Here is a 55081-nt window from a genome sequence, read left to right as displayed (position 1 = left end):
CGCGGCCGGCAGCCGCCCGCCGGGCAGGGGGCTGGTGTGTTCCTTGCGACGGTGCACCTGGCTGCCTCCGATTCGTCACCACGCCGGGGGGCGCGGGCATGAGCGCACGGAAATCCTTGTCAGCTTTTCACCGTTTTGTCCGCTTTGTGGCCCCGACTCGCCCGAACGTGGCGGTCGGATCCGAACGCGGGTGCGCCGGAGATCCCCGAGGCGCGCCCCTAGGATCGGCACATGACTTGGTTGATCACCGGCGGTGCCGGATACATCGGCGGACACGTCGTCCGACAGCTGCTCGACGCCGGGGAGCGCGTCGCCGTCCTGGACGACCTCAGCACCGGCGACGCCTCCCGGCTGCCGGCCGGCGTCCCCCTGATCGAGGGCTCCACCCTGGACCGCGCCGCCCTGGACGCCGCGATCCGCGAGCACGGCGTCGAGGGCATCCTGCACTTCGCCGCCAAGAAGCAGGTCGGCGAGTCCGTCGAGCAGCCGTTCCTGTACTACCGCGAGAACATGATCGGCCTCCAGACCGTCCTGGAGGCCGCCGCCGAGGGCGGGGTGAAGCGCTTCCTCTTCTCCTCCTCCGCCGCGGTCTACGGCATGCCGGACGTCGACCTGGTCACCGAGTCCACGCCCTGCGCCCCGATGAGCCCGTACGGCGAGACCAAGCTGGCCGGCGAGTGGCTGGTCGCCGCGGCCGGCAAGGCCCACGGCATGTCCACCGTGGCCCTGCGCTACTTCAACGTGGCCGGCGCCGCCTCCCCCGAGCTCTCCGACGCCGGGGTGTTCAACCTGATCCCGATGGTCTTCGAGCGGCTCACCGCCGGCGAGGCCCCGCGGGTCTTCGGCGACGACTACCAGACCCCGGACGGCACCTGCGTCCGCGACTTCATCCACGTCTCCGACATCGCCTCGGCGCACGTGGCGGCCGCCAAGCGGATGGCCGCCGACCCGGCCGGCGCGACCTCCCTAGTGCTGAACATCGGCCGCGGCGAGGGCGTCAGCGTCAAGGAGATGCTGGCGGTGATCGGCAAGGTCACCGGCTACGACACCGCCGCCGAGGTGACCCCGCGCCGCCCCGGCGACCCGGCCCGGGTGGTGGCCTCCGCCGACCTGATCCACCGCGAGCTGGGCTGGACCGCCCGCCACGACGTGACCGAGATGGTCTCCTCCGCGTGGGACGGCTGGTGCAGCCGCCACCCCGGGGCCCGCAGGGCCTGATCCGACGGCGCCCGTCCGGCGGTGTCCGCCCCGCGGTTCAGCGGGCGGGCACCGCCGTGCCGTAGAAGGCGTCCAGCGCGTACACGCAGCGGTCCTTGGAGCCGACGAAGACCCGGCCGCCGACCGCCACCGGCGAGCCGGTGAGCTCGCCCTTGGTGCCGAGCTCCCAGCGCAGCTGACCGCTGGCCAGGTCCAGGGTGTGCAGCGAGTGGTCCCGGCTGCCCAGGTGCACCAGGCCGTCGGCCACCGCCGGGGAGCCGACGATCTCGCCGCGGGCGGTGTAGCGCCAGCGCTCCCGGCCGGTGGCCGCCTCGAAGGCGTACAGCACCTCGCCGTTGCCGACCAGCACCATGCCGTCCGAGACCACCACCGGGTCGGCCCCCTGGCGGCGGCCGGTGACCCCGCGCCAGCGGTCCCGGCCGGTGGCCGCGTCCAGCGCGTAGACCGTGCCCAGGTAGTCGGCCACGTAGACCGCGTCGGCGTCCAGGGCGGGCGGGGTGAACAGCACCACCGGGGCGTCGAAGCGCCAGCGCTCGGCCCCGCTGGCCGCGTCCAGCGCGTACACCCGGGTGCCGGCCGACACGTACAGCACGCCGCCGCGCTCGACCGGGTGCGAGGGCACCTCCTCGCCGACCGGGAAGGACCAGCGCAGGCCCGCGCCGCGCGGGTCGACGCAGCGCAGCCGCCCGCCGCCGTAGTAGTAGGCGGCGCCGCCCACCAGGACCGGGCCGGACTGCGGGTTCTCGAAGTCCTGCTGGGCGTCGTCGGCGCGCCACAGCTCGGCGCCGTTGGCCGCCGAGCGGAGCTGGACGCCGCCGCCCCTGATGCCGCAGCAGAGCACGCCGTCGGCGGCGGAGAGCGAGTAGACCCAGCCGTCCAGCGAGGTGCGCCAGCGCTCGGTGCCGTCCGCGGCGTCCACGGTGTACAGGTGCGGGCCGTCCGCGGCGTGCACCCGGCCGGCGTCCACCGCGAGCGCCCAGGCCACGTCCCGGGTCTTGTAGCGGCGCTCACCGGAGGCGATGTCCAGCGCGTGCACCTCGAAGCTGGAGACGAACAGCGTCCCGTCGGCGACCACCGGGGTGCCCCAGACGTCGTTGGACATCCGGAACCGCCAGGGGCGCCAGCGGGCGACCGGCGGGGGCGGCGGGACGGGGGCCCGGCGGACCCAGTCGGTCGTGGCCGGGGCGGTGCTCGGGCCGGGCTGCTCGTGCTCGGCCCGCGGCCCCGGGCCTATCCGGACGGAGGCGCCGGAGAGCTGCACCTCGACGGCGCCGCCGGTGGGCGCCCGGTGCCGGTTCGGGGAGGCGATCTTCGCGGTCGGGATCTCGGCGTCCGAGCCCGGGGCGCGCTGCGGCAGGCTGTGCACCGGCCCGGCCGGCGGCTGTGCGTGCCGCCCGCCCGGGTTGGTGCGCGGGTCGGCCGGGCCGGGGTGCTGCGGCGGGACGTGCGCGGGCGGCGCCTGGGGGTGCGGGGGCGGCTGGGCCGGCTCGGCGGGCGGGCGCGGCGGCTGGGCGGCCGGGCGCCGGCCCCGCTTGCGCTCGATCAGCTCCAGCGCGTGGGCGGGCAGCCAGTCCCCGGCCTCGCCGGTGGCGTCGTCCCGGGAGAAGAGGTGCGGGGCGAGTTCGGTCTGGATCTGCGCCGGGGTGGGCCTGCGCTCGGGGGCCTGCTGCATGCAGCGGCGGACCAGGTCCATCAGCTCGGGCGGCATGCCGGTCAGGTCCGGCTCCTCGCGCAGCAGCTGGAACACCGTCTCGACGGGGTTGGTGCCCCGGTAGGGCGGGTGCCCGGTGGCGCAGAAGACCATCAGCGAGCCGAGCGAGAAGACGTCGCTGGCGCCCCGGACGGTGCGGCTGTCCCGGGCCTGCTCGGGGGACATGTAGGCGGGGGTGCCGACCGCGACGTTGGTCATGGTGAGCCGGGTGCTGGAGACCCCGGCCGCGATGCCGAAGTCGATCACCTTCGGGCCGTCCTCGACCACCAGGACGTTGGAGGGCTTGAGGTCGCGGTGGATCAGCCCGGCCGCGTGGATGGACTCCAGGGCCTCGGCGATGCCGGCGACCAGCCAGCGGGTGGCCTCCACCGGCAGCGGGCCGCACTCCTCGACCAGGTCCTCCAGCGAGGGCGCCGGGATGTAGGCGGTGGCCAGCCAGGGCACCCGGGCGTCCGCGTCGGCGTCCACCACCGCCGCCGTGTAGAAGCCGCCGACCGTCTTGGCCGCCGCGATCTCCCGGGCGAAGCGGACCCGGAACAGCTCGTCCTCGGCCAGCTCACCCCGCACGGTCTTGATGGCCACCCGCCGCCCGGCCGCGGAACGCGCCAGGTAGACCAGCCCCATCCCACCCGCGCCGAGCCGCCCCAGCACCTCGAAGGGCCCGATCCGCCTCGGATCGTGCGCCGTCAGCTGGTCCACTCCGCTGCCACCTCCCCGTTGTCCGCACCCGCCGCGTGGTGCCGGACCCGATTCTCCAATGCCGTCCCGCGCATATCCAACCTCCCCCACCCCCTGAAACACGTCGTCCCGGCCCGGAGGACGCCCCGGACAGGCCTCTGACCAGCGAGGACGGAACGACCGGATCCTGACGCCCGCTCCGGGGGCGGCTTGCGCCCGGGGCTCCGGACCGTCCACTTCCGGACGGCGCCGCACTCTTCGGTCATCGTCACGCTCTGTCACCCGACCACCCCTCAGCGGACTCGCCGTCACGCTGTGAGATCGCAAGCACACGGGGGGGCTTCAAACAGGGGCTTCGAAGCCCGGTGAATATCCGTCCGAAGTGGTTCATGCCGCTATACCAACCCCCGTGCGGAGTAATAGTCGCATCACCGAATCGCGCCAAGATCGTGCCACGGTAAGCTGACGGCATGACAGGACAAGTTCGCACCGTCGACGGTCGCGTCGCCGGGCGACGCGGACAGGAGACGCGGCAGAAGCTGCTCGACTGCCTCCGCGAGATGCTCAGCACGTCGCCCTATCGGGACGTCAAGGTCATCGACGTCGCCCGTATGGCGGGTACCTCCCCCGCGACCTTCTACCAGTACTTCCCGGATGTCGAGGGCGCTGTCCTCGAAATCGCCGAGGAAATGGCCAAGGACGCCGACCAGCTCAAAGAGCTGGTGGCCGGAAAGTCCTGGGCAGGGAAGTCCGGACCGACCACTTCGGAAGAACTGGTCGACGGATTCCTCGCCTTCTGGCGCAAGAACGACGCCATTCTCCGAGTGGTCACGCTCGGTGCCGCCGAAGGGGACAAGCGGTTCTTCAAGATCCGCATGACGGTCCTCAACGCGGTCGCCAAGCCGCTCGCGGAGGCCGTCAGGGAACTCCAGGCGAAGGGTCAGGCCGACAAGTCGCTCGACCCGAACGCCGTGGCCGGGGCCCTGGTCTCGCTGCTCGCCTCGGCGGCCGAGCACCAGAAGGCCTTCACCTCCTGGGGCGTCAAGGTCAAGGACCTCAAGCCCAACCTCGCTCCCCTGGTGTACCTGGGCGTCACCGGCAAGAAGGCGCCCAAGTAGGACCGTCCACCGACCCACCATCCGCTCCGCGCGCAGCCCCGGCCTCCTGTCCGGGGAACGACGGACGGCGGCCGTGTCCTCGGGGGAGGTCCGCCGACGTACCGCAAGCGCGCCAGACATGCCGCTGGGCGGGCACCCGTGACAGGGTGCCCGCCCAGCGGCGTTGTTCGGGTCCGGACGGCCTCACGGCGCCCTCAGGCGGCCTCGTGGCGCCGCCGGGTCGGGGTCAGGGGCAGCGCACGACCTGGCCGGCGTAGGCCAGCCCGCCGCCGAAGCCGAAGAGCAGGACCGGGTCGCCGGGCGAGAGCTCGCCGCGCTCGACCAGCTTGGAGAAGGCCAGCGGGATGGAGGCGGCCGAGGTGTTGCCGGAGTGGACCACGTCCCGGGCCACCACCGCGTCCTCGCCGAGGCCCAGCTTGCCCGCGATCGCGTCGATGATCCGCAGGTTGGCCTGGTGCGGGACGAAGCCCTTCAGCTCGGACGGGGCGATCCCGGCCCGCTCGCAGGCCTGGCGGGCCAGCGGGGCGAGCTGGGTGGTGGCCCAGCGGAAGACCGACTGGCCCTGCTGGCTGATCACCGGGTCCCAGCCGGTGATCACCACGGCGTCGCCCCGCTCGGGCTCGGAGCCCCAGACCACCGGCCCGATGCCGGGCTCGGCGCCCTCCTCCTGGGCCTCGACCACCGCGGCGCCCGCTCCGTCGCCGAAGATCACGCAGGTGGAGCGGTCGGTCCAGTCGAGCGTGTCGGACATCCGCTCGGCGCCGATCACCAGGGCGCGGCGGGCCGAGCCGGCCCGGATCGCGTGGTCGGCGGTGGCCAGGGCGTACGAGAAGCCGGAGCAGACCGTGTTGATGTCGTACGCGGCCGGCGAGCGCACGCCCAGCCGGGCGGCCACGGCGGCGGCGGTGTTGGGGCTGCGCTCGATCGCGGTGCAGGTGGCGACCACGACGAGGTCGATCTCGTCCGCCGTCCGGCCGCTGTTGGCGAGCGCCTTCTGCGCGGCCTCGGTGGCGAGGTCGACCAGGGTCTCGTCCTCGGCGATGTGCCGGCTGCGGATGCCGACACGGGTACGGATCCACTCGTCGTCGGTGTCGACGAGCCCCGCCAGGTCGTCGTTGGTGAGGACCTTGGGGGGCTGGTAGTGGCCGAGTGCCACAATGCGCGAACCGCTCATACTGCCATGGAACCGGGTTACCCGCTGGTCAGCATGGTATGACCGGCGACAGGATCCGCCCCCTCGATCTGTAGGAGGTGGACAAGGGGCCTTGGGGCGCCCGGGTTCCGTGCCCGGCTTCCGCGGACTCCGGGGTCAGAGTGCCAGCGTGGAGGCGTCGCCCATCACGACGACGGGGTGGGCGGCCGGGTCCAGGGTGCGGATCAGCTGGGCCATCTTGTCCTCGGGGATCGACACGCAGCCGTGGGTCGGGCCGTCGTGGTCCACGTGGAGCCAGATGCCGCCGCCCTTCTTGGAGCCCATCGGGCGGCGCGGGTCGAGCGGGGAGTTGCCGGGGACGCGGTTGTAGTTGATCGCGACCACGTAGTCGAAGGAGCCGGCCAGCTGGTCCCCGAAGAAGCCCGTGCCGGAGACCACGAAGCTCGGGTCCTTGTCGTACGGGAGCTTGCTGCCCGGGTCGGCCTTGCGGCCGCCCGCGTCGGTGAGGCTGAAGACGCCGATCGGGCTGCGCAGGTCGCCCTCGTTGTGGTCGGTGGTCCAGCCGCTCTTGCCGTTGTGGCCCTGCCAGGTCTCGCCGGCCAGCCAGCGGCCCTCGGGGGTGCGGGTCCAGAGGGTGACGGCGTTCTTGTCGGTGTTCTTGTCCTGGCCGGAGGCGACCAGCACCTGGGCGGTCTCGGCGGGGATCTGCGCGGTGAACTTCGCGCCGAGGCCGGGTATCGCGGCGACCGAGCCGTCCGTACGGGTCTGGCTGCGGTCGGCGGCGGGGGCCGCGGCCTGCCGGTCGGAGGCGGCCTGGGCGGCCGCGGGGGCCGGGGCGGGGTGGTCGGGCTTGCTGACGCCCTCCGGGCCGGGGCCGTCGGCGGCGGCGATGCCGGGCTTGGCGCCGTCCTGGCCGACGGCGTACCAGCCGGCGGTGGCGGCGACCAGCAGCGCGGTGCCGGCCATCACGGCCTTGCCGTGACGTTTCTGCTTGGCCTTGCGCCGGCGTCCCCGCGCGGCCGTCCGGGAGCCCGCCACGGGTGCGGCGGGAGCGGCGGCGAGCACGACGGGCCCGGGCTCGAAGGGGACGGTCTCGGGCGCGGGCACCGGCTGGTACACCGACGCCGCCTCGTAGCCGCCCTCCGGCTCACCCTGGTAGGCCTGGAACGGCTGGTCGTACGCCTCGGAGTAGCCGTCAGGAGTCTGCTGGTACGGCTGGTACACGCCCTGGCCGTACTCCTGCGGAACGGGCTGCCGGTACGCCTCGTGCTCGGGGTACGGCTGCTCGTACGACTGCTGCGGCACCCCGTACACCGGCTCCCGCATCGGCTCGTACGACGGGTACTCGGTGGCGCGATGAGAACCGGACATGCTGTCGATCCTGCCAAACGCCGTACCCGTTGGTAAACCCGGGTCAGGTGCGGAGGCCGTGAAGACAACCGCCGCCCGGGCCGACGAGCGGTCCGGGCGGCGGGGATCTTCGCAGGTCAGAGGCGCATCGCCTGCGGGGTCTCGCGACGCTCCAGGTCGGGGCCGTCGTACTCGCGGATGACCTCGTAGCGGGTGTTGCGCTCCACCGGGCGGAAGCCGGCGTCGCGGATCAGCCCGAGCAGGTCGTCGCGGCCGAGCTTGTTCGGGGTGCCGAAGTTGTCCGCGTCGTGGGTGATCTTGTACTCGACCACCGAGCCGTCCATGTCGTCCGCGCCGTGGCTGAGCGCCAGCTGGGCGGTGGTGACGCCGTGCATCACCCAGAAGACCTTGACGTGCGGGACGTTGTCGAAGAGCAGCCGGGAGACCGCGAAGGTCTTCAGCGCCTCGGCGCCGGTGGCCATCTCCGTGCGGGCCATCAGCTTGTTGCGCACGACGCCGTCCTTGGAGTCGTGGAAGTCGTGCTGGTAGCGCAGCGGGATGAAGACCTGGAAGCCGCCGGTCTCGTCCTGGAGCTCGCGCAGCCGCAGCACGTGGTCCACCCGGTGGCGGGGCTCCTCGATGTGGCCGTACAGCATGGTGGCGGGCGTCTTGAGGCCCTTGCCGTGCGCGAGGCGGTGGATCCGCGACCAGTCCTCCCAGTGGGTGTCGTGGTCGACGATGTGCTGGCGGACCTCCCAGTCGAAGATCTCCGCGCCGCCGCCGGTCAGCGACTCCAGGCCGGCGTCGATCAGCTCGTCCAGGATCTCGTCGGCGGGCAGGCCGCTGATCTTCTCGAACCAGTGGATCTCGGTGGCGGTGAAGGCCTTCAGCGAGACGTTCGGCAGCGCCGCCTTCAGCTCCCGCAGCGAGCGCGGGTAGTAGCGCCACGGCAGCGTCGGGTGCAGCCCGTTGACGATGTGCAGCTCGGTGAGGGAGTCGACCTCCATCGCCTTGGCGAGGCGGACGGCCTCCTCGATGCGCATCGTGTACGCGTCCTTCTCGCCCGGCTTGCGCTGGAACGAGCAGTACGCGCAGGACGCGCTGCACACGTTGGTCATGTTGAGGTGACGGTTGACGTTGAAGTGGACGACGTCGCCGTTCTTCCGCGTCCGCACGTGGTGGGCCAGCCCGCCCAGCCAGGCCAGGTCGTCGCTCTCGTAGAGCGCGATCCCGTCCTCGCGGGTCAGCCGCTCACCCGCGTAGACCTTCGCCTCCAGCTCGCGCTTGAGCCCTGCGTCCATGCGGTGACCCGCCTCCTCCGACATTCGATTCCTTGCCGGAATGAGCGTACGCCTATGCCGAGAGCAGCTCGGCGAGCAGTGTCGGGTCGATGTTGCCTCCGCTGACCACGGCCGCCACCGACTGGCCCCCGGTCTCGGCGGCGCGGTGGAAGTAGGCGGCCGGGGCGACCGCCCCGGAGGGCTCGGCGACGAGCCGGCCGCGGCGGGCCAGCACGGCCACGGTGGCGCGGATCTCGTCCTCGGTGACGGTGACGATGTCGTCCACGTAGGCGGCGACGTGCTCGAACGGCAGCACGCCGAGCGACGGGGTGCGCAGCCCGTCCGCGATGGTCCGGTAGGTGTCGGCGACCGGCCACTCGACCCGGCGGCCGGCCCGCAGGCTGGCCCGGGCGTCGGCGGCCAGCTCGGGCTCCACGCCGATCACCCGGATGCCGGGGCGGGTGAGCTTGAGCGCGGCCGCCGTCCCGCCGATCAGGCCGCCGCCGCTGACCGGCACCAGGACGGTGTCCAGGTCGGCCGGGGCGTCCTCGGCGATCTCCAGGCCGACCGTGCCCTGGCCCGCGATGATGAACGGGTCGTCGTACGGGGGCACCCAGACGTAGCCGTGCTTCCCGGCCAGCTCGGCGGGCAGGGTGTCCCGCTCCTCCGGCGCCACCAGGATCACCTCGGCGCCGAACGAGCGGGTGGCCTCCACCTTCACCGCGGGCGAGGTGTCCGGCATCACGATCACGGCCTTGATGCCGAGCGCCCGGGCCGCGTACGCCACCGCCTGCGCGTGGTTGCCGCTGGACTGGGCCACCACGCCCCGGGCGCGCTCGTCCTCGGTGAGCGCGGCCAGCCGGTTGTAGGCGCCGCGGGTCTTGAAGGCCCCGGTCGGCTGGAGGTTCTCGGGCTTCAGCCAGAGCCGCCGCTCCCCCTCGGCCGCCCAGGGGGCGGGAACCAGCGGGGTGCGCACGGCGACCCCCGCGATCCGCTGCCGAGCCGCGCGCAGCTCCTCCAGTCCGACCAGTGCCATACGTCACTCTCCTACAGGAGGAAGTTCACTCACCCGGTTTTCCCACTTGGTGGAGAGTACGACGGTGGTGCGGGTCCGGGCCACGCCCTTCGTGCCCGAGATCCGCTTGACCACCGATTCCAGGCCGGCCACGTCGGCCACCCTGACCTTCAGCATGTAGGAGTCGTCACCGGCGATGAACCAGCAGTCCTCGACCTCGTTGAGGTCCTTCAGCCGGTGCGCGACGTCCTCGTGGTCCGCGGCGTCGGTGAGCTGAAGGCCGATCAGGGCCGTGACACCGAAGCCGAGCGAGGCCGGGTTGACCGTCGCCCGGTAGCCGGTGATCACCCCGGCCTGCTCCAGGCGGTTGATCCGGTCCGTGACGCTCGGGCCGGAGAGCCCGACCAGCCGGCCCAACTCGGCGTAGGACGCACGGCCGTTCTCCCGGAGCGCCTGGATGAGCTGTCTGTCCACCGTGTCCATATACCGTCCGCGTCCTTCCGAACCTCACCAGACCCACAGATCATTATCCGGATTCAAAGGCGCCGTGCGCCGAACGACCCGGATATCGCAGAGAAGATACTCTCCCGCCCCGGGTCTCCTTACTCCCCCTCAGCCGGTGCGCCCTCGCCGGCGGCCGTCTTGCGGGCGGCCGCCCCCAACTCCCCTTCCCAGCGCAGGTACAGGGAATGCGGCACGTCGACGGCGTCCAGCACCCGTCCGGCCACGAAATCCACGAGTTCGCGCACGGTGGAGCCGCCGGCGTAGAAACCGGGCGAAGCGGGCAGGACGACCGCCCCCTGCGCGTCGAGCTCCACCAGGTGCTTCAACGTCACCCCGTTGAGTGGCGTCTCGCGCACGCAGACGACGAGTGGACGGCGCTCCTTGAGGGTGACGCTGGCGACGCGCTGCAGCAGGTCCTTGCTCAGGCCGAGCGCGATCCCGGCCACCGCGCCGGTGGTCGCGGGCACCACGAGCATGCCCTTGGCCGGGTAGGAGCCGCTGGACGGCCCGGCCGCGAAGTCCCCGGCGGGCCAGTAGCGGACGTCGTCCAGGCCCTCGTCGCTCCCGAGCCAGGCGGCGAGGTCGGTGCGCCAGTGGGCGTCCCGGAAGGAGATGCCGGTCTCGTCCAGGATGGTGAGCCGGGCGGCGCGGCTGACGACCAGGTCCACCGCCTCGCCGGCGGCCAGCAGCGCGCGGATCACCGAGGCCGCGTACGGCGTCCCCGACGCACCCGAGACCCCGACCACCCACGGCTGACGCTTCGCAGTTCCCATGGGGCAATTCTGTCCCGGCTCCACCCGTGGTTCCGGACCGGGCCGACCGGGAGGGGTCCGGGAGCGCCCGCCCCTGGGAGGATGGGCGCATGGCAGCGACCCTCGTCGACCTCACCCATCAGGTGACCACCGCGATGCCGGTCTACCCCGGCGATCCGGCCGTCCTGCTGGAGCCCGCGCTCACCACGGCCACCGCCGGGGTGAACGTGCTGGCCCTGCACCTCGGCTCGCAGTCCGGGACGCACGTGGACGCGCCGTACCACGTGGACGTCACCTGGCCGACCCTGGACGGGCTGCCGCTGGAGCGGTTCACCGGCCCCGCCGTGGTCGCCGACCTGCGCGGGCTGGAGCCCCGGTCGGCCGTCACCCCCGGGCTGCTGGCGGCCGCGCTGGAGCGGGTCGCGGACTCCGGCGAGGGCACCGTCCTGCTGCTGGCCACCGGCTGGGCCCGGCACTGGGGCACCGACGCCTACCTCGCCCACCCCGCCCTGACCCCGGCCGCCGCCGAGGCGATCGTCGCCGCCGGGGTGCGGACGGTCGGGGTGGACGCGCTCAGCGTCGACCCGACCCCCGACCCGGGCCCGGGCGACCCGGCGGTGGCCGCCCTGCTCGCCGACCTCACCGACGAGCACGACCACGGCGCCGCCGACGAGCCCACGCTCGCCGCGCACCGGGTGCTGCTGGGGGCGCCCGGCGGCGGGGTGATCGCCGAGAACCTGACCGACCTGCGGCCGCTGCTGGCGGCCCAGGAGGCCGGCCTGCCGGTGGAGGTCTCGCTGTTCCCGCTGCGGCTGGTCGCGGCGGACGGCGCACCGGTACGGGCGGTGGCCCGGCTGGGCTGAGCCGGACTCTCCGCCCGGGCCGGGGACTTGGTCTAGACCATCCCCCGTCAACGCCAGTACGCTTTCCGGCCATGGCTGAGATCATCGGAGTGATCGAGCGACTCTGGCGCTACCCCGTGAAGTCCACCGGCGGCGAGCGGCTCGACTCCGTCGAGGTGGACGAGCGCGGCCTGGCCGGCGACCGCCTCTACGCCGTCCGCGACGCCGCGGGGAAGCTCGGCTCGGGCAAGAACACCCGCCGCTTCCGCCGGATGGACGGCCTGCTCCGCCTCTCCGCCCGGCTCGGCCACCGGATCGACGGCCCCGAACTGTTCGACCCGCTCGGCCGCCCGGTCGACCGGCCGAACTCCTTCCTGCGCGCCTACCTCCAGCGCGAGGACGTCGAACTCGCCCGCGAGGACGCCGTCTCGCACTTCGACCGGCTGCCGGTCAGCGTGCTCAGCACCGCCACCCTGGACTGGGTCCGCGAGGCCGTCCCCTTCACCGTGGTCGACGAGCGCCGGTTCCGCCCCAACATCGTGCTGCGCACCCCGCCCGGCACCCCGCCGTTCGTCGAGGACGCCTGGCTCGGCCGCCAGGCCTCCGGCGAGGCCCCCGGCAGCGCCCGGCTCTCCTTCGTCGCCTCCAGCGAGCGCTGCGCGATGACCGGCGCCCCGCAGCCCGGACTGCCGCACGCCCCCGAGATCCTCAAGGCCGTCGTGCACGCCCACGACGGCCGGCTCGACGCCCTCGCCGAGGTCGCCACCCCGGGCCGCCTGCGGGTCGGCGACCGGCTGCTCCTCGGCTGACCACCGCCCCCGCGTCCGTCACCGCCCTTGCTCGAAGGGCGACTTGACCCTCGCGAACCGGCAGCCGAGGACGAGGCGCCGCGGGGTGCCGGTCACGGGCCCCCTCAGGGGGTGTCGCCGACGCTCCCGGATTCCGCCGCGGGGAGGGCGACCGCGCGCAGGTAGGCCTGGGCGAAGAGCTCGACGGTCTCGTCCGTCGACGGCAGCCCGTCCCCCAGGGCGGGTTCCAGCACCGGCCGCATCAGCGCGTGGTTGAGCAGCGGGCCGATCATCAGCTGGGTCAGCACCGGGGTGGGCAGCGGTCTCAGCCGGCCGGCCCGCACGTGCGGGCGCAGCAGCCGGTCCAGGCCGGCGAGCGCCTGCGGCAGGGTGGCGGCCATCACCCGGGCGGCGGGGCCGTCCGGGCGGCCGAGCAGGTCGGCGAAGACCGCCGGGACGATCCGCGGCTCGTGCACGAAGGCCGCGGCGAAGGTGGCGTGGAGCGCCCGGACGGTCTCCTCCAGGGTCTCCGGCGGGTCGGCGGCGAGGGCCTCCAGGTCGGGCAGCGCGGAGTGCCGCTCGAACACGGCGGCGAGCAGGCCGTCCCGCCCCTCGAAGACGGTGTGCAGGCTGGGCAGCGAGCAGTCGGCCCGGTCGGCCACGGCGTCCAGGGTGACCCCGGCCAGGCCGCGCTCGGCCACCAGCAGTGCCGCCGCCGCGATCGCGCGCTCGCGCACCGGCGGCCGTCCGCCCGGGTCGACGCCCGCCTCCCGGACGGCCTCGTCCAGCACCGCCCGGGAGCCGCCGAGCCTGCGCAGCAGCGTGCTGCGGGAGATGCCGGCCGTCGCGGCGATCGCCGTGAGCGGGACGTCCGCGACGTCCTGGCCCCGTTCCTTCGCCGCCGTGAGGGCGGCCGTCACCAGCTCCTTCATGTGAAGCATCGTACTACTTGACACCTGGGACGGTTCCAGAGATTCTGTATATACAGGTTCCACACGGACAGTGATCGATCGAGCACTGAAAGGGGAGAGCCATGAGCGTCGTGATCTCCGGGGGCGGGCCGGCCGGAATGATGCTGGGCCTGATGCTGGCGCGCGCCGGTGTCGAGGTGACCGTGCTGGAGAAGCACGGGGACTTCCTGCGCGACTTCCGCGGCGACACCGTCCACGCCTCCACCGTGCGGCTGATGGACGAACTCGGCCTCGGCCGGAAGTTCGCCGCGCTGCCGCAGAGCCGCCTCGGCAACCTGGTGGTGCAGCCGCCCGGCTCCGCCCCCGTCGCGCTGAGCGCCTACGAACGGCTGCGGCCCCCGTACAACTACATCGCCATGATCCCGCAGTGGGACCTCCTGAACTTCCTGGTCGCGGAGGCCCGGCAGGAGCCGACCTTCACCCTGCGGATGAACACCGAGGCGACCGGACTGCTCCGGGACGGCGGCCGGGTCACCGGAGTCCGGTACCGCACCCGGGACGGCGAGGAGGGCGAGCTGCGCGCCGACCTCACCGTCGCCGCCGACGGCCGGCACTCCACCCTGCGCCGGGCGGCCGGCCTGGCCGCCCAGGAGTTCCCGGTGCCCTTCGACACCTGGTGGTTCCGGCTGCCCCGGCACCCCCACGAGCAGGCCCAGCCGCCCAGCCTCGTCCCCGGGTTCGGGTCCGGCGACATGGTGCTGAGCTTCGCCCGGACCGACTACTTCCAGATCGCCTACTTCCGCGCCAAGGGCGCCGACCCGCAGCTGCGCGCCGAGGGGATCGAGCGGTTCCGCGAGCGGATCGCCCGGCTGCTGCCCCAGTACGCGGACCGGGTCGACCAGTTGGCGAGCCTCGACGACCTGCACCTGCTCGACGTCCGGCTCAACCGGCTGGACCGCTGGTACACCGACGGGCTGCTGCTGATCGGCGACGCCGCCCACGCGATGTCCCCGGCCGGCGGGGTGGGCATCAACCTCGCCATCCAGGACGCCGTCGCGGCCGCCACCCTGCTCGCCGAACCGCTGCGCCGCGGCCGTCCGACCGTGGCGGCCCTGGCCCGGGTCCAGCACCGCCGGCTGCGGCCGACGGTGATCATGCAGCGGATGCAGCGGGTCCTGCACAGCGTGCTGTTCGAGCCGGTCCTCACCGGCGAGCGGGCCGGCCCGCCCGCCCGGCTGGTGGCCCTCGCCCGGCACGTCCCCGGCTTCCCGGTACTGCTCTCCCGCCTGATCGCCTTCGGCCCGCTCCCCGAGCACGCACCGGCCTTCGCCCGGCGCGACGCCTGAGCCCCGGCGGGCGGCATCCGCCCCGGATCCCCGCGAACCGTCCGTTCGGACGGGCGGATCGCGGGGAACGACCGTTGGCATGACGATCCCTCACCGCCTGATCGGCACCGGCGACCACCACGTCCTGGTCCTGCACGACTGGTTCGGCACCAGCGCGGGCTGGGGCCCGTTCCTCGACTACCTCGACGGCAAGGCCTTCGGCTACGCCTTCCTCGACTACCGCGGCTACGGGCTGCGCAAGGGCGTCACCGGCGCGTACACGCTCGCCGAGATCGCCTCCGACGCGCTCGCCCTGGCCGACCAGCTCGGCTGGGACCGCTTCTCGCTGGTCGGCCACTCCATGGGCGGCAAGGCGGCCCAGCAGGTGCTCGCCGAGGCGCCGCTGCGGGTGCGCAAGCTGGTCGGCCTGGCCCCGGTGCCGGCCGGGGAGTACCCGATGGACGCGGCGGGCGAGGCCCTGTTCTACGGCGCGGCCGAGGACCGGGAGAAGCGCTTCGCGATCCTCGACCTGGTCACCGGGCAGCGGGCCGGCCGGGTCTGGCTCGACCGCATGGTCGACCAGTCCCTGCGGCAGTCCACCCCCGAGGCCTTCGGCCGCTACGTCCACGACTGGACGACGGCCGACCTGCGGCGCCGGATCGACGGCAACCCGGTGCCGGTCAAGGTGATCGTCGGCGAGCACGACCTCGCCCTCACCGCCGAGGTGATGCGCGGCACCTTCCTCGCCCACTACCCCAACGCCGAGCTGGAGGAGCTCGCCGGCAGCGGGCACTACCCGATGTACGAGGCCCCGGTGGCCCTGGCGACGGCGCTGGAGGGCTTCCTGCACAACTGAGGCCGGCCCGGCCGGGGCCTCCGTATGATCCGACGATCATGACTGATCACGAGCTCTGGCACCGTCTGGACCGCATCCGCCACGAACGCGGGCTCCTCACCCCCGGCGAGCTGGTGCTGCTCGCCGACCGGGGCGTGGCCGTCCTCGACCCGTTCTCCGTACTGGTCGCGCGGCGGGTGACGCTGTCGGCGGAGACCGTCCTGTACCCGGGCGCGACCGTCGAGTGCGACGCGGACAGCGACTGCGCGATCGGCCCGGGCACCGTCCTGTACGGCGGCGCCCGGATCGTCGCGACCGGCGGCGGGCGGATCACCGTCGGACGCCGCGCGCGGATCGGCGAGGGCGGCGCCGTGGTCAGGGCCGGGGCGGGCGAGGCCGTCGAGCTCGGGGACGAGGTCAGGATCGCCAACGGCGCCGAGCTGACGGGCCGTTGCCGCCTCGGCACCGGCGCCCAGGTCCTCGGCCCGATCTCCGCCCGCGCGGTCGAGCTCGCCGCCGGCCGCCCGTACACCCACCCCGACCCGGACGGTCGCGGCGGCGTCCTCAAGGGCCACGGCCGGGCCCGGGGCACCCGGGTCGGCGTCGGCGAGGTCGTCAACGGCAACGGCGACTTCGCCGCCGCCCCGGTCGAACGCCAGCGGACCTACCACCCGGACGCCCCCCACCTGGGCGACTGACCCCGCGGCGCCTCCGGACCCGTACCCCGCACCGCGGGGCCGAGGAGGTCGGCGGCCGGCCAGAGCGCGAAGCATCAGGGGGCGTGCGGGAGTTGGCGCGCGCCGCGGGGTAGACGCTGGCGCATGGACCCGAGACCCGTGCGCATTGGGCGTCTCATCCTTCTCGCTTACGTTCGATGCATGACAGATGAGCGAGTTGACGACACGTCGCCGGTGCTGGTGATCGGCGTCTCCGGAGCGGTCGGGCGGCACGTCGGGCTGCAGCTCGCGGCGGCCGGCGTGCGGGTGCGGACGCTGCCCCGGCGGGAGCTGCGCGACCCGGCATCGCTGGAGGCCGCGGTGCAGGGCGCCGGCGCGGTGCTGCTGGGGTGGCCGTTCCCGACGGCGGACGGGGCCACGGAGGCCGTCGGCGTGCTGGCCCGGGAGGTCGGGCGGGTGGTGTTCCTGTCCTCGGCCGTCCCCGGCCGGCCGGAGGGCGGGATCGAGGCGCTGCTCGCCGGCAGCGGGGTGCGGCACACGGTGCTGCGGGCGCACGGCTTCGCCGCCGCGCTGCAGTGGGCGGAGGAGATCAGGGCCGGGGGCACGGTGCGGGGCTACGGCGGCGCGGCCGGGCTGAACCCGGTGGACGAGCGGGACGTCGCGGCGGTGGCCGTCCGGGCCCTGGTGGAGGACGGCCACGACGGCGCCCGGTACGTCCTCACCGGCCCGGAGTCGCCGACCCAGGCGGAGCAGGTGGAGATCATCGGCGCGGCCGCGGGCCGCCCGGCCAGCTGGCAGGAGGTCCCCCGCGAGACCGCCCGCCACCGGTTGTCCGCCGCCGGCCGCCCGTCGGCCGCCGTCGACGGCGCCCTGGACCTCGTCCACGCCCGCCTCACCGCCCCCGAGCCGGCCACCAGCACCGTCCAGGACGTCACCGGCCACCCGGCCCGCAGCTTCCACGCCTGGGCGAGGGACCACGCGGCCCTGTTCCGCTGAGCCGGTCCACGAGCGGCGGGCGGGCCCGGACGAGGCGGGAGGAGCGCCCCGTGAGCCCGCCGGCGGACGCGCGGATCAGATCCCGAGCCCCCGGACGACCAGGTCCACCAGCGCGAAGAAGAACAGCGAGATCCCCACGAAGCTGTTGGTCTGGAAGAACGCCCGGTTGAGCTTCGACAGGTCGTTCGGCCGCACGATGGTGTGCTCGTACACGAAGGCCCCCGCGACGACCACGAGGCCGATCCAGAACGCCGCTCCGGCGTCCGTCAGGAGCGCGAACCAGCCCAGCAGGAGCGTCGTCAGGACGTGGCACACCCGCGCGCCCCGGATGGCCGCCGGCACGCCGTACCGCGCGGGCACCGAACGGACCCCGTGCTCGCGGTCGGACTCGACGTCCTGGCAGGCGTAGACGAGGTCGAAGCCGCCGATCCAGATGCCGACGGCCACGCCCAGCACGACCGCCTCCCACGACCAGCTGCCCGTGACCGCGAGCCAGGCGCCGACCGGCCCCATCGCCTGGGCGATGCCCAGGATCGCCTGCGGGAAGTTCGTGAACCGCTTGCCGTACGGGTAGACCACCATCGGCACCACGGCGACCGGCGCGAGCGCCAGGCAGAGCGGGTTGAGCATCGCGGCCGCGCCGAGGAAGACCACCAGCGCGACGGCCGAGCCGACGTACGCGGTCTTCAACGACACCGCTCCGGTGACCAGTTCACGCGTGGCCGTGCGCGGGTTGCGGGCGTCGATCTCCCGGTCGATGATCCGGTTCGCCGCCATGGCGAAGGTGCGCAGCCCCACCATGCACACGGTGACGACGAACAGCTCGCCCCAGTGCACCCGCTTGTCCGCGAGGAACATGGCCGTCAGCGCGGCGATGTACGCGAACGGGAGCGCGAAGACCGAGTGCTCGATCATCACCAGGCGGAGGAACGCCCTGGTGCGCCCCGGCGTCTCGACAGCGGCCGTGCTCACAGTCCGTATTCCTTCCAGCGACGCGACACCAGTTCGGCGGTGGCCGGGTCGGAGGACACCATCTCCGGCCAGCCGCCGTCCCGGGTGTACCCCTCCTCCGGCAGCTTGCGGGTCGCGTCGATGCCCGCCTTGCCGCCCCAGAACTGCTGGTACGAGGCGTGGTCCAGGTGGTCCACCGGGCCTTCGACCACGGTCAGGTCCCGGCTGTAGTCGACGTTGCCGAAGGCCCGCCAGGCGACCTCCTGGTAGTCGTGCACGTCGCAGTCGGCGTCCACCACGATGATCAGCTTGGTCAGCGACATCATGTGCGCGCCCCAGATCGCGTGCATCGTCTTCTGGGCGTGCTTGGGGTACTTCTTGTCGATCGAGACGATCACGCAGTTGTGGAAGCCGCCGGCCTCGGGCAGGTCGTAGTCGACGATGTCCGGGATGATGATCTTCAGCAGCGGCAGGAAGAACCGCTCGGTGAACTTGCCCAGCGGGCCGTCCTCCGTCGGCGGGCGGCCGACCACGATGGACTGGAGGATCGGGCGGCGGCGCATCGTCACGCAGTCGATCTTCAGCGCCGGGAACGGCTCCTGCGGGGTGTAGAAGCCGGTGTGGTCGCCGAACGGGCCCTCGGGCAGCATCTCGCCGGGCTCCAGCCAGCCCTCCAGGACCACCTCGGCGTCGGCCGGGACCTGGAGCGGCACCGTCTTGCAGTCGACCATCCGGACCCGCTCCCCGGCGACGAAGCCGGCGAAGAGGTACTCGTCGATGTCCCCGGGCAGCGGCGCGGTGGCCGCGTAGGTGACGGCCGGGGGGCAGCCGAAGGCGATCGCGACCGGGAGGCGCTCACCGCGCTTGGCCGCCACCGCGGCGTGGTTGCGGCTGTCCTTGTGGATCTGCCAGTGCATGCCGATGGTGCGGCGGTCGTGCCGCTGGAGCCGGTAGAGGCCCAGGTTGCGGATGCCGCTGTCCGGGTCCTTGGTGTGGGTCAGACCCAGGTTGAAGAAGGAGCCGCCGTCCTGCGGCCAGGTGAAGAGCGCGGGCAGGTCGTCCAGGTCGACGTCGTCGCCGGTGAGCACGACCTCCTGCACCGGGGCGTCACCCGGCTTCACGTGCCGGGGCGGGACGTGCGCCATCGAGGCGAGCTTGCCGAAGGCGTCCCGGAAGCCGGTGAAGCCCTGCGGCAGCTCGGGCTTGAGCAGGCCGGCGATCTTCTCGGAGATGTCGTCCGGGCCCTTGAGGCCGAGCGCCTTGGCCAGCCGCCGCTCGGTGCCGAAGACGTTCATCGCCAGGGGCATCGACGAGCCCTTGACGTTCTCGAAGAGCAACGCCGGGCCCTTGGCCTTCTGCACCCGGTCGACGATCTCGCCGATCTCCAGGTGCGGGTCCACCTCCGCCTTGATGCGCTTGAGGTCGCCCTCACGGTCGAGGGCCCGGAGAAACGAGCGGAGATCGTCGTATGCCATGCCTGTCAGTATCCGCCACCCGATAGCCTGGCCGGGTCAAGGGCCCCTGGAAGGCGCCCGCCACCATCGCCGCCCGGGGGGAGATCCCAGCCGTGCCGAGGATTCTTCTGACCATCATCCTTCCGCTCGCGCTCTGGGTCTGGGCGTTCGTGGACTGCCTGACCACTCCCGAGGACGAGGTGAAGCACCTGCCCAAGGTGGTCTGGGTGCTGATCGTGCTGCTCTTCCCGCCGCTGGGCCCGATCGCCTGGCTGATCGCCGGCAAGCAGCGCGGCTTCCTGCGGGCCGCGCCCGCCGGGGCCCACCCGGGGTACCCGGCCGACGACCGGGCGGGCCGTCCCACCGCGCGCGGCGGGCGCCCGCTGGCGCCGGACGACGACCCCGAGTTCCTCGCCTCGTTGAAGAAGGACGACAAAGACCACGAGTCCATGCTCAAGCAGTGGGAGGCCGATCTGCGCCGTCGCGAGCGGGAGCTGCGCGACCGCGACGAGCCCGAGGACGGCAGGAAGAGCTGATCGGAGCGGGTCCGCCCGCTCGCCCGGACAGCCCACCCCCACCGTGCGGGGTGGGCTGCGGCATTTTTGGTGCTTCCCTACGACTGCGCAACCCCTAACCCGGACGGCGACCCCCTGCCCGCCGGGCTTGAGCGGACCTTGAGCGGGGCCCAAGAGGACCGGCCTACAGTACTGGGAGACGGCCCTGACCTGCGCTTTCCTTCATGCTCAGATCATCGGACCATCATCTGTCCGACAACCCCCGGTATCCGAATGAACACCGAGCGCTCAGTCAACGATCCGACCGCTTCTGTCCAGGCCTGACAGCTAAACGAACTCGACCTTGTACGGAATCGACGCCGAAACCAGCGCACGGCCCCTCGTACAGTCATAAGTGAAGAAAGTGATTCGCAGCCGGGGGCACAGCAGACGTTGGCTGTCGGACAGTTCCCTCACCCTTGGAGTGGTTCGAGATGACGGTTGTGCATGAGGCGCCGGTCGACGGCGAGGTCCCCGAGGTCCCGGCCGACGCCCGCGGGCGGGTCGCCGAGCTGCACGAGCTGCGCGAGAAGGTCCGCCGCGGCCCCAGCGACAAGGCCACCGAGGCCCAGCACGCCAAGGGCAAGCTGACCGCGCGCGAGCGCATCGAGCTGCTGCTGGACGAGGGCTCCTTCCAGGAGGTCGAGCCGTTTCGCCGGCACCGCGCCCAGGGCTTCGGCCTGGAGGCCAAGAAGCCGCACACCGACGGCGTGATCGTCGGCTGGGGCACCGTCCACGGGCGCACCGTCTTCACGTACGCGCACGACTTCCGGATCTTCGGCGGCGCGCTGGGCGAGGCCCACGCCCAGAAGATCCACAAGATCATGGACATGGCCATCGCGGCCGGTGCCCCGCTGGTCTCGCTGAACGACGGCGCCGGCGCCCGCATCCAGGAGGGCGTCACCGCCCTGGCCGGCTACGGCGGCATCTTCCAGCGCAACACCAAGGCGTCCGGCGTCATCCCGCAGATCTCGGTGATGCTCGGCCCGTGCGCCGGCGGCGCCGCGTACTCCCCCGCGCTGACCGACTTCGTCTTCATGGTCCGCGAGACCTCGCAGATGTTCATCACCGGCCCGGACGTGGTCCAGGCGGTCACCGGCGAGAAGATCAGCCAGAACGGCCTCGGCGGCGCCGACGTGCACGCCGGCGTCTCCGGCGTCTCGCACTTCGTCTACGACGACGAGCAGTCCTGCATCGAGGAGGTCCGCTACCTCCTGTCGCTGCTGCCGCAGAACAACCGCGAGATGCCGCCGTCCGTGGTGACCGAGGACCCGGTCCAGCGCCGCAACGACAGCCTGCTGGACCTGGTGCCCGCCGACGGCAACCGCCCGTACGACATGCGCAAGGTGATCGAGGAGATCGTCGACCACGGCGAGTACCTGGAGGTCCACGAGCGCTGGGCCACCAACGTGCTCTGCGTGCTCGCCCGGATCGACGGCCACGTCGTCGGCATCATCGCCAACCAGCCGCAGTCGCTGGCCGGCGTGCTGGACATCAACGCGAGCGAGAAGGCCGCCCGTTTCGTCCAGATGTGCGACGCCTTCAACATCCCGCTGGTCACCCTGCTCGACGTCCCCGGCTTCCTGCCCGGCGTCGACCAGGAGCACGGCGGCATCATCCGCCACGGCGCCAAGCTGCTGTACGCGTACTGCAACGCCACCGTGCCGCGCATCTCGCTGATCCTGCGCAAGGCCTACGGCGGCGCGTACATCGTGATGGACTCCCGCTCGATCGGCGCCGACCTGTCGTACGCCTGGCCGACCAACGAGATCGCCGTGATGGGCGCCGAGGGCGCGGCCAACGTCATCTTCCGGCGCGAGATCAACGCCGCCGAGGACCCGGACGCCATGCGCGCCCAGAAGATCAAGGAATACAAGAACGAGCTGATGCACCCGTACTACGCGGCCGAGCGCGGCCTCGTGGACGACGTCATCGACCCGGCCGAGACCCGCCAGGTGATCGCTTCCGCCCTGGCCATGCTCCGCACCAAGCACGCCGACCTGCCCAGCCGCAAGCACGGCAACCCGCCGATGTAGTGGCGCGCACCGCCGCGACAGCCCGCACCGCAGCAGCAGCCCGCACCGACGCGCCACCACCTCAGACCGCAGCCACCCGGGGGAGAAACCAGGACATGACCGCTTCCGCCGAACCCCTCGTCCGCATCGTCCGCGGCAGCCTCACCGACGAGGAACTCGCCGCCCTGACCGCCGTCCTCGCCGCGCGCGCCGCCGTCGCGCAGCAGGCCGCCGCCGCCGCGCCGATCGAGCCGATCGCCAACTGGCAGCGCCTGGAGCGCCGCCCGGCGTACTACTCGCCGTTCAGCTGGCAGCAGGCGGCCTGACGGCCCACGGCCCGTGCCGACGGCCGGTCACCCCGCTCGGGTGACCGGCCGTCCGGCGTTGCCCGGGCCGCCTCGGGCTCTGCCCGGGGCCGCGTCGGCGCCGGTCCGGGGCCGCGCCGGCGGTGCTCCCGCCCGGTCGGCCGGGGCCGGAGGAGCCCGCGGCGGGCTCGGTAGGATGCCTACTGGACGGTATGCGTCCGCCGCCCCGTCCGCCCCCATAGGATCGGCCGCTGCCGAGACCAGAACTTTCCAGGGAGGCTGCGATGGCCAGGCAGGCCCGCGCGCTGGCGACCCGCCAGACGGTACTCGTCGCGGCGGCCGAGGTGTTCGACGAGCGGGGCTACGCCGCCGCCACGATGTCCGAGATCCTGGACCGCGCCGGCGTCACCAAGGGCGCGCTGTACTTCCACTTCCGCTCCAAGGAGGAGCTGGCGCTCGCCGTCATCGAGGGACAGGGCGTCTTCATCTCCGGCTGGACACCGGCCTCGGACAGCCCGGTGCAGAACCTGATCGACCTCGGGTACGCCTTCGCCCGCGCGCTCCAGACCGACCCGCTGGTGCGCGGCAGCATCCGGCTGACGATCGAGCACGGCAGCTTCACCCAGCCGCAGCTCGCGGCCTACCAGGGCTGGATGGACACCGTCCGCGTCCTGCTGGAGCACGCCCGGGAGGCCGGCGACCTCCACCCGGGGGTCGACCTGACCGCGGCCGCCGGGGTGATCACCGGGGCCGTCACCGGCATCCAGCTGAGCTCCCAGGTGCTGGCCGACCGGCAGGACCTGATCCAGCGGCTGTCCGACCTCTGGACGCTGCTGCTGCCCGGCCTGGTCCAGCCGCACGCGCTCGCCCGGCTGAGCGTCGCCGAGCGCGCCTGAGCCCCGACTCCGGGAGCCCCGGGGCCGGGGCCGGTCAGACCCGGTAGCCCGCCCGGCGCTCCGCCGTCACCAGGGCCGGCAGCGCGGCCGTCCAGAGCCGGCTCACCGCCTCAGGACCGGGCCGGCCGGTCTCCTCGCCCGCGAGCAGCACCTGGCCGGCCGCCACCGCGGTGAGCAGTTCGGCGGCGGCCCGCCGGTCCACTCCGGGGCGCAGCTCGCCGGCCTCGGCGGCGCGGTCCAGCAGCCGGTGGACGACGGCGGTGAGGCTGCGCCAGGCGACGTCGGAGGCCACGGGCGGGCCGTCCGGCCCCTCCTGGGCACCGTCCCGGCGCGGGCCCTGGCGGCCGAGCCGGACGCCGGCCCGCACCACCACGTCCTCGCGCAGCATCCGGGCCAGCTCGTGCGAGAAGTCGATCAGCCCCTGGAGGGCCGGGCCGTCGGCCCGCAGCGCGCGCAGCGCGGCCGAGCCGACCTCCCGCCCGGAGGCGCGGCGCACCCCGTCGGCGAGGGCCTGCTTGGACACGAAGTGGAAGTAGAGGGCCCCCTTGCTCACCCCGGCCCGGCGGCTGATGTCGACCAGGCTGGCGGCCTCGAAGCCCACCCGCGCGAAGGTCTCCGCGGCGGCGAGCAGTACGGCCCGCCGGGTCCGCCCAGCCCGCTCCTGCTTGACCACTGGCCCCCTCCGGACTCGGCCGGGCGCGATCCCCGCCCCACCCGGCTGCTGTCGGCGCGGCCCCTGCGGGGGCGGCGCTCGCATGCGGACGGCACCCTCCGAAACCGCATGGTTGGTATCTAATCTAGCGCTTGCTTCGCCCCCGCCGTCCAGCGGGGACGGCCCCCCACCGATGGTCCGAGGCCTCCCGAACGGGCATTCCCGCAGCCCAGGGGGCAGGTAGCGTGGCCGGGCCGGAGCGTTCGGCCTGGGCACCCCAGCCGCCGAACACAAACCGGGTGGTATGTATGTTTTGCTCGGACGGCCGTGGCGGCCGCTCCGACCGACACCCTGAAGCGGGGGCCCGTCATGCCATCGATCGTAGAGCCGGACCCGCACGATCCGTACGCCCACCCCGGCCCGGGCAGCGCCGGCGGCTTCGGGTTCGACGACGGCCCCGCCACCGGCTACGACTTCCACGACCGGACCGTCTCCCGGCACCTGGTGCACCGCGCCTCGGTGTCCGAGGTGTTCCTCACCGGCTGGCAGGCCACCGGCCCGTACGACTTCCTGCTCGGCGCCCAGTGGCCCCGGCTGCACGGCTTCTACCGGCTGCCCGGGGACCGCTACCACGACCCGGTGCTGCTGGCCGAAACGATCCGGCAGACCGGGCTGCTGATCGGCCACGCCGGGTTCGGGGTGCCGCGCGGCCACCACTTCATGATGGAGGACCTCTCCTACGCGCTCGACGGGACCGGCCTGCCGGGCCTCGCCGTCACCGCCGGCCCCGCCTCGCTGATGCTGGCCGTCGGCTGCGAGGACGTCCGGATGCGGCACGGCGAGCTCGCCTCGCTCCGGGTCTGCGTCGACGTCACCCGGGACGGCCGGCCGATCGGCCGCGGCAGCGGACGGCTGCGGGTGGTCTCCCCCGCCTCGTACGCCCGGCTGCGCGGCCCCGCGCGGCGCACCCTCCCGCCGCGCCCGCCGGCGCCCGCCGCGCCCGAGCTGGTCGGCCGCGCACAGCCGGCGGACGTGGTGCTCAGCCCGACCCTGGCGCCGGACACCTGGCTGCTGCGCGCCGACGCCACCCACCCGGTGCTGTTCGACCACGAGCTGGACCACGTGCCCGGGATGCTGGTGCTGGAGGCCGCCCGGCAGGCCGCCCAGCGGCTGCGCCACCCCGAGCCGGTGGTCCCGGTCGAGCTGGTGACCTCCTTCGACCACTACATCGAGCTGGACCGGCCATGCTTCGTCCGGGCCGCCCCCGAACCGGCCCCCGGGCCGGCCGAGGGGCCGGCCGCGGCGGACGGGCGGCTCGCGGTACGGGTCGAGCTGCTCCAGGACGGCCGGACGGCGGCCGAGTGCCTGCTGCTCACCGTGCCGGTGGACGGACCGGCCGAGGGCCCGGGGGTGCCGGTCCGGCGGGACGCCTACGACGGCCGCCCCGCCGTACCCGGCCCTCCCCTGCCGGGCCTCGGGGGCGCCCGGCTGCCGCTGGCGAGTTAGGGACGCCCCGGGCCCGTCAGGCGGCCACCAGGGCGGCCGGCCGGCCCGCGTGCATCACGCTGAGGTTGGTCGCCAGCCGGACCGGGTCCTGGGACAGCCAGAGCCGCAGCGCCGCGCCCAGGGCCGCGCTGGCCGACTCGACCCGGACGTCGGTGATCTGCGCGATCCGGGCCGCGCCCGGCACCAGCAGATCGGCCAGCGGGGTCGGCAGCCACACCGTCAGGGCGCACGGCGCGGGCACGGCCAGCGCCCCCAGCAACCGGTAGGCGTCCCCCGGCGCGCTGAGCGTCGGGATGATGTCCAGCAGCGCGTCGGACACCACCTCCGACACGTCGCTCCGGTGTCCCTGGGCGAGCCTGCGGAGCAGCGTGCGCTCGGCGGCGGTGATTCGGACGGTCAGCATGACCTCGTCGCACTCCATTGCGCGATTTCCTCCTCAGTTCCCTCTCGCACCGGCCGGCGGCCGGCGCGCACTACCCCGTTTCACACATCGGCCCGGCTACCTGTGGGAGAGAGCCGGGCCGGTGGGTGATCGTGTGCCCCGGTCAGATCCCCGCGTAGGAGTGCTTTCCGGTGACGAAGATGTTCACCCCGTAGTAGTTGAAGAGCCAGCAGGCGAACGCCGCCAGCGCCAGGTAGGCGGCCTTGCGGCCCTTCCAGCCGGCCGTCGCACGGGCGTGCAGGTAGCAGGCGTAGGCGACCCAGGTGATGAACGACCAGGTCTCCTTCGGGTCCCACTCCCAGTACTTGCCCCAGGCCGCCTCGGCCCAGATCGCGCCCGCGATGATGGTGAACGTCCACAGCGGGAAGACCAGGGCGTTGATCCGGTAGGACAGCTTGTCGAAGGTGGACGCGGCGGGCAGCCGGCGCCAGATCGAGGCCGAGGTGCCCAGCGGGCCGGTGGTGAGGCCGGCCGCCGTCCGCTTCTCGAAGGACTCCTTGCCGAGGTACAGCAGCGTGGCGATGAACGCCGCGTAGAAGGCGCCGCCGCAGAAGATCGCGGTGGAGACGTGGATCGCCAGCCACGGCGAGTGCAGCGCCGGGACGAGCTGCTCGGAGTCGGTGTACAGCACCGTGGTGGCGATGCCGAGGGTGAGCAGCACCGCGAGCACGACCGGCAGGCCGAGCCAGCGGACCTTCTTCTTCGCGGCCAGCAGCACCAGGTACGCGGCCGTCATCGCGAAGGCGAAGGCGCAGGAGAACTCGTACATGTTGCCCCACGGCCAGCGGGAGACCGACAGGCCGCGGGTGATGATGCCGCCGCCGTGCAGCGCCAGCGCCAGCACGGTGAGCGAGACGGCGATCCGGCCGGCCAGGTCGGCCCGCACGCTGGTGCCGGCCGCGCCCGGGCCGTCCTCCTCCTCGGCGCCGCGCCCGGTGGTGACCACCGTCGCGCCCTCGCCCGCGATCGCGGTGCGGGTGAGCGTCGTGGTGCCGCCGCCGGCCCCGGCCACCGTGACGGTGACCTTCTTCGCGGCCTTCTTGTCCGCCGCGGCGACGGTCTCGCCCAGGCTGCCCGCCTGTTCGGTCGAGCGGACGGCGACGGCGCCCTTGCTGCCGAAGGTCCACTCGATCATGTGGGCGAACATGGCGAGGGTGTAGACCACCATCGCCGAATAGATCAGCTTGTTGGAGAGGTCGGCCAGCTGTGGGTCGACCGCCGAGGCGAGATGCACCGTCTACTCCTTGGAGTTCTGGTCGGCAGGGACTGCGGGTTCCGGGGAGGCCGCCGGGACTGTGGGGGTCCCGGTCTCCTCGGGTACGTCCGTTTCGGTGTCGGCGTCCTCGTCCGCGGAGGCCGGAGTGCCGTCCTCGTCCGCGGAGGCCGGGGTGCCGTCCTCACCTTCGGGGGCCGGGGCGTCGTCCTCCTCGTCCTCGGAGGCGGGAGCGTCGTCCTGGAGGTCGACCGCGAGCTCCGCCAGCTCCTCGGCGATCTTCGCCGACTCGCTGCGGGCCAGGCCGGCCAGCTCCACCTGGGTGCCGCCGCCCGGCAGGGCGACCGCCCGCACCCAGATCCGGCGGCGCTGGATGAACAGCGAGCCGATCAGGCCGAGGATCGCGAGCACGCCGCCGCTCAGGGCGATCGCGTTGCCCGGACGGTGCGAGATGTTGAAGCTGGCCCACTGCTTGTAGCCCTCGAAGGTCACCGAGCCGTAGCCGTCGGGCAGGTCCCAGGCCTGGCCGGGCTTGAGCCGGGCCTTGGCCGGCTGGCCGTCCTGGGTGAGCTGGGTGAGCTTGCGGGTGTTGAGCTGGTAGACGTTCTGCGGCAGGCCGGAGTCTGTGCCGAGGTCGCCCGCGAAGGCGTTCAGCACGAGTTCGGGCTCGGCGTCACCGGGGAACAGCGAGACCGGGCCGGTGCCCTCGAAGCTCAGCGGGGCGGTCGGCAGGAAGAAGCCGGAGAAGCCCATCTGGGTCTTGTTGCCGTCGGGGCCCACGCCGTAGTCGGAGACCTTCACGACACCGGTGGAGGTCAGGTTGCCGTCCTGCGGCAGGAACGGGACGGCGCCGCGGTAAACGACCTCGCCCTTGCCGTTCTTGACGCTGACGAACGGGGCGTAGCCGTGGCCGATCAGGTAGACCTTGCTGCCGCCGATCTCCAGCGGGTGGTTGACCTCGATCGTCGACTTCCTCAGCTTCGACTGGTCGCTGCCCTCGTAGTACTCGACGTTCGCGGTGAACTGCCGGGCGGCGCCGATCTGGTCGCCCTTGGTCTGGAACTTCGAGGTGAAGCTGTCCAGCTTCAGGTAGAAGGGGTCGAGGTCCTGGTTGCCGTAGAACCGGGTGCCGTTGAAGTCGTCGAGCTGGGTGATGGTGTTGGAGTAGCCCTCGCCCTGGACCATCAGCTTGCCGCCGGTGCCCGAGGCCAGGCTGGCCCAGGCGAAGCCGCCGAGCAGCGCGAACAGCGAAAGGTGGAACAGCAGGTTGCCGACCTCGCGCAGGTAGCCCTTCTCGGCCGCCACCGCGCCGCCGGACAGGTGGGCGCGGAAGCCGCGCTTGCGCAGCAGCCGGTGCGCGGCGGCGTTCACCGCGTCGGCGTCCGCCTCGGTGCGCCAGGCCGCGTGGACCGGCATCCGGGTCAGGTTGCGCGGCGCGGCCGGGGGCTGGGAGCGCAGCACGCCGACGAACTGCCAGGTGCGCGGGACGATGCAGCCGGCCAGCGACACGAACAGCAGGATGTAGATCGCGGAGAACCAGACCGAGCTGTAGACGTCGAACAGCTGGAGCTTCTCGTAGATCGGCGCGACCGTGGCGTGCTGCGCCTTCCAGGCCTCGACCTTCAGCTGGCCCTGGCCGTTCTGGTACTGCGGGATCAGCGAGCCGGGGATGGCGGCCAGCGACAGCAGGAAGAGCAGGATCAGGGCGACCCGCATCGAGGTCAGCTGGCGCCACATCCAGCGCGCCCAGCCGAACGCCCCTATGCCGGTCGGTCCGTCGGACTCGACCGGCGCGGTGCTGAGCCGCTCGGCGGCGACGTCGTCCGGCGCCGGGGGCTGCTCGGTCTCGGTCGTGGTGTTGCTCACGGTCAGATTCCGATCTGGAAGTCGGCGGTCCAGGACTGCAGCTGGCTCAGCATCGAGTCCCAGATCCCGGTGACGAGCAGCAGACCGACCGCGACGAGCATGCCGCCGCCGATCCTCATGACGAGCGGGTAGTGCCGCTTGACCCAGCCGAAGGCGCCCAGCGCCCGGCGGAAGGCCAGCGCGGCCACGATGAACGGTACGCCGAGGCCCAGGCAGTAGAAGGTCATCAGCAGGGCGCCGCGCGCGGCGTCGGCCTGGTTCAGGGCGAGGTTCTGGACGGTCGCCAGGGTCGGGCCGATGCAGGGCGTCCAGCCGACGCCGAAGACCACGCCCAGCAGCGGCGCGCCGAGCAGGCCGACCGACGGCCGGCGGTGGGAGCGCACCTCGCGCATGCTCAGGCCGGGGACGAGGCCCATGAAGGCGAGGCCCATCACGATCGTCACCGCCCCGAGCACGATCGAGATGACCCGCTTGTGCTCCTGGAGGGTGTCGCCGAACTGCCCGAACAGCGCCCCGCCCGAGACGAACACGGCGGTGAAGCCGAGGATGAACAGCGTCGCCCCGAGCAGCATCCGGCCGCGCCGCGCGCCGCGCGCGTCCGCGAGGTCGGCGGCGGAGAAGCCGGTCACGTACGACAGGTAGCCGGGGACGAGCGGCAGCACGCAGGGCGAGAAGAACGACACCAGTCCGGCCGCCAGCGCGATCGGCGCGGCGACCAGCAGCGCTCCGCTCTGGAGGGTCCCGGTGTTGTCGGCGAGTTGTTGCGGCAGGCTCACTGCTTCTGCTCCGCGACCACCGGCTGGAGGATCGACTCCAGCGCGTCCTCGGTGGTGCCGCCGACGGCGCGGGCGGCCAGCTTGCCGTCCCGGTCGACGATCAGGGTGGTCGGGATGGACTGCGGGTTGAGGCTGCCCTTGGGGAACTTGAGCAGCTGGGTGCCGGCCGGGTCGAAGAGGCTCGGGTAGGTGACGCCCTGCTCCTGCTCGAAGCGGACGGCGTTCTGCTTCTCGGTGTCCCGGGTGTTGATGCCGAGGAACTGGACGCCCTGGTCCTTGTACTTCTCCGAGACGTTCTGGAGGCTCTTGGCCTCGGCCCGGCACGGGCCGCACCAGGAGCCCCAGACGTTCAGCACGACGACCTTGCCCCGGTAGTCGGAGAGCTTGGCCGGGGTGCCCTCCAGGGTGTCCCCGGAGATGTCCGGCGCGTCCCCGCGCTTCCCGGCGTCCGCCTTCGACAGGTTGGTGCCCTTGACCGTGACGAAGCCGACCTGGCCCTCGCCGCCGCCCGACGAGCCCGAGGAGGAACAGCCGGTGAGGGCGAGCGCAGCGGCGGCGACGGTGGCGGCGGCTGCTGCGGCGACACGGGGACGGGGGCGCGTCATGGCAGACATGTGAAAAGTTTCGCATGGAGTTCCGGGCCGGTTCGCCGGGGTCCTCCCTTGCGCGTCGCACCCCTTCTGACCTGCGACGAAATCGGGTCACCCGGCAGTCGCCGGGTGACCCGAAGTCATACTTACACGCCGCTTACGGGAGGCTAGGCGCCGAAGCTCTTGCCCACCGGCTTGTCGCCCTTGCGGCCCTTGCCCACCAGGTGCGCGGGCAGCAGGTCGCGGGCCGGCTCGCGGTAGCCGACCGAGACGATCCGGTCGCCCTCGAAGGTGAAGCTGGTCAGCGAGGCCAGCGAGCACTGCCGGTTGCGCGGGTCGTGCCAGAGCCGGCGGCGCTCGGCGAAGGAGCGGAGGATCCAGATCGGCAGCTGGTGGCTGACGCAGACCGCCTCGTGCCCGCGCGCGGCGTCCCGGGCCGCGCCGATCGCGCCCATCATCCGCACCGCCTGGTCGAGGTACGGCTCACCCCAGGACGGCTTGAACGGGTTGGTGAGGTACTTCCAGTAGCCCGGGTTCCGCAGCGAACCGTCGCCGACCCCGAAGGTCTTGCCCTCGAAGACGTTCTCCGCCTCGATCAGCCGCGCGTCCACCGCGATGTCCAGGCCGTGCGCCTCGGCGATCGGCGCGGCGGTCTCCTGGGCCCGCTCCAGCGGGGAGGCCACCACGTGGGTGACGTCCCGGTCGGCCAGGTCCTCGGCGACCCGCTCGGCCATCTTCCGGCCCAGCTCGGACAGGTGGTAGTCCGGCAGGCGCCCGTACAGGACGCCCTCCGGGTTGTGCACCTCGCCGTGCCGCATCACGTGGACGACGGTGATCTCTTTGGCGCTCACTTCTCGACTACTCCTGGGAATCGGGGTACGGGCCGCGGCGGTCAGGCCGTGGCGGCGGCAGCGGCGCGCGCGGCGGCCGGCAGGGCGGCGGCGATCCGCTCGATCGCCCGCTCGTCGTGGGCCGCCGAGACGAACCAGGACTCGAAGGCGGACGGCGGCAGGTAGACGCCCTCGGCCAGCATCGCGTGGAAGAAGGCGGTGAAACGGTACGCCTCCTGGGTCCTGGCCTCGTCGTAGTCGGTGACCGGGGCCTCGGTGAAGAACACCGAGAACATGTTCCCGGCGGTCTGCAGCCGGTGTGCCACGCCCTCCTTGGCGAGCGCGTCGGCGACCAGGCCGGAGACCTCGGCGGCGACCTTGTCCACCGTCGCGTACGCCTCGTCGGTGCAGCCGCGCAGCTGGGCCAGGCCCGCCGCGGTGGCGACCGGGTTCCCGGACAGGGTGCCCGCTTGGTAGACCGGGCCGGCCGGGGCCAGGTGCGCCATCACGTCGGCGCGGCCGCCGAAGGCCGCGGCCGGGAAGCCGCCGCCCATGACCTTGCCGAAGGTCAGCAGGTCCGGCGCCCAGCCCTCGTGCGCCGCCTCCAGGCCGTACCAGCCGGCCTTGGAGACGCGGAAGCCGGTCATCACCTCGTCGGAGATGAACAGCGCGCCGTTCTCCCGGCAGAGCCGGGCCAGGCCGCCGTTGAAGCCGGGCAGCGGCGGGACGACGCCCATGTTGCCGGGCGAGGCCTCGGTGATCACGCAGGCGATCTCGCCCGGGTGGGCGGCGAACGCCTGCTCGACGGCGGCCAGGTCGTTGTACGGCAGCACGATGGTGTCGCCGGCCTGGGCGCCGGTGACGCCCGGGGTGTCCGGCAGGCCGAAGGTGGCCACGCCGGAACCGGCGGCGGCCAGCAGCGCGTCCACGTGACCGTGGTAGCAGCCGGCGAACTTCACCACCTTCGCGCGGCCGGTGAAGCCGCGGGCCAGCCGGATCGCGGACATGGTGGCCTCGGTGCCGGAGGAGACCAGGCGGACCTGCTCGACCGGGGCGACCCGGGCGACGATCTCCTCGGCCAGCTCGACCTCGCCCTCGCCGGGGGTGCCGAAGGAGGTGCCGCGGGAGACGGCCCGCTGGACGGCGTCGATCACCGCGGGGTGCGCGTGGCCGAGGATCATCGGACCCCACGAGCACACCAGGTCGACGTACTCGCGGCCGTCGGCGTCGGTGAGGTAGGGACCGGTGCCGGACACCATGAAGCGCGGCGTGCCGCCGACCGCGCGGAAGGCGCGCACCGGGGAGTTGACGCCGCCGGGCGTCACCACGGAGGCGCGGTCGAACAGCGACTGGGACTGGGGGGCTTCGTAGGGGTAGCTCACAAAAGACATGGTCTCAAATCGTGTCCTCACGCTCTGCATGTCCGACCCGATCATCTGGAACGATGATCCGGGCACCGTTGTCTGTACGGTTGTCCGTACAGCAGGGGCCGCTGACTTCACCGGACCGGGGACCAGTCAGACTGTGTACACAGAGTGCACAGGACCTCCGGTCTGTGTGCAGGGGTGTGGAGAGGACTGCCGCGTACCGCGAATGGGTACGGCGGCGCATGACGGGTAAGGAGCACGTCCGGTGGGCGCCGGACGTGCGGGGGTCTGTCGATTCCGGCGAATTCCGGTGAGGATGGTCCGAGTGTCCGAGGCGCAGGACGGTTACGACGAGGCCGCGGGGGGCTCCCGCAGGCCCGCCGAGACCGCACGCGGGGGTACGGGAGCAGGTACGGGTCGTGGTCGTCGCGGCGGTGAGAGGCGGGGTGAGGGACGCGTGGGGGTGACCTACAAGTACTTCGGAGCCCCGGACCGCGCGACGGCCGCCAGAGTCCCCACCGCCCTCGGGCCGGGCGGGCTCGGCCTGGAGGCCGGCGAGCTCGGCGCACTGGGCCGCCTCGGCGACCTGATGGAGACCAGCGGCTCCCCCACCGGCCACCTCTCCACCAAGATCAAACCGGAGACGATGAGCGCCATGGTGCTCACCGGCATCCAGGGCGTCCCGCTGCACCAGGTGCCGCCGCTGGAACTGGTGGTGCTGCACCCCGACTACGCCGTCGTCCAGCTCCCCCACAACGTCGTCGAGCCGCTGCGCAAGGCCGACGAGACCGAGCTCGGCGCCGCCGCCTTCATCTGGTCCACCGTGCCGGACCGGCGCGGGCCGCGGGACGCGTTCGTGATCTACAGCATGCTGCACGAGTGGCAGGACTTCGCCAACCGGCTGCACGAGGCCGGGCACCAGCTGTACTGCCTGGTCTGGCCGTAGCACCCCGGGGTCCGGTCCGCCGTTCGAACGCGGGCCGGATCCAGGCTGACCCTTCGAACATTGGTCGCATTCAAGCGAGTTGACGGACGGTCAGTTCTCGCACCCGGTCGACCACGGGACGGTGGCGGCGAGCCCGCGGAAGCGGTCCGGGGCGGGCGGCCGGCGACTATCCCCGGGAGCGGCGGGCGCGGCGGACGGTGCGTTCGACCTCGACGGGCTCCGCGAGGTGGCCGTCCACCAGGTGGGTCAGGGCCGAGAGGAACACCTCGCGCTCGGGCTGCGGCAGCGACTCCAGCAGCTCGCGGTGCACCCGGTCGGCGATCGCGCTGCCCCGCACCACGGCCCGCTCGCCCGCCTCGGTGACCGAGACGATCCGGGCCCGCCGGTCGGTCGCGGACGGGCGGCGCTCGGCCAGGCCCGCCTTCTCCAGCTCGTCGACGGTGACCACCATGGTCGTCTTGTCCAGGTCCGCCAGCTCGGCCAGCTGGATCTGGGTGCGCTCGCCCGCCCGCGCGTGGAACAGCACGCAGTAGGCGCGCGGGGTGATCCCGAGCTCGGTGAAGGCGGCCGCCATCCGGGTGGCCAGCACGTGGCTCGCGTGGTCCATCAGCCCGGAGATGTCGCGGATCTGGCGCACGGGCGGCGGGGTCGTCGTCATACGTCCGAGGTTAGCAACGGCCCGTCTGCTGCCGGATGATCCCGTTGCCAACCAACGCCGGGTCTACGGGATGCCCAACTCGAACAGCGCATAGCCCGCGTACCAGCCCGCCGCGAGGACCGGCATGGCCAGCAGCCCGGCCAGCGAGGAGGTCCGCAGCTTGCGCAGCGCCACCGCCAGGCCGATGCAGAGCGGGAAGGCGGGCAGCAGGTAGCGCGAGATGTTGCCGAAGATCTGGTTGCTGCTCAGCGCGGTGATGATGGTGAGCGCGGTGTAGACCCACAGCACCAGCGGCGGCCGGGTGCGCCAGAGCAGCACCAGCAAGCCGGGCAGGGCGATCAGCAGGGCGATCGCGATCAGGTCCGGGACGGGGTTGGACTGCCAGAAGTCCCAGTGGCCGGTGATCACGTCCATGATCGTGCGCAGGGTGGAGGCGCCGCCGTCGAAGTAGCGGTTCCAGGCGCCCTGCTGGAGCTTGAAGTAGCCGCCCCAGTCGCCCATCTTCCAGCCGACCCAGGCGACGTAGCCGATCAGGCCCCACGGGGTGATCAGCATCGCGGTCAGCGGGCGGGCCACCCCGTCGGTGCGGCGGACCAGCGCGACCAGCGCGGCGATCGAGACGGCGGCGATCAGCGCGGCGGCGGTCGGCCGGTTGAGGCCCGCCACCAGCGCCAGCAGGCCGGCCGCCACCCAGCGGCGGGTCATCACGCAGTAGCAGGCCCAGGCGGACAGCGCGACGAACAGCGAGTCCGAGTAGACCGCCCACTCCACGCCGGAGCCCGGGAACAGGCCCCAGAGCACCGCGGCGATCACGCCCGCCCGGAAGCCGCCCAGCCGCTCGGCGACCGCGAAGATCCCGGCCGCGGCGACCAGCGAGGCGATCACCGAGACGACGATCCCGGAGCCGTACGGGCCGAGCCCGGTGACGGCGCCGACCAGCCGCATCAGCCAGGGGTAGAGCGGGAAGAAGGCGGCCGAGTTCTCGTAGTAGGTGGCCAGCGGGAAGCCGTGCAGCGGGATCAGCTGCGGGTCGTACCCGTTCTCGGCGATCCGCTGGTACCAGATGCCGTCCCAGGTGCCCAGCACGTCCCAGGCGTGGGCGCCGCCGCCGCGGCCCGGCTGCTTCTTCAGGTAGTCGCCGGTGTGCGAGAGCAGCAGCAGGAAGACGCTCAGGCCGATGGCCTTGACCACCGCGTACGCGCCCAGCGCGGGCGCGAAGCGGTCCACCAGTGCCCCGAACCGTCCGGACGCCGGGCCCGTCCGTTCCTCGGGGGCCTCCGCGGGCGCCGCCCCGGGCGCTCCGGGCTGGGTGCTGGACGACTCGGTGCTCGATGCCGTGCTCATCTGGTCTGGGTACTCCCCGCCCCGCTCGTGGTCCGCGCGGCTCCGGCGCAACGATTTTCCCGTGAGCCTACGGCACGACCCCGAACCGACGGCCCCTGGCGCCCTCCGGACCGGCGCGCAGCACCACGCCACCCGTGCCGAGCACCACACCGGCCCGGTCGTGCACGCGGCCGCCGCCGCCCGGGGGGGGGCGGCGGCGGCCGGGGGCCTCAGGACGTGCGGGGCGGATCAGCCGTGGACGTAGACGATGCCGAGCTTGGTGAGCTGCCAGAGCTGGTCGGCGGCGCCGGTGTCGGCGGCGAGTTCGACGTACGGGTTGCCCTTGGCGTCGAGGGTGGCGCCGGCGGCCAGGACCTTGCCCTGGTCCTGGGAGTCGGCGATCTTGTAGCGGCCGTTGCCGGCCGGCTTGAACACCCAGTGCTGGTTGCCGCCGCCGGTGCAGCCCCACTGCTGGATCCGGGTGCCGGGGGCGGTGGAGGCGGCGTTGGCGTCCAGGCACATGTTCCGGTTGCCGCTGAAGTCGAGCTCGTAGCTGCCGCCGGCCTTCGCCTCCAGGACGAAGGACTGGTTGAGCCCGCCGGTGGCCGGATAGGTGATCGCGGCCCGGCCGTTGGTCGAGTCGCCGTAGCTGCCGCCGCCGGTGAGGTCGAGCGCGTTGCCGCTGGCCGCGTTGGTCAGCTGGTACCAGGCGCCGTCCTCGGGGACGTCGCCGAACGGCTGTCCGGGTGTGAGCGGCTGGATCGAGGTGGTGTTCTGCTGGTTGAGGGTGCAGTACGCCTGCGCCAGCTCCGGCCGGGCGTAGAACTGGCCGAGGCAGACGCCCTCGCCGCGGTAGCCGGCCACCCGCAGGTGGTACGACTGGCGGACCATGTTCATGCACAGCCCGGGGATGCCGATCTGCGAGTCGCAGCCGTTGCGCACCCACTCGGAGAGGTTGATGACGTCCCCGTTGGTGTACTCGTACGGGGAGCTCGTCCACTCCGCGCAGACCTCGTGGCCGAAGGCGACCCGCCGCTGGTCGAGGTACCGGACGCCGGGCACCTGCTCGGCCGCGCCGCGCAGCGCGTCGCTGAGCGTCGGCACCACCCAGTTGTGGCCCCAGGCGAGGTCCTCGGGGAAGGCCGGGCAGCCGTCGGCGACCTTGCCGAGGTAGTCGTTGCGCCGGATGTCCGGGGTGATCGGGTTGAAGTACGACTGGTAGACCAGCTGGTACGAGGAGTCGGCGTAGCCGGCCCGGCGCATGGTCTGACGGATGTTCTGGAGCGCCGCGACCACCTTGGGCTGGACGCCCTTGGCGCGCCGGCGGATCTCGTCGCTGCCGATGGTGTCCCGGCAGCCCTGGTCCTTGGGGATCGGGAAGTACTGCGCGAGGCAGTGCATCATGATGCCGCTGAAGTCGAAGTCGTCGTTGGCGCCGATCGTGACGACGACCATCTTGACGTCGTACTTCGCCGCCGTGTCGGCCAGCTTGACGTCCTGCTTGGGCTCGCCGAAGTCGCCGCTGCCGGGGCCGGTGACCTTCGCCAGCTCCGGGTCGCTGACCAGGTCGCCGGTCTGGGCTCCGGAACAGGCGAGGTCGATCGGGGTGACCCCGGGGATGTCGGTGACGAAGATCTCCGACTTGGGGTGGCGGTGGCAGTAGTTGGTGGGACTGTCCGTCTCCGGGAAGTAGCCGTCGTTGGTGTCGGTGCCGGCGCCCTCCCCGGAGATGGCGCTGTCGCCGAGGGCGACGACCGCGGCCGGTCGGGTGGCCGCGGGCGCGGCCGGGGCGGGGTCGGCCAGGGCGGCGGGGGCGCCGGCCAGGCCGAGGGTGGCGAGGAGGGTTCCGGTGGCGAGCAGTGCGGCGCACCGGGAGGACCCGGTGCGCGTCCGCCGCGCCGCCGACCGTGGGGACCTGGTCACACGCGACTCCTTGCGGGGGTGGGGGGCCGCCCGGGCGGGGCGCCGAGCGGCGCGGAGCAAGAGAGGAGCAGGAAAGGTGAGCAGGTCTCGCATTCTAGGTACTGACAAGTAACGCAACAAGGCTTGTGACACCACCGGTAACTGACGGTGCGTCGCCGCCCCGGCACGACGAAGAGCCGCCGCCCCACGCCCCAGGAGGGAAGCGCGGAACGGCGGCTCGCACCGGCCGAACCGGGTGCGGGCTCAGCCCACGTTGGCGCACTTGTTGCCGAAGGCCGGGTTCAGCAGGCCGATGATGTCGATGGTGTTGCCGCAGACGTTGACCGGAACGTGCACCGGGACCTGGATCTGGTTGCCCGAGATGACACCGGGGGAACCGGCGGCAACGCCCTGGGCGCCGGAGCTGGCCATCGCGGTACCGGCGCCGGTGGCAACGATGCCCACCACGGCCGCGCCGACAGCGGCGGTCTTCTTGATGCTCATACGAGCCTCCTGACTGTTCGACAGATATGCACGGGGAGTGCGACATCTAGAACGAGACCCCACCGGACCGGTTGCGACGCTCCCCGCACTGTCACCCATCCGGCCCAACGGCGCCGCGGACCGGGCATTCGGGTGATCGGAGGGTCCGACCGTTTCCCCGCCCGCGGCGCCTCGTTCTCCCTGACGGAACCCGGTCTCCACCGGCCCCTACGCACGAATCGAGTACCGCCCATGCGCAAGCACGCCCACGCCGTCCTCGGCATCGCGGCCACCGGCGGCTCGGTCGGCGCGGCGGGCCTCCCCTACCCGGCGTCCGGCAATCCGTGCCGGAACGCCTGACCGGAATTCCAACCGTCGCGCCTTTGTCCGAAGCCTTTCCCGGCCGTGCGGGAATCGCTTCGCGGGGCACCGCGACACGGCGGCCGCGGCCACGCCCGAGCCATGGGCGGAACACGCCGGTGTGCGCCGCCCGAGTGACAATCACGGAAATCCCTACAGCCTTCGGGTGAGTATTCGTGCTCGCCCGACTCCCGACATTTCCCTTCCGTCGGGCAGAAATCGGAGGAATGACATGCGCAACTTCAAGAAGGCCGCCGTCCTGTCGCTGGCCGCGAGCGGCCTGGTGCTCGGCGCCGCCGGCGGTGCGGTCGCCAGCTCCGGTGCCGAGGGCGTCGCCGCCGGTTCCCCCGGTGTGCTCTCCGGCAACCAGATCCAGATCCCGATCCACATCCCGATCAACCTGTGCGGCAACAGCATCGACATCATCGGCCTGCTGAACCCGGCCTTCGGCAACCAGTGCGCCAACGTCGGCTGAACCCGCGGTCGCCACGTCGGCGATAGCTGATTCACCGAGCCCGTGCCGCGCCCCGCAGCGCCGGGGCGCGGCACGCTCCACCCGTGTGTGATCGAGGAGATCAACCCCCCATGCAGAACATGAAGAAGGCCGCCGTCCTCTCCGCCGCCGCAGCCGGCCTGGTGCTGGGCGCGGCGGGCTCCGCCGCCGCCAGCGCCGGCGCCGAGGGCGTGGCCGCCAACTCCCCCGGTGTCGTCTCGGGCAACCAGATCCAGATCCCGGTGCACGTGCCGATCAACCTGTGCGGCAACAGCATCAACGTCATCGGCCTGCTGAACCCGGCCTTCGGCAACGCCTGCGCCAACGTCGAGGCCGTCCCGCAGCCCGCGGACGACTGCTGATCCCGATCGGCACGCGTACCGGCCGTCCTGCCCCCCGACCAGTCGGCCGGGGGGCAGTTCGGCGTCTCCGGACAACCGTCCGGTACCTCCGATCCACCGAAGGGTGATCACGATGGTTTCGAAGAAGAGCGCGGCCGGCCTGGCCGCCGCCGTGGGTGCCGCGGTGCTGCTCGGCGCCGGTTCGGCGCAGGCCGCCACCGCCCCGGGCGAGGCCCCGGCCGGCCCGGCCAAGCTGACCAAGACCGACCTGGGCCAGGCGCTGGGCGGGACGACCACCGGCCTCGGCTACGGCGTCGCGCCGATCAAGAGCCTGCGGCTGGACCCGTGGGCGAACTCGTCGGCCGACTTCCTCAACAACGGCGCGGCCCTCCAGCCGGACCAGGGCCTGCCCGCGATCGGCACCGGGACGCTCACCGGCCCGCTGAGCGCCGGCGGCGGCGTCAAGGACCTCCCGCTGGTCGGCGGGCTGACCGGCGTCCTGCCGGGCTGAGCGCCCCACCGGGCGCGCGAGAGCCCGGCATCCCGCCGCGCGGCCGGGGTGCCGGGCTCTCGTACCGGATGGGATCCCGGGGTCAGAGCCGGGTCAGAGCTGGGTCAGGTCGGTCAGGCCGGTCTGCCCCACCACGGTGGTGGCGGTCGTGGTGGTGGTCCCGGCCAGGGCGCCCGCCGTGTCGGTGAGGGAGAGCCGGCTGTCGTCGCCGCCGAGGCTGGCCTTGGCCCCGGGGATCACCTGCACCGCGCCGGAGACCAGCCGCGGGTCGATCTCGTCCACCTTCAGCCGGCCGTCGGCGAGCTGGCCGGCGCCGTCCCGGGCGAGCGAGAGCGGCTGCCCGAGGGTGAGCCCGGGGGTCTTGGCGTGGAGCGGGGCGGCCGGGGCGTCCAGCAGCACCTTGCCGAGGTCGGCGCCCTGGTCGACCAGCGGGAGCGGCAGCTCGGCCTTGGCGCTCGGGCCCACCTTGCCGGTGGTCAGCTGGGGGACGATCTGCTCCGGGAGCAGCGCCCCGTCGGAGCTGGTGGTCCGGCCGGGCGCCGGCGGCATGAGCAGCGAGGTCGGGATGCCGGCCGTGAGGCGGCTGCCCAGTGGGGCGAGCGGGATGTCCGCGGGGACCTGCTGGGTGGCCAGCGAGTCCTCCAGGGCGCCCACCTGGTCGGGGCCGATCGGGGCGGCGGCAGAGGCCGCCCCCTGGGAGGCGAGCACACCGGCACCGACCGCCAGCAGCATCACGCCGGCCCGCTTGGAGAACTTCATGCTTTTCACCGTTCTGCTGTCCGTACTGGGGATCACTGGGAGCGGCTGCGGGGGCGCAGCCGGAAAGCGTTCTGCTCAACGAGTGACCGGGAGCTCGGATTGCGGCCGTTAACCGGTTCGGCTTAATAATCCGACCGGATTCCGTTGACCGTCGCGCCTCCGGGACTCTTTTCCAGAATCCCCGTAACCTTCCGTGCCGTCATTCTTTGATCTGAACGTCAGTGACTGCCGACCGGGTCTGAGCGTTCTCAGCGCCGTACGCAAGGAATCCAAAGAGCATTTCAGAGAGGGATCTCCCATGATCCAGAAGTCCTTCGCCGCCGCCGGCCTGGCCGTCGCCGCGCTGGCCGGTGCCGCCGGCCCGGCCTCGGCCATCGGTGACGCGGACGGCGCCGCCGCCTCGATCGAGGGCAACGGCGGCACCAACTTCACGGGCACGGTCGGGAACAACAGCCCGAACTTCCACTTCCTGGACAACCCGAACATCTGCCTGCCGGAGATCCACAACATCGCCGTCGGCGTGCTCGGTGTGGCAGTCCCGGTCGAGGTCCCGATCGCCAACAACGGCGGTCGGCAGTACTGCACCGTCGGCCAGGGCACCCAGAGCCAGGGCGACGGCGGCGTGTCCCACCTGATCGGCTGATCGGTCGCCGCCCTGATCTCCCTGCACCACCCGCTGTTCCACCTTCGAATCGCCCCCCGATTCACCCCGAGAGGAAAACCAGAAATGATCAAGAAGTCCCTCGCCGCCGCCGGCCTGGCCGCCGCCGCCCTCGCGATGTCCGCCGGCTCGGCCTCCGCCATCGTCGACTCGGACGGCGCCGCCACCTCCGTCCAGGGCAACGGCGGCACCAACCACACCGGCACCGCCGGCAACGGCAGCCCGAACAGCCACGTTCTGGACAACCCGAACATCTGCCTGCCGGAGGTCCACAACATCGCGGTCGCCGTCATCGGCATCGCGGTTCCGGTCGAGGTCCCGGTCCTGAACAACCAGCCGAAGCAGATCTGCAACGTCGGCCAGAACACCCAGTCCACGGGCGACGCGGGTGTCTCGCACCTGATCGGCTGATCACGGGGCACGGCACGGTCGGAGGGCCCGGGGAGGAACACCTCCCCGGGCCCTCCGGGCTGTGCGGACGAAGTGTCCGGCCGACCGCCGCAGCGCGGTCCGGCCGGGTGAGCGGCGGGCCGGTCCGGACCGCCGGATGTGAACACGTGTCAGAGCGCCCGCGGGGGCGCTCCCAGAGAGAGGGCAGTTCCATGAAGAGCAAGCTGGCCAAGGCCGCCCTGACCGCCGCCGCCGCACTGGCGCTCGCCGGTGCCGCCACCCCGGCCTTCGCCCACGTGGGCGTCGTCGGCGGCGGCGAGCTCGTCGCCTCCGCCGACCAGCCGTTCCTGGCCGGCGGGGGCTTCGGCCTCGCCCACGCCGGGGACACCGCCGCCGGCGGCTTCGGCGGCGGCGCCGCCACCTCGACCGACCTGGTCGGCGGCGGCGCGGGCTTCGGGCACGCCGGCGACGTGGGCTTCTGAGGCCTGCCGGACACGGCCTAGCGGGAACCGGGAAGGCCGGGCCGCTCCCCCACGGGAGCGGCCCGGCCTTCCGCCGTACAGGGTCCGCTACTTGAGCAGCGCGGCGGCTTCGAGGGCCCAGTAGGTGAGGATCTGCTCGGCGCCCGCGCGGCGGATCGAGGTGAGCGTCTCCATGATCATCCGCTCCCGGTCGATCCAGCCGTTCGCGGCGGCCGCCTCGACCATCGCGTACTCGCCGGACACCTGGTAGGCGGAGACCGGCACCGGGGAGGCGTCGGCGACCTGGCGCAGGATGTCCAGGTAGGCCATGGCCGGCTTGACCATCACCATGTCGGCGCCCTCGGCGAGGTCCTGCTCCAGCTCGCGCAGCGCCTCGCGGGCGTTGGCCGGGTCCTGCTGGTACGACTTGCGGTCGCCCTTGAGCGAGGAGCCGACGGCCTCGCGGAACGGGCCGTAGAAGGCCGAGGCGTACTTGGCGGTGTAGGCGAGGATGCCCACGTCCTGGTGCCCGGCCTCGTCCAGCGCCCGCCGGACCACGGCGATCTGGCCGTCCATCATGCCGGACGGGCCGACCAGGTGGACGCCGGCGTCGGCCTGCACCCGGGCCATCTCGGCGTAGCGCTCCAGGGTGGCGTCGTTGTCGACGCTGCCGTCGGCGGCCAGCACGCCGCAGTGGCCGTGGTCGGTGTACTCGTCCAGGCAGAGGTCCGACATGACCACCAGGGAGTCGCCGACCTCGGAGACCACGTCCCGGATCGCCTGCTGGAGGATGCCGTCCGGGTTGGTGCCCTCGCTGCCGACGGCGTCCTGCACCTCCGGGACGCCGAACAGCATGAGGCCGCCCAGGCCCGCCTCGGCCGCCTCCACCGCGGCCTTGCGCAGGGTGTCCCGGGTGTGCTGGACCACGCCCGGCATCGACGTCACCGGGACGGGCTCGCTGACGCCCTCGCGGACGAACAGCGGCAGGATCAGCTCCGCCGGGTGCAGCCGGGTCTCGGCCACCAGCCGGCGCATCGCCGGGCTCTGGCGCAGCCGGCGGGGGCGAACGTACGGGAATTCAGCGGACACGGCTTCTCTCTCCGAACGGTTGTGCAGTGCCGGGGGCGACGAACGGCCGCCCCCGGCAGCATAGTTAAGAATTCTCAGCGGGCCTTGCGACGCGAGCCGGGGCGGCGCTCGCTGGGCCGGTAGACCGGCTCACCGGCGGCCGTCGCGGTGTCCCGGCGCTTGGCACCGAAGTCCGCCAGCGCCTGGGCCAGCGCGGCCGCCGACGGCGCCGGGGCCATCACGTCGACCCGCAGGCCGTGCTCCTCGGCGGTCTTGGCGGTCGCCGGGCCGATGCAGGCGATGACCGTGACGTTGTGCGGCTTGCCCGCGATGCCGACCAGGTTCCGGACGGTCGAGGACGAGGTGAACAGCACCGCGTCGAAGCCGCCGCCCTTGATCGCCTCGCGGGTCTCGGCCGGCGGCGGCGAGGCGCGCACCGTCCGGTACGCCGTCACGTCGTCGACCTCCCAGCCCAGCTCGACCAGGCCGGCCACCAGGGTCTCGGTGGCGATGTCGGCGCGCGGCAGCAGCACCCGGTCGATCGGGTCGAAGACCGGGTCGTACGGCGGCCAGTCCTCCAGCAGCCCGGCCGCGGACTGCTCGCCGGAGGGCACCAGGTCCGGCTTCACGCCGAAGTCCACCAGGGCCTGCGCGGTGGTCTCGCCGACCGCCGCGACCTTGATCCCGGCGAACGCGCGGGCGTCCAGGCCGTACTCCTCGAACTTCTCCCGGACGGCGCGCACCGCGTTCACCGAGGTGAAGGCGATCCACTCGTAGCGGCCGGTGACCAGGCCCTTGATGGCCCGCTCCATCTGCTGCGGGGTGCGCGGCGGCTCGACCGCGATGGTCGGCACCTCCTGCGGCACCGCGCCGTACGAGCGCAGCTGCTCGGACAGGCCGGTGGCCTGCTCCTTGGTGCGCGGCACGAGGACGTTCCAGCCGAACAGCGGCTTGGTCTCGAACCACGAGTGCGAGGCCCGGTGGGCCACCTGCTCGCCCACCACGGCTATCACCGAGGTGGCCGGGTCGACCGGGGCGGAGACCGGCGAGGGCAGCACCCGGGCGGCCTTCAGGTCAGCCGCGATCCCGGACAGCGAGGAGGTGAAGGTCCGCTGGCGGGTGGTGGTGCCGGAGAGCGTGGCGCTCAGCGCCGACTCCGGTTTGCGGCCGCCCGCGACCAGCGCGGCGGCGGTGGCCGGCAGCTGGCCCAGGGTGGTGCGGACCACCAGGGTGGTCTCCGGCGCGCCCAGGTCGACCGGGCTGCCGGCCAGCAGCGCGGCGCCGTCCACGAAGCGCACGTCGGTGCCGGAACCGGCGCGCAGCGGGACACCCGCGTACGCCGGGACGCCGACCGACTGGGCGACGCCCGGGATCACCTCGAACGGGATCCCGTCGCCCGCGCAGCTGAGCATCTCCTCGGCGGCGCAGCCGTCCAGGCCGGGGTCGCCGTCGACGGTGCGCACCACGTGCTTGCCGGAGCGGACGGCCTCGGCGACCACCTTGGCCAGGTCGAAGTCGGCGCCCTCGGCGGCGGGGGCGTGCACCTGCACGCCGGCCGGACAGTGGCTGCGCACGGCGGCGGCGGTCAGCGGGTCGGCGACCAGCACGTCGGCGGTGGACAGCACCTCGACCGCGCGCAGGGTCAGCAGCCCCGGGTCCCCGGGGCCCGCGCCCAGGAAGGTGCACCGTCCGGTGGCGGGCTGTCCCGCCGGGAACAGGGCGTCGGTGGCGGCGGTGGTGGGGCTCATCGGGCTCGCTCCCCCATCAGGGCGGCCGCGCCCGCGGCGAGCAGCCGGTCAGCCAGCGTGCGGCCGAGGGCCGCCGCCCGCTGCTCGGCGGTCTCGTCGAGGACGATCGGACCGTTGGCGGACATCTTCAGCAGGGCGGTTCCGTCGGGGTCGCCGACCACGCCGTCCAGCCGCAGCTCGTTCTCCCGGCCCCAGGTGGCCAGCGCGGCCACCGGTGCCGAGCAGCCGGCCTCCAGGGTGGCCAGCAGGGCGCGCTCGGCGGCCACGGCGACCCGGGTGGGGGCGTGGTCCAGCGCGGCGAGCGCGGCGGTCAGCTCCTCGTCGGCGGTGGTGCACTCGATCGCGAGCGCACCCTGGCCGGGGGCCGGGATCATCACCTCGGTGTCGAGGTGCTGGGATATCTCGGCGCTGCGGCCGAGCCGGTTCAGGCCGGCCGTGGCCAGCACCACCGCGTCCAGCTCGCCGCTGGTCACGAAGCCGATCCGGGTGTCCACGTTGCCGCGGATCGCGACGGTCTCCAGCTGGGCGCCGCGGGCCCTGGCCCAGGCGTTCAGCTGCGCCATCCGGCGCGGCGAACCGGTGCCGATCCGGGCCGGGCGGCCGGCGCCGGCGAGCTTCTCGACCAGCTCCTCCAGGGCCAGGCCCTCGGCGGCGACCAGGGCGTCCCGGACGTCCTCGCGCTCGGGGACGGCGGCCAGCGCCAGGCCCTCGGGGGCGGCGGTGGGCAGGTCCTTGAGCGAGTGCACGGCGAAGTCGATCCGGCCCTCCAGCAGCGCGTCGCGCAGCGCGGAGACGAACACGCCGGTGCCGCCGATCTGGGCCAGCGACTCCCGGGAGGTGTCGCCGTACGTGGTGATCTCGACCAGCTCGACGGGGCGCCCGGTGACCCTGGTCACCTCGCGGGCCACCATGCCCGACTGCGCCATGGCGAGGGCGCTGCGCCGGGTGCCGAGCCGCAGGGCCGCGGTGGCCGAGGGCTGCTCCGTGATCGGTTGACCATTCATGAGGTGATCGTCCCGGTGGTACTCGTGGGATGGCTGACGGTTCATCTGGTGCCCCCGGCCGAGGGCTGGGGCGCGCCGCCGACGGGCGTGCCCGACACGGCGTGCACGGCCGCCGGGTCGAGGTCGAACAGTTCCCGCAGCGCCTCCGCGTAGGAGGCGCCGCCGGGCTCGGCGGCCAGCTGCTTCACCCGGACGGTCGGGGCGTGCAGCAGCTTGTCGACGACGCGGCGGACGGTCTGGGTGATCTCGGCGCGCGAACGCTCGTCCAGGTCGGGCAGCCGGGAGTCCAGCCGGCCGAGCTCGGCGGCGACCACGTCGGAGGCCATCGAGCGCAGCGCGACCACGGTCGGCGCGATCCGGGCGGCCCGCTGGGCGGCGCCGAAGGCCGACACCTCGTCGGAGACGATCCGGGTCACCTGGTCGACGTCGCCGGCGCCGGGGCTGGCGGCGTGCGCGTGGGAGAGGCTCTCCAGGTCCACCAGCAGGGCGCCGGGCAGCTCGTGCACGGCGTGGTCGACGTCGCGCGGCATGGCCAGGTCCAGCAGGGCGAGCGGCTCGGGGGACCTGCGGGAGGCGACGGCGGCGGCCACGTCCTCGGCCCGGACCACCACACCGGCCGCGCCGGTGCAGGAGATCACCAGGTCCACGTCGGCGAGCGCCTCCGGCACCTTGGCGAGGTCCAGCACCCGGGCCACGTCCGGGCCGAGGATCTCGACCAGCCGCTCGGCCCGGGCCGGGGTCCGGTTGGCGATCAGCAGGTCGGTCACGCCGGAGCGGACCAGGGTGGCGGCGGCCAGCGAGCTCATCGAGCCGGCGCCGACCACCAGCGCGCGCTTGCCGGCGATCTCGCCCGCGCCCGCCGCGACCTGCTCCAGGCCGAAGGTGACCAGCGACTGGCCGGCCTTGTCGATGCCGGTCTCGCTGTGCGCCCGCTTGCCGACCCGCAGCGCCTGCTGGAACAGCTCGTTCAGGCCGCGCCCGGCGGTGTGCTCCTCCTGGGCCTTGGCCAGCGCGTCGCGCAGCTGGCCGAGGATCTGGCCCTCGCCGACGACCATCGAGTCCAGGCCGCAGGCCACCGAGAAGAGGTGGTGGACGGCGCGGTCCTCGTAGTGGACGTACAGGTGGGAGGTCAGCTCCTCCAGGTCCACCCCGCTGTGGTGGGCCAGCAGCAGCGACAGCTCGGCGACGCCGGCGTGGAACTTGTCCACGTCCGCGTACAGCTCGATCCGGTTGCAGGTGTTCAGCAGCGCGGCCTCGCCGACCGTCGCGGTGGCGGCCGCGTCGTGCAGCAGCCGGGTCGGCACGTCACCGGTCAGCGCGGCGCGCTCCAGTACCCCGACCGGGGCCGTGCGATGGCTCAGCCCTACGACGAGAAGGCTCATGCCCGCCCCCCACAGCTCTCGGTGTTCATGCGGGCATCACCGCGGAGAGATCCCCGTCGCCGCCCTTGGCGGACTTTCCCTTGGCCTGCTCGGCCTGGTCCTTGGCCGCCGGCTCGGCGGCGCCCCGGCCCTTGCCGCTGCCGCCGGCCGCGCGGCGCAGCTTGGCGGCGGCCGCCCGGACCGGACCGGGGGCGCGGTCCAGCACCGACTCGGCGCGGTCGTCCGGCTCCTCGCCGGCCTTGCGCTGCTCGTGGAAGGCCAGGATCTGGAGCTCGATGGAGAGGTCCACCTTGCGCACGTCCACGCCGTCCGGGACGGACAGCACGGTCGGGGCGAAGTTCAGGATGCTGGTGACGCCGGCCTCCACCAGCCGGTCGCACACCTGCTGGGCGGCGCCGGGCGGGGTGGTGATCACGCCGATGGAGACGTGCTGGCTCTCGACGATCGACTCCAGCTCGTCCATGTGCCGCACCGGCAGCCCGGCCGCGGTGGAACCGACCACGTGGGGATCGGCGTCCAACAGGGCGGCCACCCGGAAGCCTCGGGAGGCGAACCCGCCGTAGTTGGCGAGCGCGTGGCCGAGGTTCCCGATGCCGACGATGACGACCGGCCAGTCCTGGGTCAGGCCGAGCTCGCGGGAGATCTGGTAGACGAGGTACTCGACGTCGTAGCCGACGCCGCGGGTGCCGTAGGAGCCGAGGTAGGAGAAGTCCTTGCGCAGCTTGGCCGAGTTCACGCCGGCGGCGGCGGCCAGCTCTTCGGAGGAGACGGTCGGCACCGAGCGCTCGGAGAGCGCGGTGAGGGCCCGCAGATAGAGGGGCAGGCGGGCGACCGTCGCCTCCGGGATGCCCCGGGCACGCGAGGGTCGGCGCGCGGCGCCCTGGTCGGGCGTCTGCGAACTGCTCTGTGGTGATCGGCCGATTGCCACGGTGCTCCTGTGGGTGAAGCTGGGCTTAGGCAGCCAGGCTATGTGTTTGTGAACGTGTGCACAAAGATGGTGTCCGTTTTGTCCCCGCACAGTGATGCGCATCACGCCATCGAACGCATAGCACCGGCCTGGGTCAGCACGACCTCCGGGGCCTGGGAATCGGGCAGCCACGGGCCGTACGACGCCTCCCGGCGCAGCAGCGGGACGGCGGCGCCGGACGGGCGGGAGCGGGCCCGGCCGAGCCGGGGCCAGGGCAGCCGGGCGGCCTCCCGCAGCGGGCCGGTCCAGTCGTCCGACGGACAGGACGGGGCGTCCAGGCAGTACCGCAGCAGCTCGGCGGTCACCCGGGCGTCGCCCAGCGCGGTGTGCGCCGGGTACCAGCCGAGGTCCGCCGCCTCCACGCAGGCCGCCAGGCCGTGGCTCCGGGCCTCCGGCAGGTGGGCGCGGGCCAGCCGCATCGTGCACAGCAGCGGGACGGGCGGCAGCGGCACCCCGATCCGGGCGAACTCGCGATCCAGGAACGCGTGGTCGCAGCTGACGTGGTGACCGACCAGCACCCGGCCGGCCAGCAGCTCCAGCAGCCACGGGGCGATCTCGCGGAAGCGCGGGGCGCCCTCGACGTCGCACTGGCGTATCCGGTGCACATGGGTCGGGCCGACCGGGCCCAGCGGGTCCAGCAGGGTGGCGAACTCCCCCTCGGGGCGGAGCCGCTCGTCGAGCAGCACCACCGCGACCTCGACCACCCGGTGCCGCCACGGGCTGCGGCCGGTCGCCTCCACGTCCACCACGGCGAAGCCCCGGGGGGCCGTCCGGAACTCCGGGGCTCCGGGGGCCCCAGGGACAGGACCGGGAAGCATGGCGCACTCCTCGTGTGCTCAGCCCCCCACGGGCGCAAACGCGTTCGATCGTAAGCCGACCAACCCGCCCCGTCCCAAGCCGGAACGGAGTGTCTTTGGCAACGATTCGGCGAACCGCCCCCGCCGATCGGCGGGGGCCGGTGCGCGGACGAACGCGCGGTCAGACCCCGCTCAGCCGCCGCCCGGCCGCGCCCGGCCGCACACTCAGCCGCCGAGGGCGGTGCGCAGCCGGCGCTCGTCGACCCGCCAGAAGTCGTGCTGGCGACCGTCGATCAGGGTGACCGGAATCTGCTCCCAGTAACGGCGGTACAGCTCCTCGTCCCGGGTGATGTCCCGCTCCTCGAAGGACGCGCCCAACTCCCCCGTCACCCGGAGGATCACCTCGCGGGCCTCGTCGCACAGGTGGCAGCCGGGCTTGCCGACCAGGGTCACGGTCCGGCCCGCGGGCTCGGGGCTCTTACGTCGCAGCAGTGGGCTCACCACCCCATTCTCCGCCATGGCGCCCACCCGCCCCCGGGGCCCGCGCCCGGTGGAGCTGTTCACCCCGCGGGCACGGCTGCGTCACGGCCACCGGGCGCCCGGCTGGCTATCCTCGATGACATGGCCGTGCTCAGAAGGCTCACCCAGGCAAGGCGTTCCAGCAGCGAGCGGAGCGCCCTGGCCGGCGAAGCCGCGGCCGAGGCGGCCGAGGCCGCGCTGCGGGCCGAGCCGGCACCCGACGCCGGGCCCCGGGACACCGCCGGACCAGGGGGCAGCACCGGCCCCGGGGACGCCGCCGGGCCGGACGCACCGGCCGCGGCCAAGCCCGGACGGACCCCCAAGGCCCCCGCCGAGAACCACACCCCGGACCCGGACGACCCCCGCGCCGCCGCCTTCTTCGACTGCGACAACACCATCCTGCGCGGCGCCGCGATCTTCTACCTCGGCGTCGGCCTCTACCGCCGCGGCTTCCTCACCCGCCGCGACATCGCCCGCTTCGCCTGGCAGCAGGCCTGGTTCCGGCTGCACGGCACCGAGGACCCGGACCACATCTCGGACGCCAAGCAGTCCGCCCTCGGCATCGTGGCCGGCAAGCCCACCGCCGACCTGGAGGCGATCTGCGAGGAGATCTTCGAGGAGGTCGTGGCGGACAAGATCTGGCCGGGCACCCGCGCCCTGGTCCAGATGCACCTGGACGCCGGCCAACGGGTCTGGCTGGTCACCGCCGCCCCGCTGGAGGTGGCCCGGATCATCGCCCGGCGGCTCGGCATGACCGGCGCGCTGGGCACCGTCGCCGAGGCCAGGGACGGCCGCTACACCGGCCGACTGGTCGGCGACCTGCTGCACGGCCCGGCCAAGGCCGCCGCCGTCCGGGCCCTGGCCCGGCGCGAGCGCCTCGACCTCGACCGCTGCGCCGCCTACAGCGACTCGGCCAACGACATCCCGATGCTCTCGCTGGTCGGCCACCCGTACGTGGTGAACCCGGACGGCGCGCTGCGGCGCCACGCCCGGGCCCAGGGCTGGCGGGTGCGGGACTTCCGGACCGGGCGCAAGGCGGCCCGGGTGGGGCTGCCGGCGGCGGCCGCGCTCGGGGTGCTGGCCGGCGCGGCGGCGGCCGGGGTGGCGCTGAACCGGCGCCGCCACCGGGCCTGAACCACCCGCCCGAACCCCGGCCCGGAACCCCGGCCCCGAGCCTCGTGCCGGACGGCCGTCCGGGCCGCCGGAGGCTTTCCGGAAGCTTTCCGGAGACTCTCCGAGGCGCTCCGGGGCTCTCCGGGGCCGTTCGGAGGCCGCCCGGTCGGGCTCGCCCCGGCGGGTGAGCGGTCGTCAACAAGGCCTCTGACCTGGCCCCTCTTACGGGCGAACTCCCCGCCGTCACACGGCAGTCCGCGTCACCTGCTCGAACCTGTCGCCCGGTGACCGGTTCTGATCGTTCGCCAGGCCGGGAAAGTCAGGGGTTGCCGAGCCCCAAGGCTGGGAAACCGCCCCCCAGGCCGCCAAATTGGTCACCCTGAGCGCCCGTTCGATCACGTTAAGCCGGATGAACGATGACAGCTCCGGTCAATGTCAGCCGAACATGCGCAACAAATGGATCCCAAACGACCACTTCGACCACACGGTGTAGCTGTCATTGCACAAAGCGTTATTCTCTCCTGGATGCACGTCACCACGCGTCCCGCTCGAACGGACGCTTCGGGGAGTGCTCTCCGCGCAGGCGGAGGTGATCCGTCCACAGTTCTGCCTCTGGGAGTCCCGTGTACCCACCCGTCCGGAACGACGCGCCTGCACCCTCCCGCCCGTCGTCCGCGCCCCTGCGTCCCCGCACCGGCCTCCGCGACCGGCCGACCGCCGAGCGGCAGATCTCCACGGGCCTGACCCTGTTGCGCACCCTGCTCCGCAGCCAGTTCGCCGCCACGCCCCAACTCGCGCTCGCCGGCGGACCGTTCGTCCAGCCGCAGCCGCAGCCGCCCGGCCTGGCACTGCGCACCACCGCCGCCGGCTCGACCGGCACCGGCTCGCGCGGCCGCACCGGCAGCGCCGGCCGGGGCCGCGCCCGGACCGCGCCCAGCCCCGGCTACGAGACCGAGCACAACCCGGTCATGGAGCTGGTCGAACGGGCCCAGGCCGGCGAGAGCGAGGCCTTCGGCCGGCTCTACGACCACTACGCGGACACCGTCTACCGCTACATCTACTACCGGGTCGGCAGCCGGGCCACCGCCGAGGACCTCACCAGCGAGACCTTCCTGCGCGCCCTGCGCCGGATCGGCACCTTCACCTGGCAGGGCCGGGACTTCGGCGCCTGGCTGGTCACCATCGCCCGCAACCTGGTCGCCGACCACTTCAAGTCCAGCCGCTTCCGGCTGGAGGTCACCACCGGCGAGATGCTCGACTCCAACGAGTGCGAGCGCAGCCCCGAGGAGTCGGTGCTGGAGTCGCTCTCCAACGCCGCCCTGCTGGACGCGGTGCGCCGGCTCAACCCGCAGCAGCAGGAGTGCGTCACCCTGCGCTTCCTGCAGGGGCTGTCGGTGGCCGAGACGGCCCGGATCATGGGCAAGAACGAGGGCGCCATCAAGACCCTCCAGTACCGCGCCGTCCGCACCCTGGCCCGGCTGCTCCCGCCCGACGCGCGATGAGCCGCGCCGAGGACGGCACCGGCTCCGTGCGGTCCGGCACCGTACGGTCCGGCCGGCCGTCATCGTTCGCGCCCGGCCGACACGTCAGGGTGAACGGTAGGTCCGATGATCTGCCGTGCGTAACCGACCGCCCGCACCGCTCGTTGGCCAACGTGCAAGCCCCCACCAGGCGTACGGTCAAGTCGAATTGCGGCCTATCACCCGATGGAGTGGCTTTGGCCAGCCGGGGCAACCGTCCGGCGGGCCGGGCTGTCGACAACGACGAAGGGAGGTGTGGCCCGTGACGGCAAACGTGCTTGAGCACCGGCGGGCGAAGGCCTTCGCCGAGGCGCTGGAGGCCCACCAGGCGGAGCAACGCGCTGCGGCCAACGCCGAATCGGACAACACCGCTGCCACCGGCGCGGGTTCGGCCGCGATGGCCGGGCTGGTCGGACTGGCCGACGCACTGGGGGCACTGCCCGGGCCGGTGCTGGACCGGGAGGTCCATACGGTCCAACGCGCCCAGCTGATGGCCGCGTTCGAGCAGGCCTTCGCCGGCGGGACGGGCACCCCGGTGCCCCGCCAGCGCCGCCACCGGGCGATCCGGACGGCGCCGCGCGGCCGCTGGAGCCGCCGGTTCGCGATCGGCGGGCTGGTCGCCGGGCTCGCCGTAGGCAGCCTGGCCGGCGTCGCCGCGGCCAGCTCCAACGCCCTCCCCGGGGACAGCCTGTACGGCCTCAAACGCGGCTTGGAAGGTCTCCGGCTCGACTTCGCGGGCTCCGACTCCGAACGCGGCGAGATGCTGCTCGACAACGCGGCCACCCGGCTCGGCGAGGCCAAGACCCTGGTCGGCCGCACCGACCAGGCCGGCGCGCTCAGCCCGGCCACCGTCGAACAGGTCCGCCGCGCCCTGGACGACATGCACGCCGACGCCCTCAAGGGCCGCGAGCTGCTGCGCTCGGTCTACCGCAGCAACGGCTCGCTCGACCCGATGCGGGCCCTGGCGGGCTTCGCCCACGACGAGGACGGCCGGTGGAGCGAGCTGCAGGGCCGACTGCCCGTCCAGCTCACCCAGCAGGCCGACCTGGTGAACCGGCTCTTCGACGACATAAGCGAGGACGTCGCGCCCCTGCGCCTGGTCCTGCCCCCCGCTCAGAGCGGTGGCGCGGCCGGCGACGGAGCGGGCGACGGTTCGTCCCACTCGACCGGTGGTTCCCCGGCCGGCTCCCCGGCGGCCGGCTCCGGCACCTCGGCCGGCACCGACCAGGCCCCGGGCTCCGGCGCCGCCGGCAACCGCCCCGGCGCCACCGAGCACGCCCCGGCCTACCCCGGCGCCGGTGCCTCCGGCAACGGCGGCAAGGGCGGTGTCCTGCCGGACACCCTGCCCAGCAGCGCCCCCGACGCCGTCAACGGCCTGGTCGGCGGTCTCACCAGCGGGCTCACCGGCACCAAGCCCTCGCCGAGCGCCGACGCGGCCCCGGCGCAGGGACCGCAGCAGGCCTCGCCCAGCGCCCCGAACGCGGCCCAGCCGCAGGGCGTCGAGGTTCCCCCGCTGCTTCCGGACCTGCTGCCCGGGCTGCGCATCCTGGGCGGCTGACAGCAGGGCGGTGGGGGCCCGGCGGAGTGCGATATCCGCCGGGCCCTCGCCGTCCCCAGGGAACCCCGGGAACCCCCGGGTTCTCCTAGAAGAACACCGAACGCCGCTGCACCAGCAGCTCGTAGAGGGTGTGCTGGATGGTCTCGCGCACCTCGTCGGCCAGGTCGAAGACCAGCATCGGGTCGTCCGCCGCCTCCGCCGGGTAGGTGTCGGTGGCGATCGGCTCGCCGAAGCGGATCGTCCACTTGGTCGGCAGCGGCAGCGCCCCGAGCGGGCCCAGCCACGGGAAGGTCGGGGTGATCGGCACGTACGGCAGGCCCAGCAGCCGGGCCAGCGTCTTCACGTTGCCGATCATCGGGTAGGTCTCCTCCGCCCCGACGATCGAGCAGGGCACGATCGGCACCCGCGCCCGCAGTGCCGAGGAGACGAAGCCGCCGCGGCCGAACCGCTGGAGCTTGTAGCGCTCGGAGAACGGCTTGCCGATGCCCTTGAAGCCCTCCGGCCAGACCCCGACCAGTTCGCCGCGCTCCAGCAGGGCCTGGGCGTCCTCGTTGCAGGCCAGGGTGTGGCCGGCCTTGCGGGCCAGCTCGTTGATGCCGGGCAGCACGAAGACCAGGTCCGCGGCGAGCATCCGCAGGTGCCGCCGGGCGGGGTGGTGGTCGTGGACGGCCACCTGGGTCATCAGGGCGTCGAGCGGGATCGTCCCGGAGTGGTTGGCGACGATCAGCGCACCGCCCTCGGCCGGGATGTGCTCCGCGCCCTGGACGTCGATCCGGAAGTACTTCTCGGCCAGCGGGCGCAGCAGCGAGAGCAGCACCTCCTCGGTGAGCTCCCGGTCGAAGCCGAACTCGTCCACCTCGTAGTCGCCGGTCACCCGGCGGCGCAGGAAGGCCAGCCGCTCGGCGGCGCGGCCCTCCCAGCCCTTGCCGAACAGCCGGGTGGCGGCCGGGCCGAGCGGGCCGGCCAGCGCCCCGCCGACGGCCTCGGCGAGCCGGTCGGCCGGATTCGGCCCCTCGGGCGACGTCCAGCTGGGGGCCGTCTCGATCGGGATGACCTTGGCCTCGCCCGGCGCGTTCTCGGCTGCGGCACTCATCGCGGATTCAGCTCCTCGGTCGGCGGGGGCGGTTCGGTACGGCGTCCGGACCGGCGCCCGGCCCGGCGGGCCCGGCCGCTTCCGGGCCGAGCAGGGCGGTCAGCCGGTCGGTGACGGCGGCCAGCCGCTCGGGCGGCAGCAGGCCCGGCCCTCCGGCGGCGGCGAAGTCGGCGAAGGCCTCCGGAGTACTGAACGCCGGACGGTAGCCGAAGGTGTCGCGCAGCCGCGCGGTGTCCACCACCCGGCCGTGGGTGAGCAGCCGCAGCTGCTCGGGCGAGACGTCCACCAGCCGGGTCTGCCGGGCCAGCACGGCCATCCAGCTGACCGCGGGCAGCAGCAGCGGCAGGGTGGGCCGGCCGAGCCGGCGGGCGCACTGGGAGAGCAGCAGGACGCCCTCCCCCGCCACGTTGAAGGTCCCGGTGTTGACGGTGCCCGGCTCGGGCTCGTCGGCGGC

At 73.2% G+C, this 55081-nt stretch carries 56 protein-coding genes (2 of these 56 only partly in view); 23 read left to right on the top strand and 33 right to left on the bottom strand.

The genetic code is table 11. The features are described 5' to 3' along the window. A protein-coding gene (locus tag ACFVXH_RS12780; protein WP_049657672.1) for a S1C family serine protease crosses the window boundary here: on the bottom strand, window positions 1-27 show its beginning. It extends 1089 nt beyond the left edge of the window; the window shows 27 of its 1116 coding nt (coding positions 1-27); the start codon lies at window positions 25-27; its stop codon lies beyond the left edge, outside the window. 204 nt (window positions 28-231) lie between these two features. Here ACFVXH_RS12780 and galE point away from each other — a divergent pair, with 204 nt between their 5' ends. Beyond that, window positions 232-1218 (top strand): UDP-glucose 4-epimerase GalE, encoded by a 987-nt coding sequence (galE, locus tag ACFVXH_RS12775; protein ID WP_074003997.1) that lies wholly within the window; start codon window positions 232-234, stop codon window positions 1216-1218. 37 nt (window positions 1219-1255) lie between these two features. On the opposite strand, the gene ACFVXH_RS12770 is transcribed toward galE, so the two are convergent. Beyond that, a complete protein-coding gene (locus ACFVXH_RS12770; RefSeq protein WP_074003998.1) occupies window positions 1256-3628 on the bottom strand; it encodes a PQQ-binding-like beta-propeller repeat protein in 2373 nt (790 codons plus the stop codon). A gap of 449 nt (window positions 3629-4077) precedes the next feature. Between ACFVXH_RS12770 and ACFVXH_RS12765 the strand changes: the two genes are divergently transcribed. Beyond that, a complete protein-coding gene (locus ACFVXH_RS12765) occupies window positions 4078-4725 on the top strand; it encodes a TetR family transcriptional regulator (RefSeq protein WP_049651546.1) in 648 nt (215 codons plus the stop codon). Between the two features lie 226 nt (window positions 4726-4951). On the opposite strand, the gene ACFVXH_RS12760 is transcribed toward ACFVXH_RS12765, so the two are convergent. From ACFVXH_RS12760 to ACFVXH_RS12735, 6 genes are all read right to left on the bottom strand, one after another. Further along, window positions 4952-5899 (bottom strand): beta-ketoacyl-ACP synthase III, encoded by a 948-nt coding sequence (locus tag ACFVXH_RS12760; protein WP_049651545.1) that lies wholly within the window; start codon window positions 5897-5899, stop codon window positions 4952-4954. 135 nt (window positions 5900-6034) lie between these two features. After that, window positions 6035-7249 carry a L,D-transpeptidase family protein gene (locus tag ACFVXH_RS12755; protein WP_338016324.1) on the bottom strand — a complete coding sequence of 405 codons (1215 nt, stop codon included), beginning with the start codon at window positions 7247-7249 and terminating at the stop codon, window positions 6035-6037. A gap of 116 nt (window positions 7250-7365) precedes the next feature. After that, window positions 7366-8529: an aminofutalosine synthase MqnE gene (gene mqnE, locus ACFVXH_RS12750; protein ID WP_049651548.1), complete on the bottom strand. Its 1164-nt coding sequence runs from the start codon at window positions 8527-8529 to the stop codon at window positions 7366-7368. 52 nt (window positions 8530-8581) lie between these two features. Continuing rightward, a complete protein-coding gene (locus tag ACFVXH_RS12745; RefSeq protein ID WP_117488285.1) occupies window positions 8582-9544 on the bottom strand; it encodes a threonine/serine dehydratase in 963 nt (320 codons plus the stop codon). Between the two features lie 3 nt (window positions 9545-9547). Next, a complete protein-coding gene (locus ACFVXH_RS12740; RefSeq protein WP_049651543.1) occupies window positions 9548-10006 on the bottom strand; it encodes an Lrp/AsnC family transcriptional regulator in 459 nt (152 codons plus the stop codon). 119 nt (window positions 10007-10125) lie between these two features. After that, window positions 10126-10800, bottom strand: coding sequence for a UbiX family flavin prenyltransferase (locus tag ACFVXH_RS12735; protein ID WP_049651542.1), 675 nt, complete (start codon window positions 10798-10800; stop codon window positions 10126-10128). An 89-nt stretch (window positions 10801-10889) separates the two neighbouring features. On the opposite strand from ACFVXH_RS12735, the gene ACFVXH_RS12730 reads away from it, so the two are divergent. Both ACFVXH_RS12730 and ACFVXH_RS12725 read left to right on the top strand, forming a co-directional pair. Then, window positions 10890-11642, top strand: a complete 753-nt coding sequence (locus tag ACFVXH_RS12730) for a cyclase family protein (RefSeq protein ID WP_074004000.1) — start codon at window positions 10890-10892, stop codon at window positions 11640-11642. Window positions 11643-11713: 71 nt separating this feature from the next. Then, window positions 11714-12430: an MOSC domain-containing protein gene (locus ACFVXH_RS12725; protein WP_387822780.1), complete on the top strand. Its 717-nt coding sequence runs from the start codon at window positions 11714-11716 to the stop codon at window positions 12428-12430. A gap of 104 nt (window positions 12431-12534) precedes the next feature. Here the strand turns inward: ACFVXH_RS12725 and ACFVXH_RS12720 are convergent, their stop codons facing one another. Further along, a complete protein-coding gene (locus tag ACFVXH_RS12720) occupies window positions 12535-13341 on the bottom strand; it encodes a TetR/AcrR family transcriptional regulator (protein WP_049651539.1) in 807 nt (268 codons plus the stop codon). A 101-nt stretch (window positions 13342-13442) separates the two neighbouring features. Here ACFVXH_RS12720 and ACFVXH_RS12715 point away from each other — a divergent pair, with 101 nt between their 5' ends. From ACFVXH_RS12715 to ACFVXH_RS12700, 4 genes are all read left to right on the top strand, one after another. Next, a complete protein-coding gene (locus ACFVXH_RS12715; RefSeq protein ID WP_387822777.1) occupies window positions 13443-14666 on the top strand; it encodes an FAD-dependent oxidoreductase in 1224 nt (407 codons plus the stop codon). 79 nt (window positions 14667-14745) lie between these two features. Then, complete coding sequence (locus tag ACFVXH_RS12710) at window positions 14746-15501, top strand: alpha/beta fold hydrolase (RefSeq protein WP_375876946.1); 756 nt, start codon at window positions 14746-14748, stop codon at window positions 15499-15501. A 38-nt stretch (window positions 15502-15539) separates the two neighbouring features. Further along, window positions 15540-16178: a hypothetical protein gene (locus tag ACFVXH_RS12705; RefSeq protein ID WP_387822774.1), complete on the top strand. Its 639-nt coding sequence runs from the start codon at window positions 15540-15542 to the stop codon at window positions 16176-16178. Between the two features lie 180 nt (window positions 16179-16358). Continuing rightward, window positions 16359-17153 (top strand): nucleoside-diphosphate sugar epimerase, encoded by a 795-nt coding sequence (locus ACFVXH_RS12700; protein WP_387822771.1) that lies wholly within the window; start codon window positions 16359-16361, stop codon window positions 17151-17153. Between the two features lie 75 nt (window positions 17154-17228). Here the strand turns inward: ACFVXH_RS12700 and mqnP are convergent, their stop codons facing one another. Both mqnP and ACFVXH_RS12690 read right to left on the bottom strand, forming a co-directional pair. After that, window positions 17229-18125, bottom strand: a complete 897-nt coding sequence (gene mqnP, locus ACFVXH_RS12695) for a menaquinone biosynthesis prenyltransferase MqnP (protein WP_369808292.1) — start codon at window positions 18123-18125, stop codon at window positions 17229-17231. After that, window positions 18122-19579, bottom strand: a complete 1458-nt coding sequence (locus ACFVXH_RS12690) for a menaquinone biosynthesis decarboxylase (RefSeq protein WP_049651533.1) — start codon at window positions 19577-19579, stop codon at window positions 18122-18124. Before ACFVXH_RS12690 ends, mqnP begins: the two co-directional genes overlap by 4 nt. Before the next feature lie 92 nt (window positions 19580-19671). Here ACFVXH_RS12690 and ACFVXH_RS12685 point away from each other — a divergent pair, with 92 nt between their 5' ends. From ACFVXH_RS12685 to ACFVXH_RS12670, 4 genes are all read left to right on the top strand, one after another. Next, complete coding sequence (locus ACFVXH_RS12685; protein WP_387822766.1) at window positions 19672-20094, top strand: PLD nuclease N-terminal domain-containing protein; 423 nt, start codon at window positions 19672-19674, stop codon at window positions 20092-20094. A gap of 452 nt (window positions 20095-20546) precedes the next feature. Further along, window positions 20547-22148: an acyl-CoA carboxylase subunit beta gene (locus ACFVXH_RS12680; RefSeq protein ID WP_049651531.1), complete on the top strand. Its 1602-nt coding sequence runs from the start codon at window positions 20547-20549 to the stop codon at window positions 22146-22148. Window positions 22149-22243: 95 nt separating this feature from the next. Further along, the gene (locus ACFVXH_RS12675; protein WP_049651530.1) at window positions 22244-22453 is read left to right on the top strand and encodes an acyl-CoA carboxylase epsilon subunit; all 210 of its coding nucleotides are present in this window, start codon (window positions 22244-22246) and stop codon (window positions 22451-22453) included. A 263-nt stretch (window positions 22454-22716) separates the two neighbouring features. Further along, on the top strand, window positions 22717-23328 hold the full coding sequence (locus ACFVXH_RS12670; protein ID WP_049661418.1) for a ScbR family autoregulator-binding transcription factor: 612 nt from the start codon (window positions 22717-22719) through the stop codon (window positions 23326-23328). 34 nt (window positions 23329-23362) lie between these two features. On the opposite strand, the gene ACFVXH_RS12665 is transcribed toward ACFVXH_RS12670, so the two are convergent. Next, window positions 23363-24001: a ScbR family autoregulator-binding transcription factor gene (locus ACFVXH_RS12665; RefSeq protein WP_074004008.1), complete on the bottom strand. Its 639-nt coding sequence runs from the start codon at window positions 23999-24001 to the stop codon at window positions 23363-23365. A gap of 348 nt (window positions 24002-24349) precedes the next feature. Between ACFVXH_RS12665 and ACFVXH_RS12660 the strand changes: the two genes are divergently transcribed. Further along, entirely contained in the window at window positions 24350-25486 is a 1137-nt protein-coding gene (locus tag ACFVXH_RS12660) for a ScbA/BarX family gamma-butyrolactone biosynthesis protein (RefSeq protein ID WP_387822761.1), read from the top strand. A 16-nt stretch (window positions 25487-25502) separates the two neighbouring features. Here ACFVXH_RS12660 and ACFVXH_RS12655 read toward each other — a convergent pair whose 3' ends face one another. The 7 genes from ACFVXH_RS12655 to hemL form a co-directional block, all read right to left on the bottom strand. Then, window positions 25503-25889 (bottom strand): hypothetical protein, encoded by a 387-nt coding sequence (locus tag ACFVXH_RS12655; RefSeq protein WP_143204614.1) that lies wholly within the window; start codon window positions 25887-25889, stop codon window positions 25503-25505. 142 nt (window positions 25890-26031) lie between these two features. After that, window positions 26032-27162, bottom strand: coding sequence for a c-type cytochrome biogenesis protein CcsB (gene ccsB, locus ACFVXH_RS12650; protein ID WP_049650493.1), 1131 nt, complete (start codon window positions 27160-27162; stop codon window positions 26032-26034). Between the two features lie 3 nt (window positions 27163-27165). Continuing rightward, on the bottom strand, window positions 27166-29007 hold the full coding sequence (locus ACFVXH_RS12645) for a cytochrome c biogenesis protein ResB (RefSeq protein ID WP_387822757.1): 1842 nt from the start codon (window positions 29005-29007) through the stop codon (window positions 27166-27168). Window positions 29008-29009: 2 nt separating this feature from the next. After that, a complete protein-coding gene (locus tag ACFVXH_RS12640) occupies window positions 29010-29783 on the bottom strand; it encodes a cytochrome c biogenesis CcdA family protein (protein WP_234348286.1) in 774 nt (257 codons plus the stop codon). Further along, a complete protein-coding gene (locus tag ACFVXH_RS12635) occupies window positions 29780-30397 on the bottom strand; it encodes a TlpA disulfide reductase family protein (protein ID WP_049650491.1) in 618 nt (205 codons plus the stop codon). Before ACFVXH_RS12635 ends, ACFVXH_RS12640 begins: the two co-directional genes overlap by 4 nt. Window positions 30398-30540: 143 nt before the next feature. Further along, entirely contained in the window at window positions 30541-31191 is a 651-nt protein-coding gene (locus tag ACFVXH_RS12630; RefSeq protein WP_049650499.1) for a histidine phosphatase family protein, read from the bottom strand. A 74-nt stretch (window positions 31192-31265) separates the two neighbouring features. Next, window positions 31266-32594, bottom strand: a complete 1329-nt coding sequence (hemL, locus tag ACFVXH_RS12625; RefSeq protein WP_375876951.1) for a glutamate-1-semialdehyde 2,1-aminomutase — start codon at window positions 32592-32594, stop codon at window positions 31266-31268. 439 nt (window positions 32595-33033) lie between these two features. Between hemL and ACFVXH_RS12620 the strand changes: the two genes are divergently transcribed. Continuing rightward, the gene (locus ACFVXH_RS12620; protein ID WP_074004012.1) at window positions 33034-33516 is read left to right on the top strand and encodes a hypothetical protein; all 483 of its coding nucleotides are present in this window, start codon (window positions 33034-33036) and stop codon (window positions 33514-33516) included. 166 nt (window positions 33517-33682) lie between these two features. Here ACFVXH_RS12620 and ACFVXH_RS12615 read toward each other — a convergent pair whose 3' ends face one another. From ACFVXH_RS12615 to ACFVXH_RS12600, 4 genes are all read right to left on the bottom strand, one after another. After that, window positions 33683-34174, bottom strand: a complete 492-nt coding sequence (locus ACFVXH_RS12615; RefSeq protein WP_049650488.1) for a MarR family winged helix-turn-helix transcriptional regulator — start codon at window positions 34172-34174, stop codon at window positions 33683-33685. A gap of 63 nt (window positions 34175-34237) precedes the next feature. Then, complete coding sequence (locus ACFVXH_RS12610; protein ID WP_387822752.1) at window positions 34238-35518, bottom strand: glycosyltransferase family 39 protein; 1281 nt, start codon at window positions 35516-35518, stop codon at window positions 34238-34240. Window positions 35519-35746: 228 nt separating this feature from the next. Beyond that, window positions 35747-37420 carry an RICIN domain-containing protein gene (locus ACFVXH_RS12605; protein ID WP_234348284.1) on the bottom strand — a complete coding sequence of 558 codons (1674 nt, stop codon included), beginning with the start codon at window positions 37418-37420 and terminating at the stop codon, window positions 35747-35749. Between the two features lie 243 nt (window positions 37421-37663). Next, on the bottom strand, window positions 37664-37903 hold the full coding sequence (locus ACFVXH_RS12600) for a chaplin (protein ID WP_049650486.1): 240 nt from the start codon (window positions 37901-37903) through the stop codon (window positions 37664-37666). Window positions 37904-38474: 571 nt separating this feature from the next. Here ACFVXH_RS12600 and ACFVXH_RS12595 point away from each other — a divergent pair. The 3 genes from ACFVXH_RS12595 (at window position 38475) to ACFVXH_RS12585 (ending at window position 39587) form a co-directional block, all read left to right on the top strand. After that, a complete protein-coding gene (locus tag ACFVXH_RS12595) occupies window positions 38475-38717 on the top strand; it encodes a chaplin (protein ID WP_049650485.1) in 243 nt (80 codons plus the stop codon). Between the two features lie 110 nt (window positions 38718-38827). Then, window positions 38828-39097, top strand: coding sequence for a chaplin (locus tag ACFVXH_RS12590; RefSeq protein WP_049650484.1), 270 nt, complete (start codon window positions 38828-38830; stop codon window positions 39095-39097). A gap of 112 nt (window positions 39098-39209) precedes the next feature. Next, window positions 39210-39587, top strand: a complete 378-nt coding sequence (locus tag ACFVXH_RS12585) for a hypothetical protein (protein ID WP_147409124.1) — start codon at window positions 39210-39212, stop codon at window positions 39585-39587. 93 nt (window positions 39588-39680) lie between these two features. Here ACFVXH_RS12585 and ACFVXH_RS12580 read toward each other — a convergent pair whose 3' ends face one another. After that, complete coding sequence (locus ACFVXH_RS12580; protein WP_049650482.1) at window positions 39681-40346, bottom strand: hypothetical protein; 666 nt, start codon at window positions 40344-40346, stop codon at window positions 39681-39683. A 298-nt stretch (window positions 40347-40644) separates the two neighbouring features. On the opposite strand from ACFVXH_RS12580, the gene ACFVXH_RS12575 reads away from it, so the two are divergent. From ACFVXH_RS12575 to ACFVXH_RS12565, 3 genes are all read left to right on the top strand, one after another. After that, window positions 40645-40989 (top strand): hypothetical protein, encoded by a 345-nt coding sequence (locus ACFVXH_RS12575; protein WP_049650481.1) that lies wholly within the window; start codon window positions 40645-40647, stop codon window positions 40987-40989. Between the two features lie 84 nt (window positions 40990-41073). Then, entirely contained in the window at window positions 41074-41418 is a 345-nt protein-coding gene (locus ACFVXH_RS12570) for a rodlet layer protein (RefSeq protein WP_074004017.1), read from the top strand. Between the two features lie 191 nt (window positions 41419-41609). Continuing rightward, window positions 41610-41879, top strand: coding sequence for a hypothetical protein (locus ACFVXH_RS12565; RefSeq protein WP_380744907.1), 270 nt, complete (start codon window positions 41610-41612; stop codon window positions 41877-41879). A gap of 87 nt (window positions 41880-41966) precedes the next feature. On the opposite strand, the gene hemB is transcribed toward ACFVXH_RS12565, so the two are convergent. From hemB to ACFVXH_RS12530, 7 genes are all read right to left on the bottom strand, one after another. Beyond that, on the bottom strand, window positions 41967-42947 hold the full coding sequence (gene hemB, locus ACFVXH_RS12560) for a porphobilinogen synthase (protein ID WP_117488311.1): 981 nt from the start codon (window positions 42945-42947) through the stop codon (window positions 41967-41969). A 74-nt stretch (window positions 42948-43021) separates the two neighbouring features. After that, window positions 43022-44674, bottom strand: a complete 1653-nt coding sequence (locus tag ACFVXH_RS12555) for a bifunctional uroporphyrinogen-III C-methyltransferase/uroporphyrinogen-III synthase (RefSeq protein WP_049650477.1) — start codon at window positions 44672-44674, stop codon at window positions 43022-43024. Further along, complete coding sequence (gene hemC, locus ACFVXH_RS12550) at window positions 44671-45678, bottom strand: hydroxymethylbilane synthase (RefSeq protein WP_049650476.1); 1008 nt, start codon at window positions 45676-45678, stop codon at window positions 44671-44673. The genes ACFVXH_RS12555 and hemC overlap by 4 nt, the downstream gene beginning before the upstream one ends. 41 nt (window positions 45679-45719) lie before the next feature. Further along, complete coding sequence (locus tag ACFVXH_RS12545; RefSeq protein WP_049650475.1) at window positions 45720-47060, bottom strand: glutamyl-tRNA reductase; 1341 nt, start codon at window positions 47058-47060, stop codon at window positions 45720-45722. 25 nt (window positions 47061-47085) lie between these two features. Further along, window positions 47086-47982, bottom strand: coding sequence for a redox-sensing transcriptional repressor Rex (locus ACFVXH_RS12540; RefSeq protein ID WP_049650497.1), 897 nt, complete (start codon window positions 47980-47982; stop codon window positions 47086-47088). 107 nt (window positions 47983-48089) lie between these two features. After that, a complete protein-coding gene (locus ACFVXH_RS12535) occupies window positions 48090-48845 on the bottom strand; it encodes an exonuclease domain-containing protein (RefSeq protein ID WP_387822740.1) in 756 nt (251 codons plus the stop codon). A 204-nt stretch (window positions 48846-49049) separates the two neighbouring features. Continuing rightward, window positions 49050-49343 carry a glutaredoxin family protein gene (locus ACFVXH_RS12530; RefSeq protein WP_049650473.1) on the bottom strand — a complete coding sequence of 98 codons (294 nt, stop codon included), beginning with the start codon at window positions 49341-49343 and terminating at the stop codon, window positions 49050-49052. Window positions 49344-49445: 102 nt separating this feature from the next. Here ACFVXH_RS12530 and ACFVXH_RS12525 point away from each other — a divergent pair, with 102 nt between their 5' ends. From ACFVXH_RS12525 to ACFVXH_RS12515, 3 genes are all read left to right on the top strand, one after another. Then, the gene (locus ACFVXH_RS12525) at window positions 49446-50477 is read left to right on the top strand and encodes an HAD family phosphatase (protein ID WP_074004021.1); all 1032 of its coding nucleotides are present in this window, start codon (window positions 49446-49448) and stop codon (window positions 50475-50477) included. A 707-nt stretch (window positions 50478-51184) separates the two neighbouring features. Continuing rightward, entirely contained in the window at window positions 51185-51958 is a 774-nt protein-coding gene (locus tag ACFVXH_RS12520; RefSeq protein ID WP_049660260.1) for an ECF subfamily RNA polymerase sigma factor, BldN family, read from the top strand. A 280-nt stretch (window positions 51959-52238) separates the two neighbouring features. After that, a complete protein-coding gene (locus tag ACFVXH_RS12515) occupies window positions 52239-53534 on the top strand; it encodes a DUF5667 domain-containing protein (RefSeq protein ID WP_074004022.1) in 1296 nt (431 codons plus the stop codon). Window positions 53535-53619: 85 nt separating this feature from the next. On the opposite strand, the gene ACFVXH_RS12510 is transcribed toward ACFVXH_RS12515, so the two are convergent. Together ACFVXH_RS12510 and ACFVXH_RS12505 are read right to left on the bottom strand one after the other, a co-directional pair. Further along, on the bottom strand, window positions 53620-54627 hold the full coding sequence (locus ACFVXH_RS12510) for a lysophospholipid acyltransferase family protein (RefSeq protein ID WP_259316633.1): 1008 nt from the start codon (window positions 54625-54627) through the stop codon (window positions 53620-53622). Between the two features lie 7 nt (window positions 54628-54634). Further along, window positions 54635-55081: the final stretch of an NAD-dependent epimerase/dehydratase family protein gene (locus tag ACFVXH_RS12505; RefSeq protein WP_049652195.1), read on the bottom strand. The gene runs 675 nt beyond the window's last position; the window shows 447 of its 1122 coding nt (coding positions 676-1122); the start codon falls outside the window, past its right edge — the gene reads right to left on this strand; the stop codon is at window positions 54635-54637.

Source organism: Kitasatospora sp. NPDC058184 (assembly GCF_042883725.1).
In the GTDB taxonomy this organism is placed as follows: domain Bacteria; phylum Actinomycetota; class Actinomycetes; order Streptomycetales; family Streptomycetaceae; genus Kitasatospora.
This window is presented reverse-complemented; position numbering and strand designations above follow the sequence as displayed.

Coding starts and splice junctions, on each gene's coding strand:
- galE (WP_074003997.1), top strand. CDS start 232: ATGACTTGGTTGATCACCGGCGGTGCCGGATACATCGGCGGACACGTC.
- ACFVXH_RS12765 (WP_049651546.1), top strand. CDS start 4,078: ATGACAGGACAAGTTCGCACCGTCGACGGTCGCGTCGCCGGGCGACGC.
- ACFVXH_RS12760 (WP_049651545.1), bottom strand. CDS start 5,899: ATGAGCGGTTCGCGCATTGTGGCACTCGGCCACTACCAGCCCCCCAAG.
- ACFVXH_RS12755 (WP_338016324.1), bottom strand. CDS start 7,249: ATGTCCGGTTCTCATCGCGCCACCGAGTACCCGTCGTACGAGCCGATG.
- mqnE (WP_049651548.1), bottom strand. CDS start 8,529: ATGGACGCAGGGCTCAAGCGCGAGCTGGAGGCGAAGGTCTACGCGGGT.
- ACFVXH_RS12745 (WP_117488285.1), bottom strand. CDS start 9,544: ATGGCACTGGTCGGACTGGAGGAGCTGCGCGCGGCTCGGCAGCGGATC.
- ACFVXH_RS12740 (WP_049651543.1), bottom strand. CDS start 10,006: ATGGACACGGTGGACAGACAGCTCATCCAGGCGCTCCGGGAGAACGGC.
- ACFVXH_RS12735 (WP_049651542.1), bottom strand. CDS start 10,800: ATGGGAACTGCGAAGCGTCAGCCGTGGGTGGTCGGGGTCTCGGGTGCG.
- ACFVXH_RS12730 (WP_074004000.1), top strand. CDS start 10,890: ATGGCAGCGACCCTCGTCGACCTCACCCATCAGGTGACCACCGCGATG.
- ACFVXH_RS12725 (WP_387822780.1), top strand. CDS start 11,714: ATGGCTGAGATCATCGGAGTGATCGAGCGACTCTGGCGCTACCCCGTG.
- ACFVXH_RS12720 (WP_049651539.1), bottom strand. CDS start 13,341: ATGAAGGAGCTGGTGACGGCCGCCCTCACGGCGGCGAAGGAACGGGGC.
- ACFVXH_RS12715 (WP_387822777.1), top strand. CDS start 13,443: ATGAGCGTCGTGATCTCCGGGGGCGGGCCGGCCGGAATGATGCTGGGC.
- ACFVXH_RS12710 (WP_375876946.1), top strand. CDS start 14,746: ATGACGATCCCTCACCGCCTGATCGGCACCGGCGACCACCACGTCCTG.
- ACFVXH_RS12705 (WP_387822774.1), top strand. CDS start 15,540: ATGACTGATCACGAGCTCTGGCACCGTCTGGACCGCATCCGCCACGAA.
- ACFVXH_RS12700 (WP_387822771.1), top strand. CDS start 16,359: ATGACAGATGAGCGAGTTGACGACACGTCGCCGGTGCTGGTGATCGGC.
- ACFVXH_RS12690 (WP_049651533.1), bottom strand. CDS start 19,579: ATGGCATACGACGATCTCCGCTCGTTTCTCCGGGCCCTCGACCGTGAG.
- ACFVXH_RS12680 (WP_049651531.1), top strand. CDS start 20,547: ATGACGGTTGTGCATGAGGCGCCGGTCGACGGCGAGGTCCCCGAGGTC.
- ACFVXH_RS12675 (WP_049651530.1), top strand. CDS start 22,244: ATGACCGCTTCCGCCGAACCCCTCGTCCGCATCGTCCGCGGCAGCCTC.
- ACFVXH_RS12670 (WP_049661418.1), top strand. CDS start 22,717: ATGGCCAGGCAGGCCCGCGCGCTGGCGACCCGCCAGACGGTACTCGTC.
- ACFVXH_RS12660 (WP_387822761.1), top strand. CDS start 24,350: ATGCCATCGATCGTAGAGCCGGACCCGCACGATCCGTACGCCCACCCC.
- ACFVXH_RS12655 (WP_143204614.1), bottom strand. CDS start 25,889: ATGCTGACCGTCCGAATCACCGCCGCCGAGCGCACGCTGCTCCGCAGG.
- ACFVXH_RS12635 (WP_049650491.1), bottom strand. CDS start 30,397: ATGTCTGCCATGACGCGCCCCCGTCCCCGTGTCGCCGCAGCAGCCGCC.
- ACFVXH_RS12630 (WP_049650499.1), bottom strand. CDS start 31,191: ATGCGGCACGGCGAGGTGCACAACCCGGAGGGCGTCCTGTACGGGCGC.
- hemL (WP_375876951.1), bottom strand. CDS start 32,594: ATGTCTTTTGTGAGCTACCCCTACGAAGCCCCCCAGTCCCAGTCGCTG.
- ACFVXH_RS12615 (WP_049650488.1), bottom strand. CDS start 34,174: ATGACGACGACCCCGCCGCCCGTGCGCCAGATCCGCGACATCTCCGGG.
- ACFVXH_RS12610 (WP_387822752.1), bottom strand. CDS start 35,518: ATGAGCACGGCATCGAGCACCGAGTCGTCCAGCACCCAGCCCGGAGCG.
- ACFVXH_RS12600 (WP_049650486.1), bottom strand. CDS start 37,903: ATGAGCATCAAGAAGACCGCCGCTGTCGGCGCGGCCGTGGTGGGCATC.
- ACFVXH_RS12595 (WP_049650485.1), top strand. CDS start 38,475: ATGCGCAACTTCAAGAAGGCCGCCGTCCTGTCGCTGGCCGCGAGCGGC.
- ACFVXH_RS12590 (WP_049650484.1), top strand. CDS start 38,828: ATGCAGAACATGAAGAAGGCCGCCGTCCTCTCCGCCGCCGCAGCCGGC.
- ACFVXH_RS12585 (WP_147409124.1), top strand. CDS start 39,210: ATGGTTTCGAAGAAGAGCGCGGCCGGCCTGGCCGCCGCCGTGGGTGCC.
- ACFVXH_RS12580 (WP_049650482.1), bottom strand. CDS start 40,346: ATGAAGTTCTCCAAGCGGGCCGGCGTGATGCTGCTGGCGGTCGGTGCC.
- ACFVXH_RS12575 (WP_049650481.1), top strand. CDS start 40,645: ATGATCCAGAAGTCCTTCGCCGCCGCCGGCCTGGCCGTCGCCGCGCTG.
- ACFVXH_RS12570 (WP_074004017.1), top strand. CDS start 41,074: ATGATCAAGAAGTCCCTCGCCGCCGCCGGCCTGGCCGCCGCCGCCCTC.
- ACFVXH_RS12565 (WP_380744907.1), top strand. CDS start 41,610: ATGAAGAGCAAGCTGGCCAAGGCCGCCCTGACCGCCGCCGCCGCACTG.
- ACFVXH_RS12555 (WP_049650477.1), bottom strand. CDS start 44,674: ATGAGCCCCACCACCGCCGCCACCGACGCCCTGTTCCCGGCGGGACAG.
- hemC (WP_049650476.1), bottom strand. CDS start 45,678: ATGAATGGTCAACCGATCACGGAGCAGCCCTCGGCCACCGCGGCCCTG.
- ACFVXH_RS12545 (WP_049650475.1), bottom strand. CDS start 47,060: ATGAGCCTTCTCGTCGTAGGGCTGAGCCATCGCACGGCCCCGGTCGGG.
- ACFVXH_RS12535 (WP_387822740.1), bottom strand. CDS start 48,845: ATGCTTCCCGGTCCTGTCCCTGGGGCCCCCGGAGCCCCGGAGTTCCGG.
- ACFVXH_RS12530 (WP_049650473.1), bottom strand. CDS start 49,343: ATGGCGGAGAATGGGGTGGTGAGCCCACTGCTGCGACGTAAGAGCCCC.
- ACFVXH_RS12525 (WP_074004021.1), top strand. CDS start 49,446: ATGGCCGTGCTCAGAAGGCTCACCCAGGCAAGGCGTTCCAGCAGCGAG.
- ACFVXH_RS12510 (WP_259316633.1), bottom strand. CDS start 54,627: ATGAGTGCCGCAGCCGAGAACGCGCCGGGCGAGGCCAAGGTCATCCCG.